Origin of the sequence: Streptomyces virginiae, from assembly GCF_040638905.1 — a bacterium.
Lineage (GTDB): Bacteria > Actinomycetota > Actinomycetes > Streptomycetales > Streptomycetaceae > Streptomyces > Streptomyces virginiae_B.
The window spans coordinates 223,895-278,245 of record NZ_JBEZYV010000007.1 but is presented as its reverse complement, the minus strand read 5'-3'; the positions used below and the strand labels follow the sequence as shown (position 1 = coordinate 278,245).

Sequence of the window (54,351 nt, the reverse complement as noted above, 5' to 3'; positions counted from 1 at the left end):
ATGCGACGAGTCCCCAGGCCAAAGGGCCCAAGGTCATTGCTCATGTCTGCAACGACCTCGGGGGGTGGGGGAAGGGGTTCGTGCTGGCCGTTTCGAAGCGGTGGCCCGAGCCGGAGGCTGCGTACCGGGCCTGGCACCGGGGACGCAGCGGCAACGACTTCGGGTTGGGCGCCGTGCAGCTGGTGCGGGTGAAGCCCGACGTGTGGGTGGCCAACATGGTCGGGCAGCGCGGGATGCGGACCGGGAGCGGGGGCCCGCCGATCCGTTACGACGCCCTGGAGCGCTGCCTGGTCGCGCTGGCCGGGCACGCCGTCGAGCTGGGTGCGAGCGTGCACATGCCGAGGATCGGATGCGGGCTGGCGGGCGGGGTCTGGTCGCGCGTCGAGCCGTTGATCAGCGGGGCGCTGTGCGAGCGGGACGTCGAGGTGACCGTCTACGACCGGGGCTGAACCGCTCCGGCCGTGACCGGGGTCGGGTCGGCGCGTTTCTCCCACGTGACGCTCGACGACCTGTACACCAGCATCGTGGCCGAGGAGATCGAATCCCCGGCCGAACCCGAACGCCTGCCCCTCCTCACCCGGGCGGAGGCCGACCTCGTGCTCGCCGTGCTCGACGTCGTCGCGGGTGGCTCCATGGACGACGAGGTGCGGTCCACCGCCCGGGCCCTGCGGTCCCGGCTCGGACCGCGGTTGTGTACGGAAGGGCCGCATTCCGGTTTGACCGCAGGGTAGGCCGAGGTAGGAGGCTGGAGTCATGGACATCCGGTCAGCCGACATCCCCGTAACCGCCCCCCTAACCGCCCCCGTAAGAACCGTCCCTGTCACCGTCCCCAGCCCGACCGACCACCGGCCCGACCGGTGGTCCGGCGGGGTGCTCGACCTCGACGCCTATCTGGCCCGGATCGGGTACGAAGGTCCCCGCGAGCCCACCCTCGCCGTGCTGCGGGACCTCCAGCGGGCCCACACCACCGGCATCCCCTTCGAGAACGTCCACGCCGTCCTCGGCCGGGACCTGCCGCTCGACCTGCCCTCCGTCGAGGCCCGGCTCGTACGGGACCGTCGCGGCGGCTACTGCTTCGAGCACGTGCTCCTCTTCGCGGCCGCCGTCGAACGCCTCGGGTTCCACGTCACCGGCATGATCGGCCGGGTCAGCCTGGGCGCGCCCAAGGTGCTTCCCGCCACGCACGGCCTGCTCGCCGTGACCGCCCGCGACGACGACCGCGAGTGGCTGTGTGACGTCGGCTTCGGGGCCGGTCCGCTCGGGCCGATCGAACTCGCCGACGGCGCCCACGTGGCGTACGACGGCTGGCGGCACCGGCTGGAGCGGCGGCCGGGCGCCCACGGCATCGATCAGTGGTGGCTGTTCCAGACCGCCCCTCGTCCGTCCGGGCCGGACGACGACCCCGGGCGCGCGCCGACGCCCTGGGTCGACCGTCACACCTTCACCCTCACCGCCCAGTACCCGATCGACTACGTCGTCGGCAGCCACTTCGTGGGCACGAACGCGCGCTCCCCGTTCGTCCGCCGGCTCTTCGCGCAGCGCATGACCCCGGCCGCCCACCACAGCCTGGACGACCTGACGCTCGTCACCACCCTCCCCGACGGGTCGAGCGCCACCGAGGAGATCGCCGCGGAGGCGCTGGACGGAACCCTGCGCACGGTGTTCGGGATCGCGCTCAAGGAGGAGGAACTCCGCGAGATCGCCGCCCGACGGGCGGCGGACGCCTGACGGTCAGCGGCCCGGGAGGCGTTCCAGGATCACCAGGGGGATCTCGCGGGGCCGGGCGGCCGACTGGTCGTCCTCGAACGGGGGCCACAGGGCGGTCATCATCTCCCAGTACACCTCCCGTTCCGTCGCGGTCGCGGTGTGCGCCGTCGCCTCGAAAGCGGCGGCGCCCACCTGGAGGCGGACCTCCGGGTGGGCGGTGAGGTTGCGGTACCAGTGGGGGTGGTCCGGGGCGCCGTCGGCGGAGGCCACGACGAGGAAGCGGCCCGCGTCCTCGCCGTAGATCAGCGGGATGCGTACGGTGGTGTTGGTGGTGCGGTCGAGCGTGGTGAGCAGCAGCGTGGGGACGCCGTGCCACAGGTGCCCGTCGGCGCCGGCGGTGCTGACGTAGGCGCGGACGTGGTCGAGCCGTGGGCCGGGTCGCGGGTCCGTGGGGTGGTCCCAGTCGACTTCGAGTGTGTGCATTTACCTGTCCTTAGGGTCGTGGCCCCCTGGCGGCTAACGAGCATTAACGATTCTGGATGCGTACGACCCATAGCGCGCGTCTATAAGTCTGGACCAAGCTCCGTGTCATGGATCTGGAGCTGAGGCATCTCAAGATCGTCAGGGCAGTCGCCGACGCCGGGAGCCTGACCCGCGCCGCCACCGTGCTCGGTCTGGCGCAGCCCGCGCTCAGTGCGCAGCTGAAGCGGGTGGAGCGGGCGCTGGGCGGCACGCTGTTCGTGCGCGGGCGGGAGGGCGTACGGGCCACCGCGCTCGGGGAGCTGGTGCTGGAGCGGGCCAGGGTGCTACTGCCCGCGGTGTGCGAGCTCCAGGAGGAGGCGCAGAGGTTCGCACGGCAGGGGGCGCAGGGCTATCGGCTCGGCGGGACGCACGGCCCGCTGCTCGGCGGGCTCGTGGACCGGCTCGCCGATGAGGAGCCCGGGGTTCCGGTGACTACGTACACCTCCTGGTCGGAGCGGGAGGTCGCCGGGGGCGTGGCCGAGGGGCGCCTGGATTTCGCGCTGGTCGGAGTCTGCGGCGAGAGCGCGCCGCCGGAACCCGGGCGGCTGGCGTGGATGGAAGTGGCGCGCGATGCGGTGCACGTGATGCTGGCCGAGGAGCACCCGCTGGCCCTGGGGCGGGCGCCGTGCGAGGAGGTCGCACTGGCAGAGCTGGCTGCCGAGGCCTGGACGGACGTCCCCGGTGACGGGTGTTTCGGCGACTGCTTCGCCGCGGCGTGCGTGCGGGCGGGATTCACGCCCGCCCGTGTCTACGAGACCGACACGGCCTCCTGCGTGCACCTGGTGCAGGTGGGGCGGGCCGTGGGCCTGTGCCGGGCGACCTTCCCGGCGACCCCGGGGGTGGTCACCCGGCCGCTCGCCGGGACTCCGCTGGTGTGGCGGCACGTGCTCGGATGGCATCCCGCCGCGCGGGTCGCTGCGCGGGCGGTGGAGGTGCTGGGGCATGCGAGGGCGGCCCATGCCGAGGCCCTGGGGCGGGCGGCGGGCGGGGGATCGGCCCTGCGGGCGGCTCCGGTCTCGGGGGTGCTGCGGCCGGCCGCGCCGTGGCCTGCGGCGTAGTGCGGGCGGGCCGGGCAGGCCCGGGCCGTGCGGCGCCGTGGCGGCGGCGCTGCCCCCGGGCTCCCGCGCCTCGAACGTCGGCGGGGCTGGATCGGTGCGGTGCCATGCCCCCGCGCCCCCGCGCCTCGAACGCCGGTGGGCTGGGCTGGTGCGGCGGGACGGCGACGCCCCCGGCGGGGCCGGGGGCGTGGGGGCAGCCTTCGGGCGGTGCCGGGCCTACGGCAGGTAGCGCTCGATGACCTGCGGGCCCTCCTTCTCGATCAACTGGCGGGCCTTCTCGACCCGCTCCGGAGTCGGGTCGTGGCCTGTCGCCATCACGAGGTCCTCGGGGTCGTACGGTCGTTCCCCGCCCGTGAAGAGCCGGTCCGACCGTGTGGGCTGCTCGTCGGGTTCACTGACCATCGCGTACCTCCTACGGTTTCCCTGCCCCCATACTCCGGCCGCCGCCCCATGAACGCACTTCGACCTTCGCGGGGCGACGGGCATACCACCGGGGGAGGGGCCAACCGGCAGCTCCCGCGGGAAGGTTCGGATTTCTACGGTTTCCGCAGACCCCCCACCGGAAACCGAGGAGATCCCCCATGCTCAAGCGACACGCACGCGCGGCGTGTACCGCCCTGGCCGCCGCCGGGCTGCTGCTGGCCGGGACCGGCGGCGCCGTCGCCGACCCGGCCCCCGCCCCCGCGGTGCCCTCCGCCGCCACCACCCTGCGGACCGCCGACGCACCCCCCGAGCTGCTCGCCGCCATGCAGCGCGACCTCGGCCTGACCCCCACGCAGGCCAAGGCCCGTCTCGCACACGAAGCCGAGGCCGGGGCCACCGCTGCCCGCCTCCGGGACCGGCTCGGCGCGGCCTTCGCCGGGGCCTGGGTGGACGGGGCCGACGCCGGCACCCTCACCGTCGCCACCACGCGGGCCGGCGACACCACCGCGATACGGGCCGCCGGGGCCCGGGCGAAGCTGGTCGTCCGTACCCTGGCCGACCTCGACGGCGCCAAGGCGGCACTGGACCGGGCCGCCGGCCCCGCGACCCCCGTCCGCTACGTCGACCCGCGCTCCAACACGCTCGTCGTCGAGGAGACCGACGAGGGTGCGGCCGCCCGGCTGCTTGCCGGGACAGGCACCGACCCTGCCCTGGTCACCGTGATCCGTACGACCCAGGCCCCGCGTCCGCTCTACGACCTGCGCGGCGGGGACGCCTACTACATGAACGGCAGCGGCCGCTGCTCCGTCGGCTTCCCCGTGACCAGGGGGACCGTCAACGGCTTCGCCACCGCCGGGCACTGCGGGCGCGCCGGGACCACCACCACCGGCTTCAACCAGCTCGCCCAGGGCTCCTTCCAGGCCTCGGTCTTCCCCGGCAACGACATGGCCTGGGTCGCCGCGAACACGAACTGGACCTCGACCCCGTACGTGAAGGGCAGCGGCGGCGCGAACGTGCAGGTCGCGGGCTCGGTGCTGCAGCCGGTGGGGGCTTCTGTGTGCCGGTCCGGCTCGACCACCGGATGGCACTGCGGCACGATCCAGCAGCACAACACCAGCGTCACCTACCCCGAGGGCACCATCTCCGGCGTGACCCGTACGACGGTCTGCGCCGAGCCGGGCGACTCCGGCGGCTCCTACATCTCCGGCAGCCAGGCGCAGGGCGTGACCTCGGGCGGCTCCGGCAACTGCTCCAGCGGCGGGACCACCTTCTTCCAGCCGCTGAACCCGATCCTGTCGGCGTACGGGCTGACCCTCAAGCTCGGCGGCGGCGATCCGGGCCCCGGCCCCGGTCCCGGCGAGCCCGAGCCGGGCGGCACCTGGAAGGCGGGCACCGTCTACGCGGCCGGCGCGACCGCCACCCACGGCGGTGCGACCTACCGCTGCATCCAGGGGCACCAGGCCCAGACCGGCTGGGAGCCGCCAAACGTCCCGGCGCTCTGGCAGCGGGTCTGATCGGTTCGGTGACCGGTGCCGTGACTGCCAAGGGGGGAGTCACGGCACCTTCCCCGTGCGCCGCCGCGCGTCAAACAAGGACCGCGGCCAGCGTGCCGAGCGCGCCGAAGACGGTCAGCAGGCCGCAGATGGCCAGGTTCACGGTCCGGTGCTCCCAGAAGACCGCGACGAACTCCCGGATGGTGGCGCTCGGCCAGTAGTACTTCGCGGTGGGGGAGCCCAGCACCTGCCCGTTGACGCCGGTCTTGCGTGCCAGCATCGCGGCCCGGAAGGCGTGGAAGTTGTTGGTGACCACCACGCACCGGTACGCCGGATCGTGCGCCTCCATGATCTCCCGGCTGAAGCGCATGTTCTCCTCGGTCGTGGTGGACCGGTCCTCCAGCACGATGTGGTCAGCCGGCACGCCCTCCGAGATCAGCCAGTCCGCCATCGCCCGGGCCTCCGCGACCTTCTCGTCCGAGCCCTTGCCGCCCGAGACGAGCAGCACCGGCGGCCGGCCGCCGCGGGCCAGCTGGCCCGCGTAGATCTGCTGCCCCTTGCGCAGGCGTGAGGCCAGCAGCGGCGGCACGCGGTCCCCGCCGATGAGGCCCGAGCCCAGCATGACCACGTGGTCGATGTCGCCGCGCACCTTGATCCGGCCGTAGAGGAACGCGTAGCCGAGGAAGCAGAAGAAGACGAAGGAGACGTAGCCGGCGACGACAGTGAGGGTTCCGGCGATGCCGCCCAGGACGGGGGAGCCGACCACGGCGACGAGGACCAGCAACGCGATCAGCGCGAAGATCGCGAGGCCCGCGAGCATCGACAGCAGGTTGGCCGGGCGGAAACCCTCCTTGCGGACCATCGTCATGCCGTTGCGTACGAGGAGGACGCCCAGCGCCAGGATGCCGAACGCGGGCGAGGCGAAGGTGAGGACGGCGACCGTGACGCCCGCCCAGAAGGGCAGTTTGCCCACTTGGAGGAAGAGGGCCGAGAAGGCCGTGAGGAAGGTCAGTCCCAGGAGCACGGCGTTGCTGAAGCGGCGCCGGTCCTGCCGGACGCTTATGCAGAACGCGAGGAAGAGCAGGGCGGCGAGGGCGAAGGCGACCATGGCGCCATCGTAGGTGGCGGATCCACCGCGGACGGCGGCCGGTTCACCGGGGGTCGGCGCCGGTCCGGCGCACCGAACGTCCGGCCAGCACCTGGGTCCTGCGCCCCTCGCGCATCACGAACCGTCCGCCGATCAGGACGTGCGGGATCCCGGTGGGCAGCGTGCGGGGCCGCTCGTACGTGGAGCCGGCCGCGACCGTGTCCGGGTCGAAGAGGACGAGGTCGGCGCGGTGGCCCACGCGGACCAGGCCGCGGTCGGGCAGACGCAGCCGCGCGGCGGGGCGGCCGGACAGGTGCGCGACGCACTCCTCCAGGGAGAGCAGCCCGAGTTCGCGGACGTAGTGGCCCAGGTAGTACGGGAAGGTGCCGTACGCCCGCGGGTGGGGTTTCGCGCCCTGGAGGATGCCGTCGGAGCCGCCGGTGTGCGCGCGGTGGCGCATGATCGTCCGGACGTTCTCCTCGTGGCCGACGTGCTGGAGGATGGTCGGCGCGAGCCGGTCGCCGATCAGCAGCCGGCGGGCGGTGTCCCAGCCGTCCACGCGGGTGCCGACGTGAGCGGAGTACGCGGGATCGGCGACGCCCGAGACCTCGATCGTCGACCAGTCGACGGGGACCCCGTGGCAGCCGTCGGCGCCCTCGTTCTCCAGCGCGTGGCGGATCCGCGCGGCCTGGTCGTCGTCGCGCAGCCGGGCGAGGACCGCCTCCGGGCCGCCCGCGTTCGCCCAACTGGGCAGCAGCGCCACGAGGGTGGTGCAGCCGGGGGTGTAGGGGTAGCTGTCCAGGGTGATGTCGGCGCCCGCGTCCAGGGCCGCGTCGAGGAGGGCGAGGAGTTCGGGGGCGCGGCCCTCGTTCTCGCCGAAGTTCATGGTGGCGTGCGCGAGGTGCAGGGCGCAGCCGGCCTCCCGGGTCAGGTCGACCATCTCCGCGTAGGCGGCGAGGGCGCCGCGGCCGTAACTGCGGTGGTGGGGGCAGTAGTAGCCGCCGTGGCGGGCCACCACGCGGCACAGTTCGGCCAGTTCGGAGCCGGAGGCGTACATGCCGGGGGTGTAGGTGAGCCCGGAGGACATGCCGACGGCGCCCTGGGCGAGGCCGTCGGTGACGAGGGCGCGCATCCGGTCCAGTTCGGCCGCGGTCGCCGGGCGGTCGTCCCAGCCGACGACGTGGGCGCGGACCGTGCCCTGGGGGACGAGGTAGGCGGCGTTGACCGCGACGCCCTCGCCGCCGAAGCCGCGGTCCAGCCGGTCGAGGTACTCGCCGACGGTGCGCCAGTCGAAGTCGATGTCGTCGCCGGGGCCGTTCCAGCCGGCGATGGCGGCCCGTACCGCGTCGAGGGTGCGGTCGTCGACGGGCGCGTAGGACAGGCCGTCCTGGCCGAGGACTTCGAGGGTGACGCCCTGGGCGGCCTTCGCACTGTGGTCCGGGTCGCGGAGCAGGGCGAGGTCGCTGTGGGCGTGCATGTCGACGAAGCCGGGGGCCAGGACGAGACCGTGCGCGTCGAGGGTCTCGCGGCCCCCGGACAGCCTGCCGACGGCGGCGATCCGGCCCTCGTGGACGCCGACGTCCGCGGTGTACGAGGGGCCGCCCGTGCCGTCGACGACACGGGCGCCCCGCAGGACCAGGTCCACGGCCGGGCCGGCCCTAGAAGAAGGTGCGGACGAAGTCGGTGACGGTGCCGTCGGCCTCCACGACCGGGATCAGCGGCCACTTCTCGAAGATCGTGCACGGGTGGGACATGCCGAGGGCCACCCAGTCGCCGACCTGGACGTCGTCGGCCGATCCGGTCTCCAGCCAGGCGTGCTGGTCGGACAGCTTCACGACGCGGATGCCCGTGGCGGGCCGCTCCTCGCCGGTGAGCGGGTCACGGACCAGTTCGGCCTCGGGCAGGCCCAGGTCGTAGGCGATGTCGCGCTTGCCCGCGTTGACGAAGGCCTGGGTGGGGGAGGGTCGGGAGACGATCTGGGTCCACAGGCGGAACGCCGGGCGCAGGCCGCCCTCCTCGGGGTGGCGGTTGAAGGGGGTCAGGCGGGTGTACCAGCCGTGGTCGTGGGAGACGTACGCGCCCGAGCGGAGCAGCTTGAGGACCGGCCGGGAGAGCTCAGGGAGCTCGGCGAAGACATCGGCGACGGCGTCGAACCAGGCGGAGCCGCCGGCGCTGACGACGATCTCGTCGAGGTCGGCCGCGAACCGGCCCGCCTTGTCGAACTCGACGGCGAGGGCGGTCAGCCGTCGCAGGTACGCGTGGACGCGCGCGGGGTCGGCTTCGGGCACCTCGGCCTCGTAGCCGCCCATGCCGACCAGGCGCAGGGTGGTGGTGGCGGCGACCGCGTCGGCGACGGCCCGGCAGTCCTCGTCGGTACGGGCACCGGTACGGGCGCCCTCGCCGGCGCCGAGCTCGACGACGACGTCGATGCGGGCGGGCGCGTCGCGCAGGGCCCGGTCCATGAGCTGGACGCCGCGCACGGAGTCGACGTAGCAGACGAAGCGGAAGCCGGGGTCGGCGGCGAGTTCGCCGGCCACCCAGCGCAGCGCGGCCGCGTCGACGAGCTCGTTGGCGAGGAAGATCCGCCGGATGCCGAAGGCGCGGTAGACGCGGGCCTGGTGGGGGACCGCGGCGGTGATGCCCCACGCGCCGTGGTCCAGCTGGCGGCGGAAGAGCTGCGGGGACATGCAGGTCTTGCCGTGCGGGGCGAAGGCGAGGTCGTGGCGGGCGGCGTAAGTACCGAGGGCGGCGAGGTTGTGCTCCAGTGCGTCCGCGTCGAGGGTCAGGACCGGGGTGGTGAACCCGCCGGTGTGCAGGTCGCGGCGCTGGGCGGCGAGCTGTCCGACAGTGAGGCCGTCCGCCTGGGCGTCCGGGGGCAGTCCCTTGAACCGGTGGTCGACCGGCTCGTCGGCGAGGTCCTTGACGGGGTCGCTGGCGCTGGCCATGCGGATGCCTCCCGGGTGTGTTGCGTTGGCTGCAACGGTCGTTGCGTGTACCACTGCGTGCTGTCTAACATCTCCGGTGACGGCCGGTCAACGTGCGGGGCCGTCGCGGGGCTCCGCCCCCGGACCTGCGCGCCTCACACGCAGGCGGGCCTGAATCCGGAGGACGAGGTATGAGCCAGTCGGTGGAGCGGGCACTCGCGGTCCTGCCGCTGCTCGCGAAGGGACCCGCCGGGCTCGGCGACGTCGCCGACGACCTGGGCGTGCACAAGAGCACCGCGCTGCGCCTGCTGCGCACCCTGAACGAGCGCGGGTTCGTCTACCGACGGCCCGACGGCCGCTACCGCCTCGGCGCGCAGCTCTTCGCGCTCGCCGCCGAGGCCATCGAGAACCTCGACGTCCGCGAGGTCGCCCGTCCCCACCTGGCCGAGCTGAACCAGGCCACCGGGCACACCGTGCACCTCGCCCTGCACCAGGACGACGAGGTCGTGTACGTCGACAAGGTCGACAGCCGCTACCCGGTGCGCATGTACTCCCGCATCGGCAGGCCCGTGCCCCTCACCGTCGCCGCCGTCGCCAAGCTGCTCCTCGCCGACCTGCCCGAGGGCGAACGCCGGGCTCTCGCCCACCGCATCGAGTACCCCCGCTACACCGCCCGCTCCACCCCGGACGCCGAGGCCTTCCTCCGCGAACTGGACCTCGTACGGGAGCAGGGCTGGGCCACCGACCTCGGCGGCCACGAGGAGTCGATCAACTGCCTGGGCGCGCCCGTGCGGGGGCCCGACGGGCGGGTCGTCGCCGCGCTGTCCGTCTCCGCGCCCGGCGTGGTCGTCCCGGCGGAGGGGCTGCTCGAACTGCTGCCGCAGGTACTGCGCACCGCCGGTGCCATCAGCCAGGAATATTCAGGAGTACAGGAGACAGCGTGACCGAGAAGACCGCCATCACCCCCGCCACCCACACCGTCCCGCCCGCGAAGTTCTCGCACGGGGTGCGCAAGGGGAACATCCTGCAGGTGGCCGGGCAGGTCGGGTTCCTGCCGCACGTGGAGGGCCGACCGCCGACGCCGGCCGGGCCGACGCTGCGCGAGCAGACCCTCCAGACGCTGGAGAACGTCCGCTCCGTGCTGGAGGCGGGCGGCGCGGGCTGGGACGACGTGATGATGATCCGCGTCTACCTCACCGACACGGCGCACTTCGCCGAGATGAACGACCTGTACAACGCCTACTTCGAGGAGCAGGGGCTGCAGGAGGTCCCGGCCGCCCGCACCACCGTGTACGTGGGCCTGCCGGCCGGGCTGCTCATCGAGGTCGACGCCCTCGCCGTCCTGGGCTGACGTCCCGCGCGCACGGGGACAGGGGCCGACGCCCCGCCGCAGGGGAAGGGACGCCCCCTGGCGGCGGGGCGCCCCCGGTTCAGGTGCCCGCGTGCCCCGCTATGAGCAGTACTGGGCTTCCTTGCCGATCGAGCGGTACATGCAGTCCGCGTTCTCCAGGAGCTGGAGCACCGCGTCCTTGTTGCGGGCGGTCTCGCGGTCGATCACCTCGTCCGGCGGGTAGAAACCGCCGCCGCCGCTCTCCGGGTACATCTCGAAGGTGTAGGAGAAGATCTTCTGGTTGCCCCACAGCCAGTCGTCGATCGTCCCGTCCGTGATGTACAGGTCGCTCGACTGCTCCGGCGTGTAGCCGTTGCTGGCCGCCATGCTCGTGCCGATCTTCTTGTAGACGGCGAGGTCGTCGGCGGTCAGGCCCGGGGCGGTGTCGTTGTAGGTGTAGCCGAAGGGCCACAGCACGAGCTCGCTGTAGGTGTGGAAGTCGATCGCGGCCTTGATCTGCTGCTTGCCGCCGACGACCCGGCTGCGCACGAAGTCCGAGACGACCTTCACCTCGGGCGCGGACTCGGCGGCCGCGCCTCGGTAGGTCTCGGAGCTCTTGCTGCTGCTGGAGCCGCCGCAGCAGCCCCACTTGTAGTTCCAGTTCCGGTTCTCGTCGGTGCCGACGTAGGAGGATCCGGAGTTGGGCTGCCGGTTCTTGCGCCAGGAGCGGTAGGAGCCGGTGGCGATGTCGTACTCGCCGCCGTCCGGGTTGAGGTCCGGGACGATCCAGATCTCCCGGCCGTTGACGGCGTTCGTGACGCGGGAGTCGGTGCCGTACTTGGAGGTGAACTCCTTGAGCAGGTAGAGCGCCATCTCGACGGTCAGGTGCTCGCGGGCGTGCTGGTGCGCGGTGAAGAGCACCTCGGGCTCGGACTCGTCCGCCGCGACGTTGTCGCTGATCTTGATGGCGAGGAGGTCCCGTCCCTGGTACGACTTGCCGATCACCCGCTTGGAGGCGATCGCCGGGTACTGCGCGACGAGCTGGTTGATCTCGGCGGTCGCCTCGGCGTAGTTGTGGTACTTGGAGTCCGCCGAGGGGAAGTCCATCGGGCTCGCGGCGATGCCGGGCAGCGAGCGGTCCGGGGGCCCGGGCAGGGCGGTCAGCTTGTAGCCGAGCTCCTTGAGCTTCCTGGCCTGCATGGTGTCGGCGCTGACCACCACGGTGTGGTCGTCCACCTCGTCGATCGAGACGCCCGTACGGAGCAGGGCGGTGCGGTCGGCGACGGTGGAGGGGCCGTGGATCCGGTACTGGACGATGGCCTCGTCCTGGGTGGCGGTGGACGGGCTGGGCGGTGGCGCTGCCGTCGCGCTCATGCCGTAGGCGGGTGCGCCCAGCGCGAGCGCCAGCAGGGCCGCCGTCAGGCCGGCCCTCCGGCGGGTATGGAGCCGCATGCGTTCTCCTGGGTGGGGAGTGTGGGGGTAGCCGTGCGGACGCGCTCAGCGTCCTCTCGTGGCATGTCCCGGTCAAGGACCTCAGGTGCGGGCCGAACCGATCCGGCCACCCCCACACGTACCGCCTACGGGAGCCCGTGGACCTTGGGACCCACCGAGTTCGACCAAGCACTACCCGCCTTGGCGTCCCAGTTGGTGGACCAGGTCATCGCGCCGCGCAGGCCCGGGTAGGTCTTCGACGGCTTGAAGGATCCGCAGTTCGTGCCGCGGGCCAGGCAGTCCAGGGCGTTGTTGACGACGGTCGGGGAGACGTAGCCGCTGCCGGCGCCGCTGGGGGAGGCCGGGACGCCGATGCCCACCTGGGAGGCGTCGAGCCCGCCCTCCAGCTGGATGCAGGCCAGCGCGGTGAGGAAGTCCACCGAGCCCTGGGAGTAGACCTTGCCGTCGCAGCCGTTCATCGAGCCGCTGTTGTAGTACTGCATGTTGACGACGGTGAGGATGTCCTTGATGTTGAGCGCCGTCTTGAAGTAGCCGCCCTGCGTGGACTGCATGTCGATCGTCTGCGGCGCCATGGTGATGACCAGCGACGGGCCCGCCTTCGCCGACAGGGCGCGCAGCGCCTGCGTCATGTAGGTGGGGTTGAGGCCGTTCTCCAGGTCGATGTCGATGCCGGTGAAGCCGTACTCCTGCATCAGGGCGTACCCCGAGTTCGCCAGGTTGGTCGCGGAGGCCTGGTCGTTGACGGTGATGGTCCCCTTCTCGCCGCCGATGGAGAGGATGACCGACTTCCCGGCCGCCTTCTTCGCGGCGATGTCGGCCTTGAACTGGGCGACCGTGTAGCCGCCGAGGCCGGCCGAGTCGAGGTTGAAGGTGATGGCGCCGGGTGTGGTGGTGGCGTCGGCGAAGGAGACGGCGATGATGTCGTACTGCGCGGAGACGTCGGAGATCCTCTGGACGGTCGCGCCGTTGTTGAAGTTCTGCCAGTAGCCGGTCAGGGCGTGCTTGGGGACGGCCGGGTTCCCCGGGTTCCCACCGCCGGTCGTGGTCCCGGTCACGGGAGCGGACTTGGGACCCTCGCCCGCCGCGCTGTACGCGCTCACCTGGAAGGAGTACGAGGTTGCGGGCGTGAGCCCGGTGATCGGGGCGGAGGTCCCGGACACCGTCCGGACGCGGGCGCCGTCCTGGTACACGTGGTAGCCGGTCGCCCCGCTGACGGGGTTCCACGAAAGGGTGAGTCCGTTCGCGCCCTGGCCGGAAACGGCGGCTCCGGCCGGTGCGCCCGGGATGCCCGGGCCGGGGTCGGTGCCCCCGCCGCCGTCCGGGCCGAAGACGCTGAACTCGTCCACGGTGTAGGCCGGCTGGCCGTACCAGCCGTGCGTGTAGACGGTGACCTGGGTGGTGGAGGGGCCGGTGGTGAAGGTGGTGGACAGCTTCTGCCAGCCGCCGCCCGAGCCGGGGGTCCAGGTGGAGACGTCCTGGGTGCCCGTCCCGGTCGCGCCGAGGTAGACGTAGCTGCCCTGCACCTGTGTGCTCAGCGTGTACGTCGAGTTCGGCTTGACCGTGACGGTCTGACTGCAGCGGGCGTTGTCGGAACCGGCCGGGGTGGCCTTCAGGGCGCCGGCCCCGGCGTAGACGGGCGAGGACACGGCCGCGCCGCTCCCGCCGGTGCAGGACCAGTCGGCCAGACCCGACTCGAAGCCGCCGTTGCGGGCGACGTTGACGTCCGCGGCCTGTGCGGTACCGGCGGCCAGAGCCGTCAGCGCCCCGGCGGCGACGGTGACGGCCAGCGGCAGGGAGAGGGAGCGTATGCGGTTCACGTGGGCTCCGTGGGGGGAGGTGTGGTGGGGAGGCGAGAGCCGGACCGTGTGGGGTGGGGCCGACTCACGGCGTGCGCTGCCAAGTTGGTCCAGACCAATCCCCGTGTCAAGAGTCTTCGCGAAGTGGCTTGAAATGGCTGATTGTGTGATCCCTGTTGTCCAGGTTTTCCGTCACCTGTGACCGCTGCCTTACACACGGGAATCACCAAGCCCCTGACCTGCCAGGGGTGACGCGGTTATGGTGCTGGGGCAAGGGGGGATGGGCGACGGGCCGTCCGCGGTCGTGCAGTGGTGCGCGCACGCGACACGGCTGCGACGCGTCCCCGTCGAGCGCGCGAAAGTCCGGGCGTACGGGGAGAACGTGGGGGAACGGGGGAATTCGCGTGCCGACCGCCATCGCTGTCACCAGCGCCGACCTGGTGCTGCCGGCCCCTGACCGGCACACACCCGGGGCCGCCCTGCTGCACCCGCCCGAACAGCACGACCTGGAGTCCGCCCTCGCCGAAACCAGCGCCCTGCTGGAGCGGCACGGCCACGTCGTGGCCCTCGTACCGCCCTGGCTGCCGCGGCCCACCGTCCAGCGGCTGCACACCGTACGGGCCATCCTGGAAACCGACCGGATCGCGCTGCTCGACATCGATCTGCCGCCGCTGGCAACGGCCCTGCTGGCCCGTCAGCTGCGCCAGCTCAGCGTCTGTGACTTCAGCCCCGGAGTCATCGCCTCCGCGGCCCGGCTGCTGTCCCACTACATCTACGCGGGCGCCCTGCTCGGCTCGGTCGCCAAGCTCGACCGGGTCCGCGTGCCCGTCGGACTGGGGGCGCACGCCCGGTCCTGGTCGCCGAGCGCGCAGTTCGCCGTACTCGCCCACCCGACCCCGTATCTGGCCAAGCTGGGGTCCGCCGGCGGCGGGCGCAGCGGCCGAGGCGGGTCGCACGGCTCACACGGCGCGTCACACGGCTCACGCGCCGGCTCACGCGCGGCGTCGGGCGGCGGGCCGAACGGTACGTCCCACGGCGGGGCGCACGGTGGTCCGAGCGGTACGTCGCACGGCGGGCCGCACGGCGCTTCCCGCGGCGGGGCCGCGGACCTGCCCGCCGGACCCGACTTCGCCACGCACCTCACCTTCGCGCGCGGCCACCTCGCCTCCGACTGGGTCGCCGCCGAACTCGCCCCCGCCTGGCAGGTGCAGGGCGTCCTGGAGAACCCGCTGCCGGCCGCCTCACCCGCCTGGTGGGGCACCCCCAAGCTCGTCGAGTTCGCCGCCGGCATCCCGGACCTGTCCGTGCTCTACCAACTGGTCGCCTCGGTCCGCCGCGAGCGGTGCCGCTGGTGCGGCCTGGAACTCATCGGCGACCGCTGCGGCTTCTGCGCCGCGCCGCTCACCGCCCCACCGCCGCCCGCGGCGGTGCCGGCGAGCAACGGCCGCTCCAGACCCTGACCGACGACCGAACGTACGAATGAAGAAAGAACGGCGAGGTAGTACGGCCTATGAACTCACGCCAGCGCCGCGGCGTCATTCTGCTGCTCCTGTCGGTCCTGTGCGCCCTGGGGGCCTTCGCCGGAGTCCTCGTGGTGATCGGCGACGTCAACTCCAAGGTCGGCTCCGAGGTCGTCGCCTACCGCGCCAAGGCCGACATAGCCCCGTACAGCCCGCTGGCGGCCGGCCAGTTCGAGGAGATCAGGGTCCCCGAGCGGTGGCTGTCCGACACGGCCGTCACCGACCTCGGCGCGCTCAGGGACAAGATCGCGCTCACCACGCTGAAGAAGGGCTCGCTGCTCCAGAGCGACATGTTCGTCGACCGGCCGCAGCTCCAGCCCGGCGAGCAGGAGATCGCGATCATGATCGACGCGGCGACGGGCGTGGCCGGGAAGATCACCTCCGGTGCCAAGGTCAACATCATCGCCACCTTCAAGGGCGCCAAGGACACCGAACCCTCCCGTTCGGTGATCATCGTCGCCAACGCCCGGGTGCTGAACGTCGGCAAGCTCACCGCCCTGGAGAAGGACAGCGACCGCAAGGGCCCCTCCGAGGCCGTCCCCATCACCTTCGCCCTCAGCACCAAGGACACCCAGCGCGTCGCGTACGCCGAGTCCTTCGCGGAGCACGTGCGGCTGGCGCTGGTCGCCCCCGGCACCGACTCCGCGCCCGCCGCGGGCGACCGTACGTACACCCTCGACGGGGACAAGTGAGGCCCGGATGACCACCCGAATCCTCCCCGCGGTCGCAGACCCGGACGCCGCCCGCATCTTCTCCACCCTGCTGAGCCAGCTCCCGTCGGCGGAGCCCGCTGCTGCCGTCGCCGACTCGACCACCCTGCTGGACACCCTCGCCCGGCTCGCCGTCGACTCCCTCGACGACCTCCCCGAGGTGGTCCTCGTCCACGAGCGGATCGGCCCGGTGCCCGCACTGGAGCTCATCCGGGAAGTCGCCCTCCGCTTCCCGGCGGTGGGTGTCGTCCTGGTCTCCTCGGACGCCGGCCCTGCGCTCTTCTCCGCCGCGATGGACTCCGGCGCCCGCGGCCTCGTCGGCCTGCCGCTGTCCTACGAGGAACTCGCCGCCCGCGTCCATGCCGCGGCCCAGTGGGCCGTCGGCGTCCGCCGCCACCTGGGCAGGGGCCCCGCCGACGCTCCCACCGGGCCGGGCGGACGGGTGGTCACGGTCACCGGGGCCAAGGGCGGTGTGGGCACCACCTTCACCGCCGTCCAGTTCGCGCTCGCCGCGGCCGCCTCGGGACGGCGTACCGCACTGGTCGACATGGACCTCCAGGCCGGCGACGTGGGCTCGTACCTCGACGTGCAGTTCCGGCGCTCCATCGCCGACCTCGCCGGGATCCAGGACATCTCGCCGCGGGTCCTCCAGGACGCGGTCTACGAGGACCGCACCGGACTCGCGCTGCTGCTGGCCCCGGCCGACGGCGAACGCGGCGAGGAGGTCGACGACCGGGCCGCCCGCCACATCGTCGGCGCCCTTCGCAGCCGCTACGAACTCGTCGTCGTCGACTGCGGGACCCAGGTGACCGGTGCCAACGCCGCCGCGGTGGAGATGGCGGACACCGCGGTCCTGGTCACCACCCCCGACGTGATCGCGGTACGGGCCGCCAAGCGCATGGTCCGGCTGTGGGAGCGGCTCCAGGTCCGCAAGGCCGAGGACACCTCGGTCGTCGTCAACCGCTGGAGCAAGCACACCGAGATCCAGCCCGCCCTGATCGAGAAGATCACCAAGACCCGTGCCACCCGCACCCCCGTCCCGGCCGCCTTCAAGGAGCTGCAGGCGGTGGTCGACGCGGGCCGCGTCCAGGACCTCGACAACCGCTCGACGGTCAAGCAGGCCCTGTGGACCCTGGCCGGCGAACTCGGCCTCCTGGCCGCCGCCCCGGACACCCCGGCGACTCCCGCCCCGCCGGGCGGCGCCCTCACCCTGCGCGCCGCGGGCACGGTCTCCCGCCTGCGCCGCGGCCGGGAGGGCTGACGGATGCCCGCCCGGAGAGGAGCCCGGGGCGACCGGGGCCAGGTGGCGATCGAGTTCGCCGGCACGGTACCGCTGATCCTGCTCCTGGTGGCGGCGGTATGGGAGTGCGTCCTGGTCGGCTACGCCTTCTCCCTGGCGGGCAACGCGGCGGACGAGGCGGCCCGGGCGGGGGCGGTGCACGGGGGTGCGGCCTGCGACGCGGCGGCGAGGGAGCACATCGGGGAGGCGTGGAACCTCCAGGTGGACTGCGGCAGGTCGGGCGACATCTACCGGGCCAGGGTGCGCCTGTCCATTCCCGTCCTCCACCCGGCGCTCAACTTCGGCGAGATCGACGGCACCGGCGGCGCCGCGCTGGAGAAGGGGGCCGAGTGACATGAGACGGCGCATCCGCTCCGACCGGGGCCAAGTGGCCCTGGAGTACATCGGCTTCATACCGATCCTGCTGTTCGTCGCGCTGTGCGCGATCCAGCTCGGCTGGGTCGCGTACGTCCACGAGCAGGCGGACACGGCCGCCCGTACGGCGGCGCGCGTGGAGGCCCAGCACCCGGGCCGGGGCGTGGCGGCCGGACACGCCGCCATCCGCGAGGGACTTCCGGCGGTGGTCGACGTGGACCCGGGACGCGACGCGGTGACCGCGACCGTGACCATCCGCATCAATTCGATCATCCCCGGGCTGGACCCCGATCCGGCCAGGGCGACAGCCGTCATGCCCAACGACGACCCCGAGGTGACCGGACCATGAGCCTGCGTTCCCGGGTCAGCACCCCCGACGACCGCCACAGCCCCCGCGAGGACGGCCGGCTGGTCTCCTCCTACCGCGCCAAGCTGCTGGAGGAGATCGACCTCGCCGAGATGTCCGCGCTCGCACCCGCCGAGCGCCGGGCGCGCCTGGAACGCGTACTCGGGCACATCATCAGCCGCGAGGGTCCCGTCCTGTCCACCGTCGAACGCGCGCAGCTCATCCGCCGCGTCGTCGACGAGGCCCTCGGACTCGGCGTGCTCGAACCGCTCCTCGAAGACGCCTCCATCTCCGAGATCATGGTCAACGGACCCGACCAGATCTTCGTCGAGCGGTCCGGCCGCGTCGAGCAGCTCCCCCTCCGCTTCGCCTCGCACGAACAGCTCATGCAGACCATCGAGCGCATCGTCTCGACCGTCAACCGCCGCGTCGACGAAGCCAATCCCATGGTCGACGCGCGCCTGCCGAGCGGCGAGCGCGTCAACGTCATCATCCCGCCGCTCTCCCTGACCGGCGCCACCCTCACCATCCGCCGCTTCCCGCGAGCCTTCACCCTGCACGAGATGATCGCCCTCGGCTCCCTCGACGAGCAGATGCTCCTGCTGCTGTCCGGGCTGGTCCAGGCGAAGATGAACGTGATCGTCTCCGGCGCCACCGGCACCGGCAAGACCACCCTGCTCAACGCCCTCTCCGGCCTGATCCCAGAGGGCGAGCGCATCATCACCATCGAGGACTCCGCCGAACTGCAGCTGCAGCAGGCGCACGTCATCCGCCTGGAATCGCGGCCGGCGAACGTGGAGGGCAAGGGCCAGATCACCATCCGCGACCTCGTACGCAACTCCCTGCGCATGCGCCCCGACCGCATCATCGTCGGCGAGGTCCGCGGCGGCGAGACCCTGGACATGCTCCAGGCCATGTCCACCGGCCACGACGGCTCCCTGGCCACCGTCCACGCCAACAGCTCCTCCGACGCCCTGACGCGCCTGCAGACCCTGGCCTCCATGTCGGAGGTCGAAATCCCCTTCGAAGCCCTCCAGGACCAGATCAACAGCGCAGTCAACGTCATCGTCCAGCTGTCGCGCTTCGGCGACGGCTCGCGCCGCATCACGGAGATCTCCATCCTCGAATCACACGGCCGCGAACCCTTCCGGATCACCACGGTCTGCCGGTTCGTCGCCCAGCCCATGGGGCCGGACGGCCGCGTCCAGGGCTACTTCCAGTACTACCCGCTGCCCCGCCGCATCGCCGAACGCCTCTACATGAACAACCAGCCCATCCCGCAGGCCTTCGGCGTCGCGCTGCCCGACGACCCCCTCACCACCCCGCACATCACACGGACCGCCCTGTGAACCCACTGATCCTCCTCACCCTCGGCATCACGCTGCTTGCCTGTGCACTCGCGGTCGTCGGCCTCCAGGCGTACGCGGCCGGCCGCGCCCAGCACGCCGCCCTCGTCGAACGGCTCTCGGCGAGCGGCGTCCCCGAGCCGCTCGGCCGGGTACGCCGCTTCCGGAAGATCGACCGCCGGCTGCGGAAGACGAAGTTCGGCCGGCGCATCGAGCAGAAGCTGACGACCACCGGCCTGGACCTCACGCCCGGCGAGTTCTTCGTCTACATGCTCGCCTCCATCGCGGGCGTCTGGCTCATCGCCTCGTCCCTCCTCGCGCCGTTCTTCGGACCGGTCGCCGGCCTCATCGGCATCTGGGCGGCGAACGCGTTCCTGAACTGGCAGCGGACACGGCGTACGGAGCGCTTCATCAACCAGCTCCCCGACCTGGCCCGCATCCTCGCCAACGCCACCCAGGCCGGGCTGGCCCTGCGTACCGCCATCGGCATCGCGGCGGAGGAGCTGGAGGCGCCGGCCGGCGAGGAACTCGCCCGGGTCGCCGACCGCCTCGCCGTCGGCCACTCCATCGAGGAGTCGCTCGGTGAGCTCACCGAGCGCCTTCCGTCGCGCGAGCTCGTCGTCCTCGTCTCGACCCTCGTCCTGTCGGCGCGGGCCGGTGGCGCGATCGTGGACAGCCTGCGCAACCTGACGGTGACGCTGGAGCAGCGCAAGGAGACACGTCGCGAGATCCGCACCCAGCTGTCCCAGGTCACGGTGACGGCCTACCTGGTCCCGGCCATCGGGCTCGGCTCGCTGCTCCTCGTCGACATGATGATGCCGGGCGCGCTGGACCGGATGACGGGCGCGTTCTTCGGACAGACGGCCGTCCTCGTCGCGCTCGGCCTCTTCGCGCTGGGCTTCATCCTCATCCGGCGCCTGTCGAAGATCGACGTGTGAGGGGGCGGACGGGACGATGACCGCACTTCTCCTCGCTCTCGCCGTGGGCCTCTCGGTGTTCGGCGCGTTCCACGGCGTCCGCCTCTACCGGGCGGACGTGAAGCTCCCCACCGACCTCGCCCTGGCCCTGGAGGTCGGAGCGACCCGTACGACGGCGGTCGGATCGCTGGTCGACCGCATCGGCATCCGCTGGGCGCCGCTGGTCCTGCGCGCGATGGGCGCGACCCGGGTGGCCGGCAAGCGCCGGCAGATCGACATGGCGGGCAACCCGGCCGGCCTGACGATCGACCGGTACGCGGCGCGGCGCGCGGTGTACGGGGTACTGGGCGCCGCGGGTGCCTTCTCCATGCTGGTCAACGGCCAGTTGGTCGCGGCCCTGCTGATGGTGGCGTTCGGTCTGTTCTGGATGGAGGTCGGCCTGTGGTCGGCCATCCGGGTCCGCCGCGACCACATCGAGCGGACGCTGCCGGACTTCCTGGACGTCCTCGCCGTGGTGGTGAGCGCGGGGCTGGGCTTCCGGCAGGCGCTGGACCGGGTGGCCGGCAAGTACGAGGGGCCGTGGGCGGACGAGATCCGCATCACCCTCCAGCAGATGGACATGGGCGTCAGCCGCCGTCAGGCCTTCGACGAGCTGCGGCGTCGCAACGACAGCGAACAGGTCGCGCAGTTCGTGACAGCCCTGCAGCAGGGCGAGGAACTCGGTTCCCCGATCGTCGACACACTGATCGCGATCGCCGAGGACATGCGCCGTACGGACGCCCAGAACGCCCGCCGGCGGGCGGCCCGGGCCGTCCCGAAGGCCACCTTCGCCGTGACGATGTTCATGCTGCCGGGCACGCTCATCCTGCTGGTGTGCGGCTTCGTCTACGGCGCGAACGTCGACTTCGGCGCGCTGTTCGGGGGTGGCTGAACGATGGCGCGGCTGAGCGTGCTCATCGCCGACGGGAACCCGGTCATCAGGGCGGGCCTCGCGGCCATCCTGGGCGCGGCCGGGGACGTCGATGTGACCGCGCAGGCCGCGGACGGCCGCGAGGCCCTGAGTCTGACCCGCCGGCACGCTCCGGACGTGGTCCTGTTGGACGTCCGGATGCCGGGGGTGGACGGGATCTCGGCGCTGCCGCACTTGGTGCAGTTGGCGCCCGTACTGATGCTGACGTACAGCAGGGAAGCCGAAATCGTCCGCGAGGCCCTGCTGCTGGGCGCCGACGGCTACCTCGTGCACGGGGAGTTCACGGCCGACGAGCTGGTCAGGGCCGTTCACGACGCACCCCTGGGCCGCCCCCACTTCACCCCGACGGCTGCTAGTGCCCTGCTGGCGGAACTCAGGGCCTCTTCGCATCCGCAACGCGATGTGGCACAGTCGTCCGAGCGGATGCACAACTCTGTTGTCTTCGGGCTGAGTTCCCGGGAGGTGGAGATCATGGATCTGATCGCGTCCGGGATGAGCAATCAGCAGATCGCCGCCGCCTGCTTCATCAGCGAGAAGACGGTCAAGAACCACATCAACCGCATCTTCGCCAAGCTCCGGAGCGCCACGCGCAGCGAGGCGATAGCCCGCTGGCTGGGAACCGCCCGTCCAGGAGTGACCGGTCATGGGTAGACAGAGTGCGCAGTGGGTCCGTAATTGGGTCCCGGGACCCTTGGTTACGACTGGTGACTCGCCGTACCGTCCGCAGATCGACACCGGTACCGGCCCGGGAGGGAACCCCCATGTCACAGAACACGCTGCTGAAGGCCGCCGTGGAGGCGCGGATCAGGGTGAACGGATGGGCGGACACGGCCGTGACAAGGCTTCGCCAGCGCCACGCGACCCTCGACCGCGGCCAGACGGCCTTCGAATACCTCGGCATCATCCTGGTGGTGATCGTGATCGTCGGAGCGATCGTCGGCTCCGGTGTCGGGACGGAGATCACCACCAGGATCAAGCAGGCAGTGAAGGACATCAAAGCCGGCTGATGGCGTCGCTTGGGCAGCGAACGGCTGACCGAGGGCAGGCCTTCCCCATCTACGTCATCGTGGTGGCGGGCCTGCTCTTTGCCGCGCTTGCGTTCTTCGTCGTCGGCCAGGCTTCTGTGACTCGGAGCGACGCCCAGGGTGCCGCGGACGCCGCAGCTCTGGCGGCCGGGCGAGCGGCCAGAGACGACGTGCTGCTGGATCTGGACCTGGCCGCTCTAGCGCCTGCGGACTGGGAAAGGATCCTCGAAGGGAAGGCCTTCGAGGTCGGTGCAGCATGCGGCGAGGCCACGGCCTTCGCTGTGCAGAACGACGCGACAGTTACATCGTGTGATCCCGCTCTCCCCAGATTCTCCGTCACGGTGGAGACAAAGAAAGCAGTTGGTCAATCGGTGATTCCAGGGACCGAGAGCATGCACGGAACCGCCACAGCCACGGCCCTGATCAAGCCGAGGTGTCACCTGGGCGCGGCACCCGCTCCAGCGCCCACCCCCATCCCCACTCCCACCACGACAGGCGGGGGCGGCTCGACGCCCCCGGCGACGCCGACGCCGACTTCGTCAACGGTGAACCTCGATTGCGGCGGAGATTTGATCAAACTCGACCCGCTCAAGCCGGGCTCGCTCAGCGGATTGACCAGAAGACTGTTCAGCGTGCGACTCGTCGGCTGACAGGGACCGAGAGACAAGGAAGCGTTCATAGATGAGCATGCGGCGCATGGTGAATGTCCGCGGGGGAGTGGCTGTTGCAGGGGCGGCGGCCATGGTCCTCACGCTGGCCGGATGTGGCGGCAACGGCGAAGACAACAAGCCGAAGGGAGAGCGGAAGCCCTCGGCGCCCCAGTCTCAAGGATCGGGAGCGCAGAACCCAGCGCCGAGTGCGAGCCAGGGTTCCGAACCGACCGCTGTGATCGCCACCGTGAACGGAGCGAGTGGCATGACGCTGGTAATCCATTCCTTGCAGCGCGATCCTGGCGGCTTCCTGACGATCAATGGACAAATCAAGAACACCGGCAGCCAGTCCTTCACTGGTACTTCGGCATGGCGGGGAATCGAGCTGAAGGGCAGCGGGGAGTCCGTGGCGGGGGCCACGCTTGTCGACAAGGCGGGCAAGAAGCGCTACTACGTACTTCGGGACACCGAAGCGCGTTGCCTGTGCACCACGGGGATCTCGAGCGTCGACCCGGGCCAAGTGGTGCCGTTTTTCGCGCAGTTCCCTGCCCCGCCGACCTCGACCACAGAGGTGGAGTTCAGCCTGCCCACCTTTGCCACGGCCACAGTCAAAATCTCGGGGTGACCCCATGACAACCCACCGCCGCACCGTCGCTGCTACGGCCGCTGTCGGTCTTGTGATCGCAGGAGGACACCTCATCGGGGCCACCGCCGCCCACGCCGATGACGTGAAGCCGTCCGTACCCCCCGGCACGGAGCCTTCGGCCTCCGCGCCCGTGGCGATCGACTCCAACGCCCCCGGGCTGAAGATCCCGCAGGGCGGAACCCTCGCACCTGTCAAGGTGCTGGACATCGCCGAGGTCGTCGAAGACCTCGGCGGGGAGCAGCGGCGGCAGGAGACGAACGAGACCGTCATGATGGCGCTGCAGTCCGAGGTGCTGTTCCCCGAGGACAGCGCCGTCTTCAACGCGCAGGCCGCCGCCCGCATCCAGGCCATCGGCAACGAGATCAACCAGTCCAAGGCGACCCGCATCCGGGTCTTCGGTTTCACCGACGACCAGGGCAGTTACGAGCACGGCAAGGAGCTGTCCAAGCAGCGGGCCGATGCCGTGCACAACGAGCTGGCCAAGACCGTGACGAACCCGAGCGTCGTCTTCGACGTCCGCGGGTACAGCGAGGACTACCCGATCGCCGACAACGGTACCGAGGAAGGCCGCAAGAAGAACCGCCGGGTGGAGATCACCTTCCCGCGCGGCGCCGCCGGCTAGTCGCCCGTCCGCAACCGCAACCGCAACCGCGGACGCGGCCGCCGCCGGAGGCGGAGGCGGCCGCGGGAGGCTTCGACCATCGTGCCGAGGACGAGCGACTGGACCAGTACGCACACCACCAGCTCAGTCAGGAAGAGCCACGTCGCGGGCTGCCCCTCCCCGTGGACCGCCCCCTGGGCGAGCGCCACGACGAGGAACAGCGGGAACGCGAACAGGGCGGGCACCACCCACACGAAGCCGGGATCCGGGGCGAACAGCGTGACGGCCGTCGCGATGGCCACGGCGACGCCGACGAGGCCCAGGTAGATCCCTGAAGCGGGGTTCGCGAAGGTCAGGCGGACGAGCGTACGAGCGTTCATCCGTCCATGGTCGGGAGCCCGCGGGCTGCCGTCCTGAGTACGCGTACCCAGGTCCGTGTTCCGTACCGTCAGCCGAACTGCCCCGGCCGGTAGTCCCCGGCCGGCTGCTGGATGATCACGTTCATCCGGTTGTAGGCGTTGATCAGGGCGATGAGGGACACCAGCGCGGCCAACTGATCCTCGTCGTAGTGCTTCGCGGCGTCCGCCCACGCCGCGTCCGTGACCCCGCCGGCCGCGTCGGCGATGCGCGTGCCCTGTTCGGTCAGCTCCAGGGCCGCCCGCTCGGCGTCGGTGAACACCTTCGCCTCGCGCCAGGCCGCCACCAGGTGGAGGCGCTGCGCGGTCTCCCCGGCGTGCGCGGCGTCCTTGGTGTGCATGTCGGTGCAGAAGCCGCAGCCGTTGATCTGGCTGGCCCGGATCTTCACCAGCTCCTGGGTGGCCGCAGGAAGGGTCGAGTCCGAGACGGCCTTGCCCGCGGAGTTGATGTACCTGGCGAACTTGGTGGCGACGGGGCTGCCGTAGAAGTTGAGTCGGGCGTCCATGGTGATTCTCCCTGCCGTGTAGACGGTTGCACAGCTCTGACGGATCGCACCGGACGGATGTGACAGCCCATCGAAGCGCCGAGCAGTGACCTGCGTCACTTCGCCAGGAGGATCTCCGCCACCTCGCGCGCCCGGCGGGCCGGTTCCGGGCCGGGGCTCAGGGCGGCCACCGCCGTGGCACCCTCGACCAGGACCAGGAGCTGGTCGGCCAGCGCCGGCGGGGCCGCGCCCGGGGCCCATTCGGCAAGGAGCGAGCGCAGTTCGGCCTTGTGGACGCGGACGACCTCCGGCGCGGCCGCGCCCAGTTCCCCGTACGCGTTGAGGAACGCGCAGCCCCGGAAGTCCGGCTCCGAGAACCATCGCGCCAGCCAGTCGAAGACGGCCAGGACCGGCGGCTGCGCGGACGCCGCCACCGACTCGCGCAGGCTCGTCGTCCAGCGCCGGTCGCGGCGTTCCAGGTAGGCCGTGACCAGGGATTCCTTCGCCGGGTAGAGCCGGTACAGGCGCTTGAGGGGCACTCCGGACGCGGTGCGGATGCGGTCCATGCCCACCGCCTGGATGCCGTGGCGGTAGAACAGCTCCTCCGCCGCGTCCAGAAGTCGGGTGCGTGCCTCTTCGTCGTCCATGGAGGCAGGGTAGCCGGATTTCGCTTGCGGCGAGAACGGTCGTTCTCCTAGGCTGGCGGCGACTGCGAGAACGATCGTTCTCTGCTCCTCTGCCCGGAAGGATGCGCCATGACCCGTCTGCCCCTGCCTCCCTTCACCGACGAAACCGCCCGCGCCAAGGTCCAGGCTGCCGAGGACGCCTGGAACAGCCGCGACCCCGAGCGCGTCGCCCTCGCCTACACCGAGGACTCCGTCTGGCGGAACCGCGACCGCTTCCTGACCGGCCGCGACGAGATCCGCGCCTTCCTCGCCGACAAGTGGGAGCGCGAGCTCGACTACCGGCTGCGCAAGGAGCTCTGGGCCCACACCGGCAACCGCATCTCCGTCCGCTTCGAGTACGAGTGGCACGACGCCTCGGGCCAGTGGTGGCGCAGCCACGGCAACGAGCAGTGGGAGTTCGACGACGACGGCCTGATGCGCCGCCGCGAAGCCAGCATCAACGACGTCCCGATCACCGCCGAGGACCGCCGCATCGGCTGACCGTGGGCTCCTTGCCTCGCGGCCACGGCTCTTGACCGAAGTCCGACCCGCCGGGTGTGCGCGTCTGCCAAGATGATCAACGCTCCACGGGGGAGGCCCGGCACGACGCCGGGCGGCAGGGCATCGGGCAGGGGGACCAGGCATGGCGCGGACTCGGGTGAACGGCGTCGAGATCTTTTACGAGATCGAGGGCGACGGCGAGCCGCTCGTGCTGGTCCACGGTTCCTGGACCGACCACCACAGCTGGCACGCCGTCCTGCCGCAGCTCACCCGCACCCACCGCGTGCTCGTCTACGACCGCCGCGGCCACAGCCTGAGCGAACGCCCGCCGGGCCAGGGCACCCGGTTCCAGGACGAGGACGACCTGGCCGCGCTCATCGAGATGATCGGCACCCCGGTCCACGTGGCCGCGAGCTCCTTCGGCGGGTCGGTCGCCCTCGGCCTCGCCGCCCGGCGCCCCGAACTGCTGCGCAGCCTCGCCGTCCACGAGCCGCCCCTCACCGCCGTCGTGGCCGGCGATCCGGAGCTCGACCGGCTGGTGCGGGAGGCGCAGGCGCCCATCGACGCCGTCATGGCGGAGGTCCGCGCGGGCGAACCCGAGGCGGGCGCACGCCGGTTCGTCGAGGACGTCGTGTTCGGGCCGGGCGCGTGGGACGGGATGCCGGACCCGGCCCGCCGGACGTTCGTCACCAACGCCCCCACCGCCGCCGACGAACAGGACGACCCGGACTGGAACACCGTCGACCTCGCCCGCCTGGCCTGCTACACCGGTCCGGCGATGCTGAGCAAGGGCACCGACAGCCCGCCCTGGTTCGGCGCGATCGTCGACCGGCTCGCGCAGGTGATCCCCGGAGCGCAGGCGCGCACCCTGGACGGCGAGGGCCACGTCCCCCACCTCACCGGCCCGCACCGCTACGCCGAGAACCTCCTCGCCTTCATCGCCTCGACGGGCCCCACTCGCCGCTCGTGACCGTCCGTTCGTTCGCACTGCGGCTCTTCCTGGGCCGACGCCATGAGGCGCCGCGGGAGCGATGGGCATCGCGACGGGAGAGCACCGCGGCGGCGGGGCCGGGCCCAGGGGTGTCCCGTGAGCCCGGTGGCGGCACCCGTACTCGGTGAGCCTGCACCGGATGACGTTCCAGTCGTCCGGGGTGGGAGGAGTCCACCGCATAACAGGTGCGGGATACGACAGGGCAGGCTGATGGAGATCCACCAGAACGGCCGCGGCCGGTTTGAGGCCGGCAAGGACGTGACCTTCGTCATCCGGCTCGATGACGGGACGCTGGTCGTTCCCCCGGGCTCAAAGACCGATCTGAAGGACATGCTGTGATCACCACGGACCCTGTAGGCGAATGGTTCTGGGAGACGACGATCGCCGTCTCCGGACAGCAGGGTGCGCGCCAGGCGCTCCATCTCTTCGACCGAGTCCACTCTCTCGGTGCCGACCTCGGTCTCGTCGATGGCTGGGGACACGGGGGCGTCAAGGTCGTCACGCTGGAGGCGCCGCGGGACAGGCGGTACGAGTGGGAGGGAAACGGGCGCCTCGACGGCGCGGTGGAGGAGAGCCGGGCTCGGTTCGACCAAGACGCGACCCTGCACATGTGGAGCGTGCTGCCTGGCGAATGGCTGGACTCCGACGGCGGGGCGCATCGCTCTGAGCGTCTCTTCGCGTTGCGGCTGCTCCTCTGGCCCGGCGGGCACACCATCGTGTCGCTTGCGGCGTACTCCGACGCCTGGATGACCCTGGACCTGAGGCAACGCCCCCAGCCCGAGGTCGCCGCGGCCAACGCACCACGTCTGAAATCCCTGTTGAGTGCGATTTCCGACCTGCTGGGAGCCGAAGTCGATCCCGGGGATCCCACCTACTACGGCAGGCCCACAGCTTCCGGCTTCGAGGACCTCTCGGAAGAGGGCACCGACTACCCAGACCCCTGGAGCACCTTCGCCGTACCGGCCAGATGGCAGCGCATGCTGCACCTCCTGCCGAAGGGCTATCAGGAGCAGTCCTACGAGGCGTTCACCGAAGGTCCGGTCAAGTACATCGAGGTTCACCGGAGCGGTGGCACCGTGGGCTGGCTCTGGGCGGGCAAGGACGGCAGTTCTGCGGGATACGAGCCGCGCACCGCGGCCGGAGAGATCGCCTTCGCCGCCGGTGTACCCCTGCTGCTGGCGTTCACCGAGGCGCGTCGAGCCGGATCGGCTGCACTGGACGCTCTCAGAACGGCGGCACTGTCGGAGCCCGATGCGGAGATCCGTGACGCGAATTCGCTCGATACCTTGCAGGAACTGTCTGGCTGTTGAACCGGCTCCATGCGGTGGAGTGGGCCGGTGACAGGGGCGAGGTGCTCGCGCGCGTCATGTACCGGCGCATGTTCATGCGCGAGTACCTGAGGCGGGCCGCCCTGGCGGAAATGCGCGAGCAGACGCCCTCCGCGCTGCCTGACCTGCCGGACCTCTACGAACCGAACCGCTGGTCCTGTTCCACAAGCGGGGCGGGGAGTACGTGCGGGACGACGCCGGCGGCCTCGACGTGACCGGGGTGTCCTTCCGGCCGGGAACCCTGCAGGGCCCCTCGGTACCCGGCCCTTCCACGCGCTCGACGAGACGTGCTCGACGCTCTGGATGCCGAAGGCTGCATCTCGTCCCACGCCGTCGGCGCGAGCCGAGTTCCCCTCATGCGGCGCCGCATGGTGCGGGGCGAGCGCCAAGACGAGGCGTTCGGCCGGGACCGGGTCCGGAAATCTGCCGCCTGGCCGCCTCATGTAGAGGGAAGAGGCGATCAAGGGCGCAGGACTGGTCCCGTTGGACGAGATCGCCGCGGCCGAGCCCATTGGTGCCGCCGCCGACCGGGCGTCCCGTCAGCCGGACCGTGCACCGAACTGAGGTGCGCGGTGGGCGCGAACCGGCTCCGGGGCCGGTCGGCTGGTGAACAGGGTGCCGAGCGGCTCGCGGGCGGAGTCGGCTTTCGCCTTGCCGTAGCCGGTCCTGACCTGGCTCCGTCTGCGCCCGGCGTTCGCCTCCACGTTGATCAAGGGCGGGCACCGCTCCGCGGGTGGGACCGGTGCATCACGGCTTCTCGTGGTGGGCCTGCGTGATGAGGTCCGTGGCGACCTCCAGGGCGGCCAGGCGGGTTTCCTCCGGGTCGCCCTCGACGTGCTGGAGGAACATCATCCCGGCGTGCAGCGTGAACAGGGCGCTGACGCAGCGCACCTGGTCCGTCAGCGGGCCGTCCTCCGTGCGCAGCAGCTCCACCAGGTGGTACAGGCGCTTCTTCACCGTCTCGCCGATGCTCAGCTCGCGCGTCGTCGCCTGGTTCTCCTGCATGAAGCGGTACAGCGCCGCGCCGGCCGCCATCGCCTCGCTGTAGCGGCGCAGCACCTCGCGCTTGGTCTCCAGGGTGCGCGGCTGCTGCTCCGCCCACTTGATCAGCTCGTCGATGGGACGTGTGACGTCCTCGAAGAGGCTGATGATGATGTCTTCCTTGGTCTTGAAGTGGTAGTACAGCGCCGCCTTCGTGACCTCCAGCCGCTCCGCGATCTCGCGCAGCGACGTCTTCTCGTACCCCTGCTCGACGAAGAGCTCCAGCGCGATGTCCTGGATGCGCTGGCGCGTGTCGCCACGACGGCGCTGCGGACTGCTGCTGGACATGACTCTCCTCGTATTACTTACTTGACGCCCGGCAAGTTACGGGTCTACGGTCCCCAGTGTAATCAACTAGCCGGTCGGCAAGTAAGTGCCGATCCGGCAGGTAGTGCCCAGGGGAGTGGACAGGAAATGGTGGAGACAAGCAAGCCCGCGGAGACCTCGCCGGAGGTGAAGCCACGCAGCGTGCGGGTCGTCCTCATGGCCCTCATGATCGCAATGTTGCTGGCGATGCTCGACAACATGATCATCGGTACGGCGATGCCCACCATCGTCGGCGAACTCGGCGGCCTGGAGCACCTGTCCTGGGTGGTGACCGCGTACACCCTGGCCACGGCCGCCTCCACCCCCATCTGGGGCAAGATCGGCGACATGTACGGCCGGAAGGGCTCCTTCCTCACCTCGATCGTCATCTTCCTGATCGGCTCCGCGCTCAGCGGCATGGCCCAGGACATGGGCCAGCTCATCGGCTTCCGCGCGATCCAGGGCCTCGGCGCCGGCGGTCTGATGGTCGGCGTCATGGCGATCATCGGCGACCTGATCCCGCCCCGCGAGCGCGGCAAGTACCAGGGCATGATGGCCGGCGTGATGGCCCTCGCCATGATCGGCGGCCCGCTCGTCGGCGGCACCATCACCGACCACATGGGGTGGCGCTGGTCCTTCTACATCAACCTGCCCCTCGGTGCGGTGGCCCTGGCCATGGTGACCGCCGTCCTGCACCTGCCCAAGCACGCCGAGCGGCAGCGCCCGAAGATCGACTACCTCGGTGCGGCCCTGCTCACCGTCGCCATCACCTCCACCGTGCTCGTCACCACGTGGGGCGGCAACGAGTACGCCTGGGGCTCCGCCCAGATCCTCGGCCTCGTCGCCGTCGGCGTGCTGACCACCGCCGCCTTCCTCTACGTGGAGACCAAGGCGGCCGAGCCCGTCATGCCGCTGCACATCTTCCGCAGCCGCAACTTCACCCTCATGTCTCTGATCGGCTTCCTGGTCGGCTTCGCCATGTTCGGCGGCGTGCTCTACCTTCCGCTGTTCCAGCAGTCGGTGCAGGGCGCCTCGGCCACCAACTCGGGCCTGCTGCTCCTGCCCATGCTGCTCTCGATGATGCTCGTCTCGCTGATCGCCGGACGCGTCACCACCAACAGCGGCAAGTACAAGATCTTCCCGATCGTCGGCGGTGCGCTCATGGTCGTCGGGATGTTCCTGCTCGCGACCATGGACACGGGGACCTCCCGCCTCGTGTCCGGCGTCTACATGGCCGTTCTCGGTGCCGGGCTCGGCTTCCTGATGCAGATCACCATGCTGGTCGCGCAGAACAGCGTCGACATGAAGGACATGGGCGTCGCGTCGTCGTCGGCGACCCTCTTCCGTACGCTCGGCGGCTCCTTCGGCGTGGCGCTGATGGGCTCCCTCTTCACCTCCCGGGTCACGGACACCATGTCCGAGCGCCTCGGCCCGGAGGCCGCCGGAGCCGCAGGTTCTGCCCAGTTGGACGCGGCGAGCCTGGCCAAGCTGCCCGAGGCCGTGCGCGAGGCGTACCAGCATGCGGTGGCCGTCGGCACGCACTCCGCGTTCCTGCTCGGCGCGGGCGTCGCCGTACTGGGCTTCCTGGCGGCCTGGTTCGTCAAGGAGGTCCCGCTGCGCGGCGCCGGCCCGGCTCCCGCCGCGGCCCCGGCCGACGGCAAGTCCGCTTCCGCGGCACAGGAGTCCGTCGCGCACTGACCCCGCACATTGAACGATCCCGGCCCCGGCGGACGAACGCGTCCACCGGGGCCGGCCCGTTTTACCGCGGCCCGCCGGGAAGGAGCTCCGGACGATCGAGGACCGACATCCCATCAGCCCTATCAGCCCCATCGGTCCTGTCAGTCCAATTACGGGGAACTTACAGGTGATTTGACTGGAACTCCTCCGAGGTGGCGAACGTCCTGATCCACGGAACGCTCGCACAGCGGATGGGGAGGGTTCATGGGATTCACGACGCACACGAACAAGAACGGCGTCCGGGCCGGTGCGGCCATCGTCGCGTCGGCCGTCGCCGTGGCGGCGACGGCCTGGGCAGTGGCGACCCTCGTGGAACCGGGCGGGGCCGGTGCCGCCTCCCGTCAGAACGTGTCCCAACCGAACGGAACGGACAACTCCGGCCACGGCCGGGCGGGTGGGCCGGGGCAGCAGCCGCAGGGGATACCCGAGGGCATCGGCCACGCCTCGGAGAGCGGCGGGAACGCCGTCAACATCACCATCGACGACGGCCCCGACCCGCGCTGGACCCCCGAGGTGCTCGCCGTACTGCGCGAGCACGACGCCAAGGCGACCTTCTGCATGGTCGGCCCCCGCGCCAAGGCCCACCCCGACCTCGTCAAGAAGGTGGTCGCGGCCGGCCACCGGCTCTGCGACCACACCATGGACCACGACACGGCCATGGACAAGAAGCCCGTCGACTACCAGGAACGGCAGATACTCGACGCCAAGAAGCTCATAGAGGAGGCCGCCGGCAACGGCGCGAAGGTCGAGTACTACCGGGCCCCCGGCGGCGCCTTCACCCCCGACAGCCGGCGCATCGCCGCCGCGAACGGGATGCGTCCGCTCGGCTGGAACGTCGACACCAAGGACTTCGAGAAGCCGGGCACGGCCGCCATCGTCGACGCCGTCAAGCGCGAGATGGGCAACGGCCCGACGGTCCTCTTCCACGACGGCGGCGGCAACCGCGCCCAGACCGTCGAGGCCCTCGACCAGGTGCTGGCCTGGCTCCGGGAACAGGGCCGGCCGACCGGCTTCCCGGTCCGCACCGCCCCCGACACCCCGTGAGTCGCCGCCCGCCCAGCCGCTCCTGAGCCGCCCGGCCACCCGCTCCTGAGGCCCCGCCCCCGCTCCTGAGGCCCCGCCCCCGCTCCCGAGGCCCCGCCCCCCGCTCCCGAGGCCACCCGCTCCTGACACGCCGTCCACCGTGCGAACGGGTGAGGGTCGACGACGCCGACCCGACCGCGTTGTTACCTGGTCCGGCACGGACGCACGTACGCCCGACCAGGAGGTCCTGTGGCCATCGCCCCCGCCAAACTGTCCGACCCCGTGGTCGGCGCCCTCGTCGCCGCCGTCAACGCGCACGACAAGGACGCCTTCCTGAAGCTCCTGACCGCCGACGCGACCATGTCCGACGACGGATCCGACCGCGACCTCCACGAGTGGATCGACCGAGAGATCTTCGACTCCAGCGGCCACATGGACGTCCAGTCCGAGTCCGACGGGGGCCGCACCCTCGTCGTCAACTACCGCAACGACACCTGGGGCGAGATGCGCACCGCCTGGCGCTTCACCATCGCCCCCGGCGGCGGCCGCATCAGCCGCTTCGAAACCGGCCAGGCCTGATTCAGAGCCCCCGCGCCACTTCCAGCACCGCCGCTGTCAGGCGCTCGTTCTCCGGGGCGATCCCGCCCGGGAAGCCGAAGCGGCGGCGCGTGTACCCGTACGCGATCCCCGTCACCGGGTCGGCGAAGCCCTGCCCGCCCGCCGCGCCACAGTGCCCGAACGCCTGCGGCCCCACCGCGTGCTGCTGTTCGAAGCCCAGCCCGAAGTGGTCGGTCTCACCGGTCAGCACCTCCTGGCCCGCCATCTGCAGCGTTGCGAACTCCGCCGCCGTCTCCGGCTTCAGCAGCGCGGCCCGGGCCCCCACCTGGCTGATCGCCGCGGCGTACAGCCCCGCGACGCCGCGCGCCGAACCGATGCCGCCCGCCGAGGCCGGGCCGAGCTCCCGCGTCCGGGGGTGGTTGGCGTGGGTCACCAGGTCCATCGGCGGCTCCCGGTGCCAGTTGAAGGCCACCGCCAGCAGCTCCGGCACCGGCCCGGCCGCCGCCTGCGCCGCGGCCTGCTCGGGCGTCGGGATCATCTCCAGGACCGGCTTCCAGCGGCCCTCCTCCGAGGCCGGGAGCCCCATGTAGAGGTCCAGCCCGTACGGGGCGCGCACGCGTTCCTCGTACACCTCCTGGATCGACCTGCCCGTCGCGCGCCGCACCACCTCGCCGGTCAGGGCGCCGATCACGAAGGCGTGGTAGCCGTACGCCGTCCCCGGCTCCCAGTACGGCTTCTGCCCGGCCAGCCGGGCGGCGATCAGCGCGTCGTCCGCGATCTCGTCGTAGTCGAAGCCGCCGTCCACACCGATCAGCCCCGCCTGGTGGCTGATCAGCTGCCGCAGCGTCAGCCGCTCCTTGCCGTGCCCGGTGAACTCCGGCCAGTACGACGACACCGGCCGGTCCAACTCCAGCGTGCCGTCCTGCACGAGCAGCGCCACCACCAGGTGCGCGGCACCCTTGGTGATCGAGAAGACCCCGCTCAGCGTGTCCGCGTCGGTGTCCTCGCCGGCCCACAGGTCGACGACGCGCCGGCCCCGGTGGTGGACGGCGAGCTGGGCCTCGGGCGGATGCGGTTCCGCCGCCGCGAACGCCTCGAACTCCTCCCGTACCCGCTCCCACCCGGCCGCCACCGTGCCGTTCACACCGTTCCCGCCCATTGCGTCCCCCTCGGATCGGATCGTCGTTCCGCAGGCTCGGAACCGAAGTGGATCACCGGATATTCCGGTGATCGGCAGCTCCCTTACGGGTGAAAGGCCCCGCCGCGTCGTTCCGGCCCGCGCCGGGGCGCTGTTGGTCCCGGCATGAAGCGCACCCGCACCGCCGCTCTCGCCCTCGCCACGGCCGCCGCGGCTCTCGCCCCCGTCCTCGTCCAGCAGGCCACCGCCGCGGAGGGCGCCTACCTCCAGGACCCGGCGGGCGGCGAGAAGAGCATGAAGTCGATGTGGACCAAGGACGAAAGGCACAAGGTGGAGGGGCAGTTCCGCTTCCACCCGGGGGTCCAGTACAAGACGGTCACCCGCCCCGGCCCCGCGGCCGCGCCGGACTACGAGCGGAAGGCCGGCGACCCCTCGACGCTCGCGTGGCAGCCCTCGTACGAGTTCGCCTGGTCGGTGTCGGACTCGACCGTGGTGAAGAAGGCGGTGACGGTCAAGGAGGGCGAGCACCCGATCGTCGTCCACGCCGTACTGCGCCGCGCGGACCGGTCCACGGTGGCGGAAGTGCGCAGGGAGCTGGCGGGGAAGCCGGCGACGGGACGCGAGAAGGTCGCGGGCGACAGGCGGATCGCCTGCGACACCGGTGAGTACACGGTGGAGTGGTCGGTGACGCGCTCGGGCTACGGGACGCTCAAGGGCTCCCTGCGCTGGAACTCCAGCTGCGAGCAGTACCGGACGGCCTTCTCCCAGAACCACGGGAAGCAGCGCTGACGCCCCCGTCGGGGACCGGCCGCCCCGCGCACCTCGTGAGTGCTCGGCGGGCGGCTGGGCCGCGGCCTTGGATCAAGTGCCGTAGTGGCCATGGTGCCGCACGGGGTGGTCTGCGGCCCGGGTCGAAGGTCCCGTGTCGTGCGGAACTTCGGTGCTCTCGGTGCGCTCAGTGCTTCTTGGAGGCCTGGGCGGCCTGTGCGGCGATGTCCTCCAGGACGCCCTTGGGGTCGCCGGTCGGTTCCACGGCGCGTCCGATGTTGCGCTTGATGGTGTCGCTGACCGTCACCCAGGACGGGTCGTTGACCGGGTAGAGCTGGGCGCCGCGCAGCGCGTTCAGGAACTGCTGGTCGTTCTTGTCGAGTCCGCCGCCGGCCGGCGTGCGCGAGGCGGACACGGTGGACGGCAGCAGGTGGTAGCGGTTGGCGAAGTCCGACAGATTCCGGTCCTGGTAGACGAAGTCCAGGAACTTCCCGATCTCCGCGCGCTTGCCGTTCTGCTTGAAGGCCATCATCCAGTCGGCCACGCCGACGGCCGGCGGGATCTCCCCGGTGCCGAGGTCGTCCGAGACGGGCATGGCGGTGGTGACGACGCTGATGCCCTTGGCGCGTGCCTCGTGGGCGAGCGAGGGGTAGCCGTTGAGCATGCCGACCTCGCCGCGCGTGAACGCGGCGAAGGCGTCGGCCCGGTTCAGCTGGGACGGCGCCGTCGGGCCCGTGTACCCGGTCGCGACCATGTTGCTCTTGACCCACTCCCAGGTCTTGATGTTCTGGTCGGAGGCCAAGCTGTAGTTGCCGCTGCTGTCGGCGTAGCCGCCGCCGTTGCTCAGCTCCCAGATCATCGCCTCGGCATGCGCCTCCTCGGGCCCCAGCGGCAGGGCGTACGGGTACTTCACGCCCTTGTCCTTCAGCGCCTTGGCGGCGGCCTTCAGGTCGGACCAGGTCTTCGGGGCCTCTTTGATGCCGGCCTTGCCGAACAGCGCCTCGTTGTAGAAGAGGAGGCGGCTGCTCGCCACGAAGGGCAGGCCGTAGAGGGTGCTGCCCACCGAACCGGCATCGGCCAGGGGCTGCAGGAAATTCGCCTCGGCGGTGACCGAGAGGAGTTCGTCCGCGGGATAGAGCTCGCCCCGGGCGGCGAAGTCCGAATAAGAGCCCATGAGCGCCATGTCCGGCGCCTTGCCGGCCTTGACCATACGGGAGACCTCGCGGTCGATGTCGGCCCACGGCAGGAGTGTGACCTCGACCTTGATTCCCGGGTTCTCCTTGGTGAAATCAGTCGTCACCTTGTCCCAGAAGGGCTTGGAACTGGTGGCGGGGCTGTCGCCGTATTCGGCGGCGACGAGCTGCAGCGTACCGCCGTCACCTGCGTCGTCTCCTGAAGCGCCGCATCCGGCCAGCGGTATCAGCAGACCGAGCACGGCCGCGGTGGCGGTCGTGCCGAAAATTCTCCGTCGCACGGGTCTATTCCCCTGAATTTCTTTTGTATCCCGTTGTTATTTATGGGTTGCTCCGGGCCGGCTGATCCCTCGATGGCCCGTTGGCCGGAATTCTCTCCTGCCGGAGGGTGGTTGATTCCATTGGGTCCGCACTTGTGTTCATTGCTCCAATCGACGCTTTTCCGAGTGGTGTTTTCCGATATGTGATCGACCATGCGGACGCGCGTAGACATGCCGAAAAGCCCGTTTCCGGTCGGGAAACGGGCTCAGGGGGCGGCGACGGCGTGACGGCCGGTCAGTCGGCGAATTCGCCCGCGTAGGGGTCGGGCTCGCCCGTCTCCGGGTTGCGGCCCTCCTGCCAGCGGCGCTGCGCCTTGCGCCAGTGCACGAAGCTCAGGTGGCCGCCGTCCCAGAAGGTGATGCTGACGGGGCTCACGTCGAACTCGTCGGAGCAGAGCCGGTAGAGGAACTCGGCCATGCCGTACGGGTACACGGCGAAGGAGTCGGCGGTGTGCCGGCCGCACACCAGGACCGGCCAGCGGTCCGGATCGGGGTCGGAGGTCAGCCAGCACAGGATGTCCGAGCCGCCGGTGACACCCCAGGCGATGATCGACTCCGGATCCACGTCGAAGGCCGAACGTCCGCCCTCCGCCTCCCACGCCTGCCGGGCGTTGTCCGTCTCCTCGGCCATCTCGGCCGGGTCCCACTGGAGCCCGGGCTTGGGCAGCGGCAGCAGGACGCTGGCCTCACCGTTGATGGAGCCGGCGCCGAAACGGCCCATGAACGCGATGAAGTCCGCCGGGAACCGGGTCCCCCAGGCCGCCTCGGCCGCGGGCCAGTCGACGTCCTCGTCGGCGCCGTGCGTCGCCGGCATGATCTGCTCCAGCGCCTTGATCCGCGCGTTCTCCGTCATGCCGCTCCCCTGTTGCCCCAGCTCAACCGCCCCAACCTACTGCCGCCGGGGGCCAACCCCTAAGGGGTGTCCACTTCCAGCGTTGTCCCGGCCCTCAGCCCCCAGCCGGCCATGGCGCCGGCAGCCGCCTCCAGGACGTGCCGGGCGCGCGGCCGGGGCAGTCCGATCCGGCCGGGCGCCATGGTGACCACGTCGAGCACGCGCAGACTCCGGTCCAGGTACGCCACGTCGATCGCGAACCGCATCCGGAAGGTGTGCACGCTCGCCGCGGGGGTGAGCAGCATCGCCCCCTCGATCCCGTCCCGGCCGAGCAGGCCGCGCGTCCTCGCCCGGTAGGAGGCGGCGACCTCCAGCGGGATCCGCGTGGGGTCCGTGCCGACCCGCAACGCGGCGGGCCCGTCATGCCAGTGCGCCATGGCGGCCACCCTAGGGGACCGCCTACCTTCGCCGGATGGGTGTGGTCGTTATCGTTCTCGCCGCCGCGTACGGCGTGGCCGCCGGGCTGCTGCTGCCGCGCGCGGCCTACCGCTTGTCGGTGGAACCAGGTGACCCCTGGCGGGGGCACTGCCCGCAGGGACACCGGCTGCGCGGCTGGCTCGGCCCGGCCCGCTGCCGCACGCCCGGGGCGGAGCGGGCCGGCCGGGGGACGACGTACAGTCCGGGGCACGTCTACGGGCGGAGGGCCGTGCTCCCGGCCGCCCTCACCGGAGGGGTCTGCGCCCTGATCGCGGCGGCCGTCGGGGCGCGGCCCGAAGCGGCGGCGTACGCGGCCCTGGCCCCGCTCCTGGTCCTGCTCGCACTCGTCGACCGGGCCGTGCACCGCCTGCCCGACGTCCTGACCCTGCCGCTCGCCGCCGCAGCGGCCGCCCTGCTCGGGCTCGCCGCCCTGCTGCCCGGCTCGGCCGGCTCCTGGCGGTTCGCCCTGCTGGGCGGAGGCGCGCTGGGAGCCGCGTACCTGCTGCTCCATCTGATCAACCCGGCCGGCATGGGCTTCGGGGACGTCAAGCTCGCGCTCTCGCTGGGGGTCGCTCTTGGGTGGTACGGGTGGGGGGTATGGGCCGCGGGCGCCTTCCTCGGGCTCCTCTACGGCTCCCTGTACGGCCTGACCCTGCTCCTGCGCGGCTCCGCGACCCGTGAGCAGGGCTTCGCCTTCGGCCCCTTCATGGCGGCCGGAGCACTCACCGGAGTGCTGCTGGGTGGTTTCGGAGCGTAATCATCTCGCGCCGATGCACGCACCATGCTTTACGAAGGGTTATGGTGGAACCCCCCCCTCGGGCCGGTCCGTATCCCCCCCACGGACCGGCCCGTTTTTCGTTCACCCGTCTCCCGTACGGGTGTTGGGGCAAAAATGCAGGTCAGCCGCGCTGGGCCCAGATGTTCGTCCCGGGCGTGGACACGGCGAAGAAGTCGATCTCCTTCAGCTCCGCCTCGGAGAGCGGCGCGCCGGCCAGGGCGGCCACGTTCTGCTCCAACTGCCGAACGCTCGAAGCGCCGATCAGGGCCGAGGTCATCCGCTCGTCGCGCAGCACCCACGTGAGTGCCAGCTGGGCCAGGGACTGGCCGCGGCGGGACGCGATCTCGTTCAGCCCGGCCAGCCGGCGCAGCACGTCGGCCGAGAGCAGGTCGGGGTTGAGCGACTTGCCCTGGGCGGCCCGCGAGTCGGCCGGGATCCCCTTGAGGTACTTGTCGGTCAGCAGGCCCTGCGCGAGCGGCGCGAAGGAGATGCACCCCATGCCGGCGTCCTCCAGTGCGTCCAGCAGGCCGTCCTCCTCCGTCCAGCGGTTGATCATGGAGTAGGAGGGCTGGTGGATGAGCGGGCGCACGCCCGTCCCGCGCAGGATCCGCACGGCCTCGGCCGTCTGCTCGGCCGTGTAGGAGGAGACGCCGACGTAGAGCGCCTTGCCCTGCTGGACCGCGGACGCGAGGGCGCCCATGGTCTCCTCCAGCGGGGTCTGCGGGTCGAAGCGGTGCGAGTAGAAGATGTCGACGTAGTCCACGCCCATCCGCTTCAGCGAGGCGTCGAGCGAGCTGAGCAGGTACTTGCGGCTGCCCCACTCGCCGTACGGCCCGGGGTGCATCAGGTAGCCGGCCTTGGTCGACAGGATCAGCTCGTCGCGGTAGGAGGCGAAGTCCTGCGAAAAGATCTTGCCGAAGTTCAGCTCGGCCGAGCCGGGCGGCGGCCCGTAGTTGTTCGCGAGGTCGAAGTGGGTGACCCCGAGGTCGAAGGCCCGGCGCAGGATCGCCCGCTGGGACTCCAGCGACCGGTCATCACCGAAGTTGTGCCAGAGGCCCAGGGAGATGGCGGGGAGCTTGAGGCCGCTGTGGCCGGTGCGCCGGTACTCCATGGAGTCGTAGCGCGAGGGCTCTGCCCGATAGGGATTGGTATCAGTCACGTTGTCCTCCCTATCACGGAGTTGTGACAGACCGAGTTGGGTACCCGATCCCGGCGCGCAGTAATGTGGCGGCCTCGGGGGAGGGACCGCATTTCGCACGGGGGCAAGGCACGGAGGGGCTGGAAGATCGTGAAGCTGCGCGACCTGGTGTACAGGCTTTATGCACGCCGGGTGGAAGGCCGCCTCGACCACGACGCGGCGCCCAAGCACATCGGCGTCATCCTGGACGGGAACCGTCGCTGGGCGAAGGCGTCCGGAGGTACGACGGAGCAGGGCCACCAGGCCGGAGCCGACAAGATCTCCGAGATGCTCGGCTGGTGCACCGAGACGGACGTCGAGGTCGTCACCCTGTGGATGCTCTCCACGGACAACCTGGACCGGCCGGAGGTCGAGCTCCGCCCCCTGCTCAACATCATCGAGAACACCGTGCGGGGCCTCGCCGCGGACGGCCGCTGGCGCGTCCACCACGTCGGCAACCTGGACATCCTGCCCGCCGGGACCCAGCGCGTCCTCAAGGAGGCCGAGCAGGCGACCCACGACGTCGACGGGATACTCGTCAACGTCGCCGTCGGCTACGGCGGCCGCCAGGAGATCGCCGACGCGGTGCGCTCGCTGCTGCTGGAGCACGCGCAGAAGGGCACCTCCTTCGAGGAGCTCGCCGAGATCCTCGACATCGACCACATCGCCGAGCACCTCTACACCCGCGGCCAGCCCGACCCGGACCTCGTGATCCGCACCAGCGGCGAACAGCGGCTGTCCGGATTCATGCTGTGGCAGAGCGCGCACTCCGAGTACTACTTCTGCGAGGTTTTCTGGCCGGCCTTCCGCAAGGTCGACTTCCTGCGTGCCCTGCGCGACTACGCCGCCCGCCACCGGCGCTACGGCACCTGATGCCTCGTAGGGGGTGCCGGCCGATCGGGCCGGACACCCCCTGGAGGGTTCCGGCCGTCGGGGAGCCCCCTCAGCCCCGCCGCCCCCTCCCCTCGAAGCCTTCACCAGGCATTCACCGAGCGTCCGTCATATGCCATGGCATGTCCGTGGCCTGTTCGGGGAATATCCCTTTCAGGTCGATGCCCGATCCACGGGTGTCGAGTCTCAGCGGACGGCATGGGGCCGTCCGCCCGGGAGGCCCTTTGCACCAGGACGCACGTGCGGTTCGCACGGACGCAGTGGAGGGCCGGGAATCGGCCCTGGCATGGGTGCCGATGACCGGTCCGGTCTTCATGGCCCGACCTCTTCCGAGGGGGTACGTCCTTCCGTGGTGACCAGCACTAAGCGCCGCCTGTCAGACAGGCGGACCTACGTCCTCGACACCAGCGTCCTGCTGGCAGACCCCAATGCGATCTCCCGCTTCGACGAGCACGAGGTCGTGCTCCCGATCGTGGTGATCACCGAGCTGGAGGCAAAGAGGCACCATCCCGAACTCGGCTACTTCGCGCGTCAGGCCCTGCGCCTGCTCGACGACTTCCGGGTTCGCAACGGTCGCCTGGACGCCCCCATCCCGCTGGGCGATCTGGGCGGCACGCTGCGCGTCGAGCTCAACCACTCCGACCCGGGCGTCCTGCCCGCCGGCTTCCGCCTGGGGGACAACGACTCTCGGATCCTCGCCGTCGCCCGCAACCTCCAGGCCGAGGGCTACGACGTCACGGTCGTCTCGAAGGATCTCCCGCTGCGCATCAAGGCCTCCTCCGTGGGGCTGATCGCGGAGGAGTACCGGGCGGAACTCGCCATCACCGACGGCGGCTGGACCGGCATGACCGAGATCGGCCTCTCCGGGGAGCAGGTCGACCTCCTCTACTCGGAGGAGCGGCTCTACGTCCCGGAGGCCGCGGAACTGCCCGTGCACACCGGACTGGTCCTGCAGTCCGAGCGCGGCAAGGCCCTGGGCCGGGTCACCGCTGACGGCAACGTCAAGCTCGTACGGGGCGACCGCGACGCCTTCGGGCTGCACGGGCGCAGCGCCGAGCAGCGCATCGCGCTGGACCTCCTGCTCGACCCCGAGATCGGGATCATCTCGATGGGCGGCCGGGCCGGCACCGGCAAGTCCGCGCTGGCGCTCTGCGCCGGCCTGGAGGCGGTGCTGGAGCGCAGGCAGCACCAGAAGGTGATGGTCTTCCGGCCGCTGTACGCGGTGGGCGGCCAGGACCTCGGCTACCTGCCCGGAGACGCCTCCGAGAAGATGAGCCCCTGGGCGCAGGCGGTCTTCGACACGCTCTCGTCGGTCGCCGGACGCGAGGTCATCGAGGAGGTGCTGAACCGCGGGATGCTGGAGGTCCTGCCGCTCACGCACATCCGCGGTCGCTCGCTCCACGACGCCTTCGTGATCGTGGACGAGGCGCAGTCGCTGGAGCGGAACGTCCTGTTGACCGTTCTGTCCCGGATCGGGGCCAATTCGCGGGTCGTTCTGACCCACGACGTCGCCCAGCGGGACAACCTGCGGGTCGGCCGGTACGACGGAGTGGTCGCCGTGGTCGAGAAGCTGAAGGGGCATCCGCTCTTCGCGCACGTCACGCTGACGCGATCCGAGCGCTCCCCGATCGCCGCTCTGGTCACCGAGATGCTGGAGACCCTCTGACCCGGGTGAGCCCGCGACCCCGCCCCTCGGGGCGGTCGACCCGGTCAAAAGCCCCATAGCGGGAAGGTGAGTTGGCGCCGCCCGGCAAAGGCCCGAGAGCCTAGCCGGGCGGCGTCGTGCTGCACAGCCCTTTGAGGAAATCGACGGCGACGTGCCAGGTGTGACCTTTCCCACGCAACGGAGAATTGCCTTGCGGTGTGAGGTCCGGCAGAGTCTGGTTTCCGTCAGGCCCCGCATACGGCACACCTGTATCTCCCGTGAGGTACGCGCAGCACCACAACTCCACAGCCGATGGCCGTATGCCGCCCGGAGCTACACGCGGCAGCCCCCGCAGGGGAGTTGCCCACGGGCCCGCGCCTCCAGTGACCGTAGAACCACGGAGGCCAGAGTCGAGGGCACTTTTGCGCCCGCGCGGTCACTGCGGACGCTGCTGGAAGGACACCGTGTGAGCCGGATCTCGGTCCGGGGGTTCGCAGTGGCTTCGGCCACCGCGGTCACCACCGTCGGCGCAGTCGTGGGCGTTGCCACCGGCGACCCCACGAACGATCTCGAGACGACCGCGTCCGGGGCGACCCTCCTCGCAGACATCCCCGTCGGCGACCAGGCGCAGGTCCAGGGCGCCCTGACGCAGCAGGCCGACACCATCGCGCACGCCGCCGACACCGACGCCAAGCGCTCGGCAGAGGAGGCCGCCCGCCTCCAGGCCGCCGAGGACGCCAAGTCCAAGAAGGCCGAGGCGCAGAAGGCCGCCGACGAGAAGGCGAAGAGGGAACGCGAGGCGAAGGAAGTCGCCAGCCGTTCCGCCGCCCGCGACGCCGGTGACTTCGCCGTCCAGAGCTCCTACACGGTCGCTCAGGTCAAGGCCATCGCCCAGCAGATGGTCCCGGCCGGCCAGTTCCAGTGCTTCTCGAACATCATCAACCAGGAATCCACCTGGAACTACCTGGCCGTGAACAAGTCCTCCGGGGCTTACGGCCTGGTCCAGGCGCTCCCCGGTTCGAAGATGGCCTCGGCCGGCGCCGACTGGCGTACCAACCCCGCCACGCAGATCAAGTGGGGCCTGAACTACATGGAAGACCGCTACGGCAGCCCCTGTGCCGCGTGGAGCTTCCACCAGGCCAACGGCTGGTACTGACGGCCACCGCCGCACCGCGGCGCCACAGCTCGTCCCGGGTAGCCCCGCACCGTCGTACGGTGCGGGGCTACCCGCGTGTACGGTCATTGGGGTGTGCCCGTAGACCGGGGGGCGGGGGAAGGAAGCTGACATGGCGAAGAGGGAAGGCTGGCTCGGCCGGCTGGGCAACAGGCTGAACGCGATGGAGGCGCGGCTCAACGAGCGGCGCGCCGAAGTCGAGGCCGAGACCGGCGGCGACCTGCCCGGGCGGTCCCGGCCGGCCCAGGCGGCGCAGGCGGCTCCGGCGGCCGCTGAGCGGTCCGACGCACCGGCGGAGGGGAGCGGGGCCACGACGGCCGCTCCCGCGCGCTACGAGCGCCCCGAGCGGCCCGATCCGGCGAGTGTGGTCCCGTGGGGGATGCGTGTCGCCGCCGAGGCCAGCTGGCGGCTGCTGCTGCTCGCCGGGATGCTCTGGGTGCTGATGAAGGTGATCAGTGAAGTCCGCCTGGTCGTCCTCGCCTTCGCGGCCGCCATGCTCGTCACCGCGATGCTCCAGCCCTTCGTCGTCCGCCTGCGCAGACTGGGCCTGCCGCGCGGTCTGGCCACGGCCGTCACGGCGGTCCTCGGCTTCGTCGTCATCGGGCTCGTCGGCTGGTTCGTGGTCTGGCAGGTCATGGAGAACCTCGACGATCTCTCCGACCGGGTCCGCGACGGCATCAACGAGCTCAAACTCTGGGCACTGGACAGTCCGTTCCATGTGACCGAGAAGCAGATCAACGACATCGCGAAGAACCTCAGCGAGACCATCGGCACCAACACCGAGCAGATCACCTCCGCCGGGCTCCAGGGCGTGACGGTCCTCGTCGAAATCCTCACGGGCATGCTGCTCGCGATGTTCTCGACGCTGTTCCTGCTCTACGACGGCAAGCGCATCTGGAACTGGGCGCTGGGCCTGGTCCCGGCCGCCGCCCGCGCCGGAGTCGCCGGCGCCGGTCCGCGCGCCTGGCGCACGCTGACCGCGTACGTCCGCGGCACGGTCATCGTCGCCCTCATCGACGCCATCTTCATCGGCCTGGGGCTGTACTTCCTGGACGTTCCGATGGCGGTGCCCCTAGCCGTGTTCATCTTCCTCTTCGCCTTCATCCCGCTGGTCGGCGCGGTGATCTCGGGCGCCCTCGCCGTGGTCGTGGCGCTCGTGACCCAGGGCGTGTTCACCGCCCTGATGGCGCTGCTGGTGGTCCTGGCGGTACAGCAGATCGAAGGGCACGTGCTCCAGCCCTTCATCCTCGGCCGGGCGGTACGGGTACACCCGCTCGCGGTGGTTCTCGCGGTGGCCGCCGGCGGGATGGTCGCGGGCATCGGAGGGGCGGTGGTCGCCGTTCCGCTGGTGGCCGTCACCAACACGGTGGTGGGCTACCTGAGGGCGTACTCGCGGGACCAGCACCATCTCGGGACCGGGATGGTCGGCCCCGCGCCGCACGGCGCGACGGCCCTGGGCCTGGGGCCCGTCGACGAGGAGCGCCCCAGGCCCTGACCGGGCCGGGGCGAGAACGGGCGGGCGCCGCCGGTGGCGCCCGCAGCGGCACGACAGGGGGGACAGGCATGATCACCGATCCGGAGCTCGACGGCGCGTGGGAGGCCGAGCACGCGGGGGAGCGGGCGGAGGAACTCGCGCCGCGCGGACGGGCGGAGGGCGCCGCGGGGGCGCGCCGGCCGTGGTTGTGGGCGCTGGGCGGGGCCGTGGCCGCCTCGGCGGTATGGGCGGGCGGGCTGTACGCCTTCGGGGAGAAGCTCGCCGCGCCGGAGATCTCGTACCGGGCGACGGAGAACCTGTGCGAGGACTTCCGGGCCCAGGCGCTGGGCAGGATCGCGGGAGACCTGCACCGGTACCGGCCGATGAACCAGCAGAACGACCACCCGGCCGTGCGCGGGGCGATATGCGTGCTGCAGAACGGCGAGTCGGTGTCGACCCTCACCGTGCGGGCGCAGGTCGACCTGCACAAGAAGACCGACCCCGGAGCCGAGTTCGACGTACCGTCGCTCTGGCTCGCCGCCGATATCGGCGCGGGGCGTACGGAGGCGGTTGAGGGACTCGGTGAGCGCGCCGTCGTCCTCGTGAGCCCCGGCGACGCGACCGTCCAGCTCAGGGTGCTGGACGGCGGTGCGGTGTTCACGATCGAGGCCTACGGCAGCGGCCGTGCGCAGAACGCCCCGGCCGACACCGCCGCGCTCCATGCGGCGATGGCCGAGGACGCCCGCGCGCTGATGGCTGCGCTGAAGAAGTAGGGGGCGGCGTGATGATCAGCGAACCCGAGCTCGACGGGGCGTGGGAGTCGGCGCGTCCGGCGGAGCTCGCACAGGACGAGGCCGTGCGCCCGCGGAGGCCGTTGCGGCCGTGGTGGGGGATCGCCGCCGCGGTCGTGGCCACCTCCGCGCTGTGGGCGGGCGGCCTGTACGCCTTCGGGGACCGGCTCGCGGAGCCGGAGGTCCGCTACGCGGTCACGGACGACCTGTGCGGGCGGTTCAAGGCGCCGGCCCTCGCGGCGGCGCTGGGCGCGTTCACGGACTCCACCCCGCGGAAGGCCGGCCGTCAGCCGGCCTTGGACTGGGCGTCGTGCAGCCGCAACGGTGACAGCAAGGACGGGTCGGGCGGGTTCACGGTGGTGGCCATGGTCGAACTGCACAAGAAGTCCGATCCGGCGCCCGAGTTCGCCCTGGGCTCGCAGTCCGACCGGATGTTCGACAGTGACCTCCGGTGGGAGGAGGTGCCCGGCCTGGGTGAGCAGGCTCTGGTCGGGTCGTCCGATGACAGCAGCGATCTCCGGCTGCGCGTCCGTGACGGAGGGGCGGTGTTCACCTTCGTGGCGATGTTCTTCACCCGGACGGAGGGCGAACCCGGCCTCCCGGTGAAGGAAGCGGCGCCGCCCGACCAGGACGCCCTCACGGCGGCGGCGGTCGAGGACGCGCGGGCGCTGATGGCCGCCCTGCGCAAGGACTGACCACTGACGACTGACAACGCCAGGGCCCCGCGGCCGTTTCCGGTCGCGGGGCCCTGGCCGTCGTACGGGGTGCTGCTACTCGCCGGCGAGGGCGGCCTCGGCGTCGAGGGTGACCGCGACGGCCTGGATCACCGAGGCGATCTTGAAGGCCTCCTGGATCGTCTCGCGGTCGACGCCCGCCTTGCGCAGGACCTGCTCGTGCGAGTCCAGGCACTGGCCGCAGCCGTTGATCGCGGAGACGGCGAGCGACCACAGCTCGAAGTCGATCTTCTCCACGCCCGGGTTGCCGATGACGTTCATCCGCAGGCCCGCGCGCAGCGTGCCGTACTCCGGGTCGGAGAGCAGGTGCCGCGTGCGGTAGAAGACGTTGTTCATCGCCATGACCGCGGCGGCGGACTTGGCGGCGGTGTACGCCTCCGGCGAGAGGTTCGCCTTCGCCTCGGGCTCCAGCTCACGCAGGACGCGCGGGGAGCGGGCGGCGATCGCGCAGGACAGGACGGTGCCCCACAGCTGCTGCTGCGGGAGGTCGCTGTTGCCTATGACCGAACCGAGGTTCAGCTTCAGGTCCTTGGCGAAGTCCGGGACGGACGCCTTCAGGGAGTCGAGGGACATCCGTCACTCACCGGCCAGCAGCGCGCCGGCGTCGATCGTGGCGTCGCCCTTGTTCCAGTTGCAGGGGCACAGCTCGTCGGTCTGCAGGGCGTCGAGGACCCGCAGGACCTCCTTGGGGTTACGGCCCACGGAACCGGCGGTCACCATCGAGAACTGGATCTCGTTGTTCGGGTCGACGACGAAGACGGCGCGCATCGGCAGGCCGTCCTCACCGAGGATGCCCAGCTCGGCGGAGAGCTCGCGCTTGATGTCCGACATCATCGGGAAGGGCAGGTCACGCAGGTCGGCGTGGTCCTTGCGCCAGGCGTGGTGCACGTACTCGGAGTCGAGGGAGAAGCCGAGCACCTGCGCGTCGCGGTCGGCGAACTCGTCGTTCAGCTTGCCGAAGGCGGCGATCTCCGTCGGGCACACGAAGGTGAAGTCCAGAGGCCAGGCGAAGATGACCTTCCACTTGCCCTCGTAGGTCTTGTGGTCGATCTGCGCGAACTCGGCACCGGCCTCGAGCGAGACGCAGGCGGTCAGGTCGAAGGCGGGGAACTTGTCACCAACAGTGAGCACGCGCTCTCCTTGTTTCAATGGAAACAGACCCCTTTTGGGGGCTTTCCGATGGGGTTGGACGTGTCTCACATGCTGGCACAACCTGCATTGATTATGGAAATAGCTAGTCTTGCTGCGGGTGATCGGAGGTACCTATCAGTGGCTGTCGGTAATAGGGGAGCGAAGCAACCGACCCTGGCTCAGCTGCGCGCCTTCACGGCCGTCGCCGAGCACCTGCACTTCCGCGACGCGGCCGCGGCCATCGGCATGAGCCAGCCGGCGCTCTCCGGCGCGGTGTCCGCGCTGGAGGAGGCCCTCGGCGTGCAGCTGCTGGAACGCACCACCCGCAAGGTGCTCCTCTCCCCGGCGGGCGAGCGGATCGCCGCCCGGGCGCAGGTGGTGCTCGACGCCGTCGGCGGACTGCTGGAGGAGGCCGAGGCGGTACGGGCGCCCTTCACCGGGATACTGCGGCTCGGGGTGATCCCGACCGTGGCGCCGTACCTGCTGCCGACCGTGCTCGGGCTGTTCCACCGCCGCTACCCCCGGATGGACCTCCAGGTGCACGAGGAGCAGACCGGCTCGCTGCTGGAGGGGCTGGCCGCCGGGCGCCTGGACCTGCTCCTGCTGGCGGTGCCGCTCGGGGTCCCCGGCGTCACCGAACTGCCGCTCTTCGACGAGGACTTCGTCCTCCTCGCCCCTCGCGGGCACGCGCTGGCCGGACGCCGGGACATCCCCCTCGACGAACTGCGCGACCTGCAGTTGCTGTTGCTGGACGAGGGGCACTGCCTGCGGGACCAGGCCCTCGACATCTGCCGGGAGGCCGGGCGGACCACCGGGGCGGACGTCACGACGACCGCCGCCGGGCTGTCCACGCTCGTACAGCTCGTCGCCGGCGGCCTCGGGGTGACCCTGCTGCCGCGCACCGCCCTGCGGCTGGAGACGGCCCGCAACGAGTACCTGTCCACCGGTTGCTTCGCCGAGCCCGCCCCCTCACGGCGGATCGCCCTGGCCATGCGCACGGGGACCGCCCGCCAGGAGGAGTTCGAGGCGATCGCCGCCGCCCTGCGCGAAGCCGTACGCCCGCTCCCCGTCTGGCCCACCGACTAGGAGGCGGCTTGTAGGTCGGGCCGGATCAGGAGGCGGGCGTACGGGGGCGGGCGGGCACAGGGGTCACTCCGTGCGCAGGCCGTCCGGGCGCATCAGCCGCAGCAGCGGCGGCAGGCTGAGCAGGGTCACGGCCGCGACGACGCCCGCGCCGACCCCGGTCATCCCGAGGACCGACGGCCAGTCGATCCGGACCGGCAGGGCGGCCATCCCCATCAGGACGGCGCCCAGCGCGGTGCCCACCGCGGCCGCCAGCACCAGGCCCAGGACGATCGGCACGGCCGTCTGCCACAGCACCGACAGGCTCAGCGTGGAGCGCTTGGTGCCGAAGGCGACCAGGGAGGACAGCAGCCGCCGGCGCTCGCGCAGTTGCTCCAGCTGTGAGACGAACAGGCTGGCGCCGATCAGGAGCAGCACGGCTGCGGCGCCGAAGAACAGCCCCGTGCGGATCGATGAGAAGCCGGCGGCCTGCTCGGAGTGGCGCAGCGTCAGCGCCACGACGAGCGGGTCCGCCTTGAAGACGGCGTTGCGCGCCCGGTCCAGGGCGTCGGGACCGGAATCGTCGACCTGGACGAAGATCCGCGCGTCGGGGAAGTCGCCCAGCTCCTTCGGCGCGGCCGACGGAGTCACCAGCAGGCCGTCGCGCACGGACCCGGAGGGGTCCTCCCGGGCGGGGACCTTACGGGTACCCGCCGGGACCTGCCACTTCACCGGCCCGGGCCGGTCGGCCGGATCGGACTCGTACCGCCGGACGTTGCCGACGAACAGCTCGTCGCCGGGCTTCGCCGTGCCCCCGTAGATCCCCGTGGAGGAGGGGCCGGTCAGGACGAAGGCGTCGCCCTCCTCGCAGGAGTCGAGCGTGGCGACCTCCCGGAGCGCGTCGCAGGTGCCGACGGTCACCTGGACCGTGTCCTCCTCCGCGGGAATCCGGTGCGCGGCCTGCGTGGAGGTCAGCGGGACCGCGCGGGTGACGCCCGGTACGGCGGCGATCCGATGCGCGAGGTCGTCGATCGGGGCGTCCGACTCGCGGTTGGCCATGACGGCGACGGCGGCCCTGGAGGGGTCCTGGCCGGTCGACTCGGTGTAGTCCCCTTCGATGCCCGCGAAGAGCATCTGGAGGGCGATGGCGCCCGCGACGGCCACGGCGATGCCGTTGACCAGGCGGGCGGCGCCGCCGCTGTCGACCTGGAGCCGGCGCACGGCCAGCTGCCAGGAGACCGGGCCGCCGGACATCTTCCCGACGAAGCGCTCCAGCAGCCAGGGGAGCAGCACGGTGATCCCGACCAGCAGCAGCACCACGCCGCCGCTGACCTGCCACTGGTTGAACCTGCCCTGGTCGTTGCCGCGGCCGTCCATGGGCAGGAGCAGGCCGAGCCCGACCAGTGGCAGCAGCAGCCGCCACCAGATGCGGCGGCGGGAGGGCTTGGCCGTGCGGACGACGCCCAGCGGCTCGATGACCACACCGCGCAGCGCGAACAGGGTCACGGCCACGGCCGCCGCGGGCACCGCGAGGGCGACCAGTACCGCCAGCCAGGGCGCCGGGTCGAGGTCGGCGGGGAAGACGCTGCGCTGCCGCAGGCTGACGCTGCCGACCAGTGAGCGGCCGACGGCGAAGAAGCCGGTGCCCAGGGCCAGTCCGACCAGGGAGCCGCCCAGCGCCTCACCGGCCGCGATCCTGCGCACCATCCTGCTGTCCGCGCCGACCAGCCGCAGCGCGGCGAGCCGCCGGTCGCGCCGCTGCCCGCCGAAGCGGACGGCGGTGGCGATGAACACGGCGACGGGCATCAGCAGGGCGACGAACGTCAGGACGACCATCAGCATGAGCACGGGGTCGAGGCTCTCGCGGTCCGCCGCGTAGCCGAAGCCGGTGACGCGCTCGACGCGGTAGTCCTCGGGGCCGTTCTTGCGGAGGGTGTCGCTGCCCAGGTAGAAGAGCAGTTCGCCGGGGCCGACCAGGCCCGGGTCGCCGACGATCTCGCTGACCCGCGCGTCGAGCCGCTCGCGCAGCAGGGCGCCTTCGGAGGACTTCAGGAACTCGTCCAGGGCGGGGGAGAGGGCCATCTCGCCCGGGCCCGGGAGTTTCTTCAGGCCGGGCGGAAGCGGGGCGTCCGGACCCTCGGCCCGCACCACGTGCCCCTCGATGTCCTTGTGGTGGTACGTCTGCCCGATCCGGGCGATCAGCAGGGTGTCGGGTCCGGGGGCGTCGGCCGTGTCGGAGTGCAGCGTCGACCGCGCGTCGCCGCGCTCGTACCGTGCGGTCAGGGCGCCGGGGATCGCGGTGCTGATCAGCAGCAGCGCGACGCCGAGACCGACGCCGACACCGGTGAGCAGGGTGCGGATCCAGCCCTCGCGGCCGCCGCCGAAGGCGAAGCGGGTGCCCATGCCGAGGTCGCGGGTCCAGACCTGGAGCCGGGTCATACGATGCGCTCCATGTCGCGGGACTTCCCGTCGCGTACGACGATCTCGCGGTCGGAATAGGCGGCCACGCGCGTCTCGTGCGTCACGAGGACGACGGCGGCGTTCGCGGACCGGGCGGCCTCCGTGAGCAGCTGCATGACGAGTTCGCCGTTGAGGGAGTCGAGGGCTCCGGTGGGTTCGTCGGCGAAGATCACCCGGGGGCCGGTGACGAGGGCGCGGGCGACGGCCACGCGCTGTCCCTGGCCGCCGGATATCTCGCCGGGCCGCTTGGCGCCGAGGTCCTCCACCTGAAGCTGCTCCATCCAGTGCAGGGCGGTGCGTTCGGCCTCCTTGCGCTTGACGCCGGTCAGGCGCAGCGGGAGGGCGACGTTCTCCACACAGGTCAGCTCGGGTACGAGCTGCCCGAACTGGAAGACGAAGCCGAACTCGGTGCGGCGCAGGGCGCTGCGCTCGGCGTCGTCGAGGGTGGTGAGCTCGCGGCCGGCGTAGGTGATGGAGCCGGAGTCGGGCGGGACGATCCCGGCGAGGCAGTGCAGCAGGGTGGACTTGCCGGAGCCGGAGGGGCCCATGACGGCGACGACCTCGCCCGCGTGGATGGAGAACTCGGCGCCGTCCAGGGCGTTGGTGGTCCCGTACGCCTTGCGCAGGTCCGTGGCTGCGAGCAGGGAGCCGGCCGGAGTCATCATCGGCGGACCTCCCGCGCGAGCTGGTCGAGCCTGGCCGCGGTGAGCTCCAGCCACCGCAGGTCCGCTTCGAGGTGGAACAGGGCGTGGTCGCAGATGAGCTGGTCGGCGGTGTCGCCCTTGCGCTTGCGCTGGGTGAGGATGCGCATGAGGCGCAGGTGCTCGGCCCGCTGGGTGTCCAGCAGTTCGTCGGCGCGGCGGCCGGTGAGCAGTGCGAGGACGACCTTGGTGTAGAGGGTCGAGTGGAGGTACGGCTCCGGCTTCTCGGGCTGGGAGAGCCAGGCCTCGACGTCGGTGATCCCGGCGTCCGTGATGGCGTACCGCTTGCGGTCGGGACCTCCGCCCGCCTCTATGCCCTCGACCTCGACGAGGCCGTTCTTCAGGAGGCGGGACATGGTCGAGTAGACCTGCCCGTAGGCGAGGGGGCGGTCGTGGCCGAACTTCTCGTCGAAGGCCCGCTTCAGGTCGTAGCCGTGGCGCGGGCCGGCCTCTAGGAGGCCCAGGAGGGTGTGACCGATGGACATGCCGCCGACTATACATCGCGTGTATACGCGGAGTGTATAGAAGCCCGGGCTGCGGAAGCGCGAAAGCCGCTCCCGTGCGCGGCACGGGAGCGGCGGTCAGTCCGAGGGCTTCGGCGGCCGGCCCCGGCGGGGAATGGGGCCCGGGGCGGAGGGGAGCCGGCCGGCCTCGGCGAGGGCCCGGCGGAGCAGGAACTCGATCTGTGCGTTGGCGCTGCGCAGTTCCTCGCCCGCCCAGCGGGCCAGCGCGTCGTACACCTGCGGGTCGAGTCGCAGGAGCACCTGCTTGCGCGCCTGCCGACCCGCCGGCTTCTCCTCGCCGGAGGGGGTCACTGGTAGAGGGTGCCCGTGTTGAGGACCGGCTGGGCGGCGCGGTCGCCGCACAGGACGACCATCAGGTTCGAGACCATGGCCGCCTTGCGCTCCGAGTCCAGGTCCACGATCTCCTCCTCCGCCAGACGGGTCAGGGCGAGCTCGACCATGCCCACCGCGCCCTCCACGATCTGCTTGCGAGCCGCCACGACGGCGCCCGCCTGCTGACGCTGGAGCATCGCGGAGGCGATCTCAGGAGCGTACGCGAGATGCGTGAACCGGGACTCGATGATCTGCACCCCGGCGGCGTCCACCCGTGCGTGCAGTTCCACCGCGAGCTTCTCGGTGATCTCCTCGGCGTTCCCGCGCAGCGACAGGCCGCCCTCCTCGTGCGCGTCGTACGGGTACTCGATCGCGATGTGCCGGACCGCGGCCTCGGTCTGCGTCTCGACGAACTCGGTGAAGTCCTCGACCTCGAAGACCGCGCGCGCGGTGTCCTCGACCCGCCAGACCACGACCGCCGCCAGTTCGATCGGGTTGCCGTAGGCGTCGTTGACCTTCAGGACGGCCGTCTCGTGGTTGCGCACGCGGGTGGAGATCTTCTCGCGCGAGGTCAGCGGGTTGACCCAGCGCAGGCCGTCGGTGCGGATGGTGCCGCGGTAGCGGCCGAAGAGCTGGACGACGCGGGCCTCGCCCGGCGCCACCGTGTTGAGGCCGCTCATCGCGATCACGGAGGCGAGGCCCAGGAGCACGCCGCTCACGATCAGCCCAACCTTGGCCCCGGTCGCGCCCGCCGCCGCGCCGGCCACGACCAGCCCCGCGCCCGCGAGCAGGCCGGCCAGGCCGAGCAGCAGCGCCAGCCCGCCGCCCATGCTGCGCGCGGTGAACTCCCGTACTCCGTCCGGAGTGGCTATGTGGTTCGTCATGGTTCGCCCCGTTTCTCTGCGCGCGGCCGGTCGGGCCGCCTAGCAAAGTGATATCACTTTTTTGCGCAATGGCAACCCATCCGCTTATCTGAGCGTCGGTTCCTGTGATGTGGGTGCTGATTCTCACGTCCGAAATGACCAAAATTGGTCCGCATTGACCAAAGTTTGTCACAGCCTGCGGTGTTAGCTTTCTGAGTTGACGTCGGGGGGGTAATCGAGCGGAGCGGGAGCGATGGGCCGAGCAGAAGTGCGTAAGGCGCAGCAGCGCGGTGCGCGGCGGGCGCCGAGCGGACGCGCGAAGGGCGCCAACGGGAGCGGGGGTACCGGCAAGCGCACCGGCATACGCCGCTTCTTCACCTGGAAGAAGGTCCTGGGCACGTTCTTCACGCTTGCCCTGCTCGGTATGGGCGCGCTGGTCGCCCTGTACTTCTACGTGGAAGAGCCGGACCCCAACAAGCAGGCGCTCCAGCAGAGCAACGTCTACAAGTACGCGGACGGCACGATCATGGCCACCAAGGGCAAGGTCAACCGCGAGATCCTGCCCATCGACAAGATCCCGATGGACGTGCAGGAGGCGTTCATCGCGATCGAGAACAAGTCCTTCCGCAGCGACGGCGGCGTCGACTTCAAGGGCCTGGCCCGCGGTCTGTGGAACAC

At 71.1% G+C, this 54,351-nt stretch carries 61 protein-coding genes (2 of these 61 only partly in view); 38 read left to right on the top strand and 23 right to left on the bottom strand.

What is annotated here, in order from left to right; translation table 11 throughout:
- The 3 genes in view from AB0F82_RS13525 to AB0F82_RS13515 are tightly spaced (at most 22 nt apart) and all read left to right on the top strand, a layout consistent with a single transcriptional unit that may run on beyond the window.
- Window positions 1-449, top strand: the 3' portion of a protein-coding gene (locus AB0F82_RS13525) for a macro domain-containing protein (protein ID WP_356815979.1). It extends 28 nt beyond the left edge of the window; the window shows 449 of its 477 coding nt (coding positions 29-477); its start codon lies beyond the left edge, outside the window; it ends in the stop codon at window positions 447-449.
- Window positions 450-461: 12 nt separating this feature from the next.
- The gene (locus AB0F82_RS13520) at window positions 462-731 is read left to right on the top strand and encodes a hypothetical protein (protein WP_362626601.1); all 270 of its coding nucleotides are present in this window, start codon (window positions 462-464) and stop codon (window positions 729-731) included.
- A 22-nt stretch (window positions 732-753) separates the two neighbouring features.
- Window positions 754-1,728, top strand: coding sequence for an arylamine N-acetyltransferase family protein (locus AB0F82_RS13515; protein WP_362626598.1), 975 nt, complete (start codon window positions 754-756; stop codon window positions 1,726-1,728).
- Between the two features lie 3 nt (window positions 1,729-1,731).
- Here the strand turns inward: AB0F82_RS13515 and AB0F82_RS13510 are convergent, their stop codons facing one another.
- Window positions 1,732-2,190 (bottom strand): nitroreductase/quinone reductase family protein, encoded by a 459-nt coding sequence (locus AB0F82_RS13510; RefSeq protein WP_356815982.1) that lies wholly within the window; start codon window positions 2,188-2,190, stop codon window positions 1,732-1,734.
- A 107-nt stretch (window positions 2,191-2,297) separates the two neighbouring features.
- Between AB0F82_RS13510 and AB0F82_RS13505 the strand changes: the two genes are divergently transcribed.
- Window positions 2,298-3,287, top strand: coding sequence for a LysR family transcriptional regulator (locus tag AB0F82_RS13505; RefSeq protein ID WP_362626594.1), 990 nt, complete (start codon window positions 2,298-2,300; stop codon window positions 3,285-3,287).
- 216 nt (window positions 3,288-3,503) lie between these two features.
- Here the strand turns inward: AB0F82_RS13505 and AB0F82_RS13500 are convergent, their stop codons facing one another.
- Window positions 3,504-3,689, bottom strand: coding sequence for a hypothetical protein (locus AB0F82_RS13500; RefSeq protein WP_356812886.1), 186 nt, complete (start codon window positions 3,687-3,689; stop codon window positions 3,504-3,506).
- 179 nt (window positions 3,690-3,868) lie between these two features.
- Here AB0F82_RS13500 and AB0F82_RS13495 point away from each other — a divergent pair, with 179 nt between their 5' ends.
- The gene (locus AB0F82_RS13495; protein ID WP_362626591.1) at window positions 3,869-5,224 is read left to right on the top strand and encodes a carbohydrate-binding protein; all 1,356 of its coding nucleotides are present in this window, start codon (window positions 3,869-3,871) and stop codon (window positions 5,222-5,224) included.
- Window positions 5,225-5,294: 70 nt separating this feature from the next.
- Here AB0F82_RS13495 and AB0F82_RS13490 read toward each other — a convergent pair whose 3' ends face one another.
- From AB0F82_RS13490 to AB0F82_RS13480, 3 genes are read right to left on the bottom strand one after another with little or no spacing between them, the layout of a single operon-like run.
- Complete coding sequence (locus tag AB0F82_RS13490) at window positions 5,295-6,311, bottom strand: YdcF family protein (RefSeq protein WP_356812884.1); 1,017 nt, start codon at window positions 6,309-6,311, stop codon at window positions 5,295-5,297.
- 43 nt (window positions 6,312-6,354) lie between these two features.
- A complete protein-coding gene (locus tag AB0F82_RS13485; RefSeq protein WP_362626588.1) occupies window positions 6,355-7,935 on the bottom strand; it encodes an N-acyl-D-amino-acid deacylase family protein in 1,581 nt (526 codons plus the stop codon).
- Window positions 7,936-7,948: 13 nt separating this feature from the next.
- Entirely contained in the window at window positions 7,949-9,235 is a 1,287-nt protein-coding gene (locus tag AB0F82_RS13480) for an alanine racemase (protein ID WP_362626585.1), read from the bottom strand.
- 170 nt (window positions 9,236-9,405) lie between these two features.
- Here AB0F82_RS13480 and AB0F82_RS13475 point away from each other — a divergent pair, with 170 nt between their 5' ends.
- A complete protein-coding gene (locus AB0F82_RS13475) occupies window positions 9,406-10,158 on the top strand; it encodes an IclR family transcriptional regulator (RefSeq protein ID WP_362626582.1) in 753 nt (250 codons plus the stop codon).
- Window positions 10,155-10,565 (top strand): RidA family protein, encoded by a 411-nt coding sequence (locus AB0F82_RS13470; protein WP_356812880.1) that lies wholly within the window; start codon window positions 10,155-10,157, stop codon window positions 10,563-10,565. Before AB0F82_RS13475 ends, AB0F82_RS13470 begins: the two co-directional genes overlap by 4 nt.
- Before the next feature lie 99 nt (window positions 10,566-10,664).
- Here AB0F82_RS13470 and AB0F82_RS13465 read toward each other — a convergent pair whose 3' ends face one another.
- Together AB0F82_RS13465 and AB0F82_RS13460 are read right to left on the bottom strand one after the other, a co-directional pair.
- Complete coding sequence (locus AB0F82_RS13465; RefSeq protein ID WP_356812879.1) at window positions 10,665-11,996, bottom strand: M14 family metallopeptidase; 1,332 nt, start codon at window positions 11,994-11,996, stop codon at window positions 10,665-10,667.
- A gap of 125 nt (window positions 11,997-12,121) precedes the next feature.
- Window positions 12,122-13,813 (bottom strand): chitinase, encoded by a 1,692-nt coding sequence (locus AB0F82_RS13460; RefSeq protein WP_362626578.1) that lies wholly within the window; start codon window positions 13,811-13,813, stop codon window positions 12,122-12,124.
- Window positions 13,814-14,196: 383 nt separating this feature from the next.
- On the opposite strand from AB0F82_RS13460, the gene AB0F82_RS13455 reads away from it, so the two are divergent.
- The 13 genes from AB0F82_RS13455 to AB0F82_RS13395 all read left to right on the top strand — a co-directional run bounded on the left by AB0F82_RS13455 (window position 14,197) and on the right by AB0F82_RS13395 (window position 24,198).
- Window positions 14,197-15,252 (top strand): hypothetical protein, encoded by a 1,056-nt coding sequence (locus AB0F82_RS13455; protein WP_362626575.1) that lies wholly within the window; start codon window positions 14,197-14,199, stop codon window positions 15,250-15,252.
- 50 nt (window positions 15,253-15,302) lie between these two features.
- On the top strand, window positions 15,303-16,004 hold the full coding sequence (gene cpaB, locus AB0F82_RS13450) for a Flp pilus assembly protein CpaB (protein WP_356812875.1): 702 nt from the start codon (window positions 15,303-15,305) through the stop codon (window positions 16,002-16,004).
- Window positions 16,005-16,011: 7 nt separating this feature from the next.
- Window positions 16,012-17,283, top strand: coding sequence for an AAA family ATPase (locus tag AB0F82_RS13445; protein WP_362626572.1), 1,272 nt, complete (start codon window positions 16,012-16,014; stop codon window positions 17,281-17,283).
- 3 nt (window positions 17,284-17,286) lie between these two features.
- Window positions 17,287-17,655, top strand: a complete 369-nt coding sequence (locus tag AB0F82_RS13440) for a TadE/TadG family type IV pilus assembly protein (RefSeq protein ID WP_362626569.1) — start codon at window positions 17,287-17,289, stop codon at window positions 17,653-17,655.
- A 1-nt stretch (window position 17,656) separates the two neighbouring features.
- Entirely contained in the window at window positions 17,657-18,025 is a 369-nt protein-coding gene (locus tag AB0F82_RS13435; protein WP_362626566.1) for a TadE/TadG family type IV pilus assembly protein, read from the top strand.
- The gene (locus AB0F82_RS13430; protein WP_362626563.1) at window positions 18,022-19,371 is read left to right on the top strand and encodes a CpaF family protein; all 1,350 of its coding nucleotides are present in this window, start codon (window positions 18,022-18,024) and stop codon (window positions 19,369-19,371) included. The genes AB0F82_RS13435 and AB0F82_RS13430 overlap by 4 nt, the downstream gene beginning before the upstream one ends.
- Window positions 19,368-20,306: a type II secretion system F family protein gene (locus AB0F82_RS13425; RefSeq protein ID WP_362626560.1), complete on the top strand. Its 939-nt coding sequence runs from the start codon at window positions 19,368-19,370 to the stop codon at window positions 20,304-20,306. The genes AB0F82_RS13430 and AB0F82_RS13425 overlap by 4 nt, the downstream gene beginning before the upstream one ends.
- Window positions 20,307-20,322: 16 nt before the next feature.
- Window positions 20,323-21,216 carry a DUF5936 domain-containing protein gene (locus tag AB0F82_RS13420; RefSeq protein WP_362626557.1) on the top strand — a complete coding sequence of 298 codons (894 nt, stop codon included), beginning with the start codon at window positions 20,323-20,325 and terminating at the stop codon, window positions 21,214-21,216.
- A gap of 3 nt (window positions 21,217-21,219) precedes the next feature.
- Entirely contained in the window at window positions 21,220-21,906 is a 687-nt protein-coding gene (locus AB0F82_RS13415) for a response regulator transcription factor (RefSeq protein ID WP_362626554.1), read from the top strand.
- 110 nt (window positions 21,907-22,016) lie between these two features.
- On the top strand, window positions 22,017-22,262 hold the full coding sequence (locus tag AB0F82_RS13410) for a hypothetical protein (RefSeq protein ID WP_362626551.1): 246 nt from the start codon (window positions 22,017-22,019) through the stop codon (window positions 22,260-22,262).
- Window positions 22,262-22,930, top strand: a complete 669-nt coding sequence (locus AB0F82_RS13405) for a pilus assembly protein TadG-related protein (RefSeq protein ID WP_362626548.1) — start codon at window positions 22,262-22,264, stop codon at window positions 22,928-22,930. The genes AB0F82_RS13410 and AB0F82_RS13405 overlap by 1 nt, the downstream gene beginning before the upstream one ends.
- 31 nt (window positions 22,931-22,961) lie before the next feature.
- A complete protein-coding gene (locus tag AB0F82_RS13400; protein WP_362626546.1) occupies window positions 22,962-23,555 on the top strand; it encodes a hypothetical protein in 594 nt (197 codons plus the stop codon).
- Between the two features lie 4 nt (window positions 23,556-23,559).
- Entirely contained in the window at window positions 23,560-24,198 is a 639-nt protein-coding gene (locus tag AB0F82_RS13395; RefSeq protein ID WP_362626543.1) for an OmpA family protein, read from the top strand.
- Here the strand turns inward: AB0F82_RS13395 and AB0F82_RS13390 are convergent.
- The 3 genes from AB0F82_RS13390 to AB0F82_RS13380 all read right to left on the bottom strand — a co-directional run bounded on the left by AB0F82_RS13390 (window position 24,195) and on the right by AB0F82_RS13380 (window position 25,725).
- A complete protein-coding gene (locus AB0F82_RS13390) occupies window positions 24,195-24,557 on the bottom strand; it encodes an SCO4225 family membrane protein (protein WP_362626540.1) in 363 nt (120 codons plus the stop codon). The genes AB0F82_RS13395 and AB0F82_RS13390 overlap by 4 nt on opposite strands.
- A 68-nt stretch (window positions 24,558-24,625) precedes the next feature.
- Complete coding sequence (locus tag AB0F82_RS13385) at window positions 24,626-25,099, bottom strand: carboxymuconolactone decarboxylase family protein (RefSeq protein ID WP_362626537.1); 474 nt, start codon at window positions 25,097-25,099, stop codon at window positions 24,626-24,628.
- Window positions 25,100-25,194: 95 nt separating this feature from the next.
- Window positions 25,195-25,725 carry a TetR/AcrR family transcriptional regulator gene (locus AB0F82_RS13380; RefSeq protein WP_362626534.1) on the bottom strand — a complete coding sequence of 177 codons (531 nt, stop codon included), beginning with the start codon at window positions 25,723-25,725 and terminating at the stop codon, window positions 25,195-25,197.
- Window positions 25,726-25,833: 108 nt separating this feature from the next.
- On the opposite strand from AB0F82_RS13380, the gene AB0F82_RS13375 reads away from it, so the two are divergent.
- The 5 genes from AB0F82_RS13375 (at window position 25,834) to AB0F82_RS13355 (ending at window position 28,778) form a co-directional block, all read left to right on the top strand.
- Window positions 25,834-26,244: a nuclear transport factor 2 family protein gene (locus AB0F82_RS13375; protein WP_362626531.1), complete on the top strand. Its 411-nt coding sequence runs from the start codon at window positions 25,834-25,836 to the stop codon at window positions 26,242-26,244.
- Window positions 26,245-26,386: 142 nt separating this feature from the next.
- Entirely contained in the window at window positions 26,387-27,214 is an 828-nt protein-coding gene (locus AB0F82_RS13370; RefSeq protein ID WP_362626528.1) for an alpha/beta fold hydrolase, read from the top strand.
- 231 nt (window positions 27,215-27,445) lie between these two features.
- Window positions 27,446-27,574: a hypothetical protein gene (locus AB0F82_RS13365; protein WP_362626525.1), complete on the top strand. Its 129-nt coding sequence runs from the start codon at window positions 27,446-27,448 to the stop codon at window positions 27,572-27,574.
- The gene (locus AB0F82_RS13360; RefSeq protein ID WP_362626522.1) at window positions 27,571-28,545 is read left to right on the top strand and encodes a hypothetical protein; all 975 of its coding nucleotides are present in this window, start codon (window positions 27,571-27,573) and stop codon (window positions 28,543-28,545) included. Before AB0F82_RS13365 ends, AB0F82_RS13360 begins: the two co-directional genes overlap by 4 nt.
- Window positions 28,542-28,778, top strand: a complete 237-nt coding sequence (locus AB0F82_RS13355) for a hypothetical protein (RefSeq protein WP_362626519.1) — start codon at window positions 28,542-28,544, stop codon at window positions 28,776-28,778. The genes AB0F82_RS13360 and AB0F82_RS13355 overlap by 4 nt, the downstream gene beginning before the upstream one ends.
- 532 nt (window positions 28,779-29,310) lie before the next feature.
- Here AB0F82_RS13355 and AB0F82_RS13350 read toward each other — a convergent pair.
- Complete coding sequence (locus tag AB0F82_RS13350; protein ID WP_362626516.1) at window positions 29,311-29,892, bottom strand: TetR/AcrR family transcriptional regulator; 582 nt, start codon at window positions 29,890-29,892, stop codon at window positions 29,311-29,313.
- Between the two features lie 126 nt (window positions 29,893-30,018).
- Here AB0F82_RS13350 and AB0F82_RS13345 point away from each other — a divergent pair, with 126 nt between their 5' ends.
- From AB0F82_RS13345 to AB0F82_RS13335, 3 genes are all read left to right on the top strand, one after another.
- Window positions 30,019-31,608 carry an MDR family MFS transporter gene (locus AB0F82_RS13345; RefSeq protein ID WP_362626513.1) on the top strand — a complete coding sequence of 530 codons (1,590 nt, stop codon included), beginning with the start codon at window positions 30,019-30,021 and terminating at the stop codon, window positions 31,606-31,608.
- Between the two features lie 243 nt (window positions 31,609-31,851).
- Complete coding sequence (locus AB0F82_RS13340; protein WP_362626510.1) at window positions 31,852-32,691, top strand: polysaccharide deacetylase family protein; 840 nt, start codon at window positions 31,852-31,854, stop codon at window positions 32,689-32,691.
- A gap of 228 nt (window positions 32,692-32,919) precedes the next feature.
- Window positions 32,920-33,249, top strand: coding sequence for a nuclear transport factor 2 family protein (locus AB0F82_RS13335; protein ID WP_356812850.1), 330 nt, complete (start codon window positions 32,920-32,922; stop codon window positions 33,247-33,249).
- A gap of 1 nt (window position 33,250) precedes the next feature.
- Here the strand turns inward: AB0F82_RS13335 and AB0F82_RS13330 are convergent, their stop codons facing one another.
- Entirely contained in the window at window positions 33,251-34,387 is a 1,137-nt protein-coding gene (locus AB0F82_RS13330) for a serine hydrolase domain-containing protein (protein ID WP_362626507.1), read from the bottom strand.
- 144 nt (window positions 34,388-34,531) lie between these two features.
- Here AB0F82_RS13330 and AB0F82_RS13325 point away from each other — a divergent pair, with 144 nt between their 5' ends.
- The gene (locus AB0F82_RS13325; RefSeq protein ID WP_356812848.1) at window positions 34,532-35,155 is read left to right on the top strand and encodes a hypothetical protein; all 624 of its coding nucleotides are present in this window, start codon (window positions 34,532-34,534) and stop codon (window positions 35,153-35,155) included.
- A 166-nt stretch (window positions 35,156-35,321) separates the two neighbouring features.
- Here the strand turns inward: AB0F82_RS13325 and AB0F82_RS13320 are convergent, their stop codons facing one another.
- The 3 genes from AB0F82_RS13320 to AB0F82_RS13310 form a co-directional block, all read right to left on the bottom strand.
- Window positions 35,322-36,608: an extracellular solute-binding protein gene (locus AB0F82_RS13320; RefSeq protein ID WP_356812847.1), complete on the bottom strand. Its 1,287-nt coding sequence runs from the start codon at window positions 36,606-36,608 to the stop codon at window positions 35,322-35,324.
- Between the two features lie 274 nt (window positions 36,609-36,882).
- Window positions 36,883-37,500, bottom strand: a complete 618-nt coding sequence (locus AB0F82_RS13315) for an SMI1/KNR4 family protein (protein WP_030829782.1) — start codon at window positions 37,498-37,500, stop codon at window positions 36,883-36,885.
- Between the two features lie 59 nt (window positions 37,501-37,559).
- Window positions 37,560-37,916 (bottom strand): DUF192 domain-containing protein, encoded by a 357-nt coding sequence (locus tag AB0F82_RS13310; RefSeq protein ID WP_356812846.1) that lies wholly within the window; start codon window positions 37,914-37,916, stop codon window positions 37,560-37,562.
- 35 nt (window positions 37,917-37,951) lie between these two features.
- Between AB0F82_RS13310 and AB0F82_RS13305 the strand changes: the two genes are divergently transcribed.
- Entirely contained in the window at window positions 37,952-38,713 is a 762-nt protein-coding gene (locus AB0F82_RS13305) for an A24 family peptidase (RefSeq protein ID WP_362626501.1), read from the top strand.
- A gap of 142 nt (window positions 38,714-38,855) precedes the next feature.
- Here the strand turns inward: AB0F82_RS13305 and mgrA are convergent, their stop codons facing one another.
- Window positions 38,856-39,893: an L-glyceraldehyde 3-phosphate reductase gene (mgrA, locus tag AB0F82_RS13300; protein WP_362626498.1), complete on the bottom strand. Its 1,038-nt coding sequence runs from the start codon at window positions 39,891-39,893 to the stop codon at window positions 38,856-38,858.
- A gap of 129 nt (window positions 39,894-40,022) precedes the next feature.
- Between mgrA and AB0F82_RS13295 the strand changes: the two genes are divergently transcribed.
- The 6 genes from AB0F82_RS13295 (at window position 40,023) to AB0F82_RS13270 (ending at window position 46,581) form a co-directional block, all read left to right on the top strand.
- Window positions 40,023-40,784, top strand: coding sequence for an isoprenyl transferase (locus AB0F82_RS13295; RefSeq protein ID WP_356812844.1), 762 nt, complete (start codon window positions 40,023-40,025; stop codon window positions 40,782-40,784).
- Window positions 40,785-41,151: 367 nt separating this feature from the next.
- Complete coding sequence (locus AB0F82_RS13290) at window positions 41,152-42,468, top strand: PhoH family protein (RefSeq protein ID WP_356812842.1); 1,317 nt, start codon at window positions 41,152-41,154, stop codon at window positions 42,466-42,468.
- A gap of 445 nt (window positions 42,469-42,913) precedes the next feature.
- Window positions 42,914-43,603: a transglycosylase SLT domain-containing protein gene (locus tag AB0F82_RS13285; RefSeq protein WP_362626494.1), complete on the top strand. Its 690-nt coding sequence runs from the start codon at window positions 42,914-42,916 to the stop codon at window positions 43,601-43,603.
- Between the two features lie 130 nt (window positions 43,604-43,733).
- On the top strand, window positions 43,734-45,116 hold the full coding sequence (locus AB0F82_RS13280; RefSeq protein ID WP_362626491.1) for an AI-2E family transporter: 1,383 nt from the start codon (window positions 43,734-43,736) through the stop codon (window positions 45,114-45,116).
- A 68-nt stretch (window positions 45,117-45,184) separates the two neighbouring features.
- Entirely contained in the window at window positions 45,185-45,868 is a 684-nt protein-coding gene (locus AB0F82_RS13275) for a hypothetical protein (RefSeq protein WP_362626488.1), read from the top strand.
- Window positions 45,869-45,879: 11 nt separating this feature from the next.
- On the top strand, window positions 45,880-46,581 hold the full coding sequence (locus AB0F82_RS13270; RefSeq protein WP_362626485.1) for a hypothetical protein: 702 nt from the start codon (window positions 45,880-45,882) through the stop codon (window positions 46,579-46,581).
- A gap of 75 nt (window positions 46,582-46,656) precedes the next feature.
- Here the strand turns inward: AB0F82_RS13270 and AB0F82_RS13265 are convergent, their stop codons facing one another.
- The gene (locus AB0F82_RS13265; RefSeq protein ID WP_356812836.1) at window positions 46,657-47,193 is read right to left on the bottom strand and encodes an alkyl hydroperoxide reductase; all 537 of its coding nucleotides are present in this window, start codon (window positions 47,191-47,193) and stop codon (window positions 46,657-46,659) included.
- Window positions 47,194-47,196: 3 nt separating this feature from the next.
- Window positions 47,197-47,751, bottom strand: a complete 555-nt coding sequence (locus tag AB0F82_RS13260) for a peroxiredoxin (protein WP_030658686.1) — start codon at window positions 47,749-47,751, stop codon at window positions 47,197-47,199.
- A gap of 138 nt (window positions 47,752-47,889) precedes the next feature.
- On the opposite strand from AB0F82_RS13260, the gene AB0F82_RS13255 reads away from it, so the two are divergent.
- Window positions 47,890-48,837, top strand: a complete 948-nt coding sequence (locus AB0F82_RS13255; protein ID WP_362626481.1) for a hydrogen peroxide-inducible genes activator — start codon at window positions 47,890-47,892, stop codon at window positions 48,835-48,837.
- Window positions 48,838-48,900: 63 nt separating this feature from the next.
- Here AB0F82_RS13255 and AB0F82_RS13250 read toward each other — a convergent pair whose 3' ends face one another.
- From AB0F82_RS13250 to AB0F82_RS13230, 5 genes are all read right to left on the bottom strand, one after another.
- On the bottom strand, window positions 48,901-51,252 hold the full coding sequence (locus AB0F82_RS13250) for an FtsX-like permease family protein (RefSeq protein WP_362626479.1): 2,352 nt from the start codon (window positions 51,250-51,252) through the stop codon (window positions 48,901-48,903).
- Window positions 51,249-51,935: an ABC transporter ATP-binding protein gene (locus AB0F82_RS13245; RefSeq protein WP_390077898.1), complete on the bottom strand. Its 687-nt coding sequence runs from the start codon at window positions 51,933-51,935 to the stop codon at window positions 51,249-51,251. Before AB0F82_RS13245 ends, AB0F82_RS13250 begins: the two co-directional genes overlap by 4 nt.
- Window positions 51,935-52,459, bottom strand: a complete 525-nt coding sequence (locus AB0F82_RS13240) for a PadR family transcriptional regulator (RefSeq protein ID WP_356812832.1) — start codon at window positions 52,457-52,459, stop codon at window positions 51,935-51,937. Before AB0F82_RS13240 ends, AB0F82_RS13245 begins: the two co-directional genes overlap by 1 nt.
- Window positions 52,460-52,555: 96 nt before the next feature.
- On the bottom strand, window positions 52,556-52,789 hold the full coding sequence (locus AB0F82_RS13235; RefSeq protein ID WP_030658696.1) for a hypothetical protein: 234 nt from the start codon (window positions 52,787-52,789) through the stop codon (window positions 52,556-52,558).
- Entirely contained in the window at window positions 52,786-53,694 is a 909-nt protein-coding gene (locus AB0F82_RS13230) for an SPFH domain-containing protein (RefSeq protein ID WP_362626474.1), read from the bottom strand. The genes AB0F82_RS13235 and AB0F82_RS13230 overlap by 4 nt, the downstream gene beginning before the upstream one ends.
- Before the next feature lie 232 nt (window positions 53,695-53,926).
- Between AB0F82_RS13230 and AB0F82_RS13225 the strand changes: the two genes are divergently transcribed.
- On the top strand, window positions 53,927-54,351 hold the 5' portion of the coding sequence (locus AB0F82_RS13225; protein ID WP_362626471.1) for a transglycosylase domain-containing protein. Its footprint extends 1,849 nt past the window's final position; the window shows 425 of its 2,274 coding nt (coding positions 1-425); it begins with the start codon at window positions 53,927-53,929; its stop codon lies beyond the right edge, outside the window.

Bases quoted from the DNA above. Each gene is read 5' to 3' on its own strand.
- AB0F82_RS13385 (WP_362626537.1), bottom strand. From the start codon at position 25,099: ATGGACGCCCGACTCAACTTCTACGGCAGCCCCGTCGCCACCAAGTTC.
- AB0F82_RS13305 (WP_362626501.1), top strand. From the start codon at position 37,952: ATGGGTGTGGTCGTTATCGTTCTCGCCGCCGCGTACGGCGTGGCCGCC.
- AB0F82_RS13275 (WP_362626488.1), top strand. From the start codon at position 45,185: ATGATCACCGATCCGGAGCTCGACGGCGCGTGGGAGGCCGAGCACGCG.
- AB0F82_RS13400 (WP_362626546.1), top strand. From the start codon at position 22,962: ATGAGCATGCGGCGCATGGTGAATGTCCGCGGGGGAGTGGCTGTTGCA.
- AB0F82_RS13280 (WP_362626491.1), top strand. From the start codon at position 43,734: ATGGCGAAGAGGGAAGGCTGGCTCGGCCGGCTGGGCAACAGGCTGAAC.
- AB0F82_RS13365 (WP_362626525.1), top strand. From the start codon at position 27,446: ATGGAGATCCACCAGAACGGCCGCGGCCGGTTTGAGGCCGGCAAGGAC.
- AB0F82_RS13330 (WP_362626507.1), bottom strand. From the start codon at position 34,387: ATGGGCGGGAACGGTGTGAACGGCACGGTGGCGGCCGGGTGGGAGCGG.
- AB0F82_RS13370 (WP_362626528.1), top strand. From the start codon at position 26,387: ATGGCGCGGACTCGGGTGAACGGCGTCGAGATCTTTTACGAGATCGAG.
- AB0F82_RS13270 (WP_362626485.1), top strand. From the start codon at position 45,880: ATGATCAGCGAACCCGAGCTCGACGGGGCGTGGGAGTCGGCGCGTCCG.
- AB0F82_RS13325 (WP_356812848.1), top strand. From the start codon at position 34,532: ATGAAGCGCACCCGCACCGCCGCTCTCGCCCTCGCCACGGCCGCCGCG.
- AB0F82_RS13350 (WP_362626516.1), bottom strand. From the start codon at position 29,892: ATGTCCAGCAGCAGTCCGCAGCGCCGTCGTGGCGACACGCGCCAGCGC.
- AB0F82_RS13395 (WP_362626543.1), top strand. From the start codon at position 23,560: ATGACAACCCACCGCCGCACCGTCGCTGCTACGGCCGCTGTCGGTCTT.
- AB0F82_RS13440 (WP_362626569.1), top strand. From the start codon at position 17,287: ATGCCCGCCCGGAGAGGAGCCCGGGGCGACCGGGGCCAGGTGGCGATC.
- AB0F82_RS13515 (WP_362626598.1), top strand. From the start codon at position 754: ATGGACATCCGGTCAGCCGACATCCCCGTAACCGCCCCCCTAACCGCC.
- AB0F82_RS13505 (WP_362626594.1), top strand. From the start codon at position 2,298: ATGGATCTGGAGCTGAGGCATCTCAAGATCGTCAGGGCAGTCGCCGAC.
- AB0F82_RS13340 (WP_362626510.1), top strand. From the start codon at position 31,852: ATGGGATTCACGACGCACACGAACAAGAACGGCGTCCGGGCCGGTGCG.
- AB0F82_RS13465 (WP_356812879.1), bottom strand. From the start codon at position 11,996: ATGCGGCTCCATACCCGCCGGAGGGCCGGCCTGACGGCGGCCCTGCTG.
- AB0F82_RS13490 (WP_356812884.1), bottom strand. From the start codon at position 6,311: ATGGTCGCCTTCGCCCTCGCCGCCCTGCTCTTCCTCGCGTTCTGCATA.
- AB0F82_RS13495 (WP_362626591.1), top strand. From the start codon at position 3,869: ATGCTCAAGCGACACGCACGCGCGGCGTGTACCGCCCTGGCCGCCGCC.
- AB0F82_RS13475 (WP_362626582.1), top strand. From the start codon at position 9,406: ATGAGCCAGTCGGTGGAGCGGGCACTCGCGGTCCTGCCGCTGCTCGCG.
- AB0F82_RS13420 (WP_362626557.1), top strand. From the start codon at position 20,323: ATGACCGCACTTCTCCTCGCTCTCGCCGTGGGCCTCTCGGTGTTCGGC.
- AB0F82_RS13310 (WP_356812846.1), bottom strand. From the start codon at position 37,916: ATGGCGCACTGGCATGACGGGCCCGCCGCGTTGCGGGTCGGCACGGAC.
- AB0F82_RS13430 (WP_362626563.1), top strand. From the start codon at position 18,022: ATGAGCCTGCGTTCCCGGGTCAGCACCCCCGACGACCGCCACAGCCCC.
- AB0F82_RS13410 (WP_362626551.1), top strand. From the start codon at position 22,017: ATGTCACAGAACACGCTGCTGAAGGCCGCCGTGGAGGCGCGGATCAGG.
- AB0F82_RS13435 (WP_362626566.1), top strand. From the start codon at position 17,657: ATGAGACGGCGCATCCGCTCCGACCGGGGCCAAGTGGCCCTGGAGTAC.
- AB0F82_RS13445 (WP_362626572.1), top strand. From the start codon at position 16,012: ATGACCACCCGAATCCTCCCCGCGGTCGCAGACCCGGACGCCGCCCGC.
- AB0F82_RS13380 (WP_362626534.1), bottom strand. From the start codon at position 25,725: ATGGACGACGAAGAGGCACGCACCCGACTTCTGGACGCGGCGGAGGAG.
- AB0F82_RS13500 (WP_356812886.1), bottom strand. From the start codon at position 3,689: ATGGTCAGTGAACCCGACGAGCAGCCCACACGGTCGGACCGGCTCTTC.
- AB0F82_RS13480 (WP_362626585.1), bottom strand. From the start codon at position 9,235: ATGGCCAGCGCCAGCGACCCCGTCAAGGACCTCGCCGACGAGCCGGTC.
- AB0F82_RS13250 (WP_362626479.1), bottom strand. From the start codon at position 51,252: ATGACCCGGCTCCAGGTCTGGACCCGCGACCTCGGCATGGGCACCCGC.
- AB0F82_RS13510 (WP_356815982.1), bottom strand. From the start codon at position 2,190: ATGCACACACTCGAAGTCGACTGGGACCACCCCACGGACCCGCGACCC.
- AB0F82_RS13240 (WP_356812832.1), bottom strand. From the start codon at position 52,459: ATGTCCATCGGTCACACCCTCCTGGGCCTCCTAGAGGCCGGCCCGCGC.
- AB0F82_RS13345 (WP_362626513.1), top strand. From the start codon at position 30,019: ATGGTGGAGACAAGCAAGCCCGCGGAGACCTCGCCGGAGGTGAAGCCA.
- AB0F82_RS13315 (WP_030829782.1), bottom strand. From the start codon at position 37,500: ATGACGGAGAACGCGCGGATCAAGGCGCTGGAGCAGATCATGCCGGCG.
- AB0F82_RS13415 (WP_362626554.1), top strand. From the start codon at position 21,220: ATGGCGCGGCTGAGCGTGCTCATCGCCGACGGGAACCCGGTCATCAGG.
- AB0F82_RS13405 (WP_362626548.1), top strand. From the start codon at position 22,262: ATGGCGTCGCTTGGGCAGCGAACGGCTGACCGAGGGCAGGCCTTCCCC.
- AB0F82_RS13245 (WP_390077898.1), bottom strand. From the start codon at position 51,935: ATGACTCCGGCCGGCTCCCTGCTCGCAGCCACGGACCTGCGCAAGGCG.
- AB0F82_RS13390 (WP_362626540.1), bottom strand. From the start codon at position 24,557: ATGAACGCTCGTACGCTCGTCCGCCTGACCTTCGCGAACCCCGCTTCA.
- AB0F82_RS13230 (WP_362626474.1), bottom strand. From the start codon at position 53,694: ATGACGAACCACATAGCCACTCCGGACGGAGTACGGGAGTTCACCGCG.
- AB0F82_RS13265 (WP_356812836.1), bottom strand. From the start codon at position 47,193: ATGTCCCTCGACTCCCTGAAGGCGTCCGTCCCGGACTTCGCCAAGGAC.
- AB0F82_RS13375 (WP_362626531.1), top strand. From the start codon at position 25,834: ATGACCCGTCTGCCCCTGCCTCCCTTCACCGACGAAACCGCCCGCGCC.
- cpaB (WP_356812875.1), top strand. From the start codon at position 15,303: ATGAACTCACGCCAGCGCCGCGGCGTCATTCTGCTGCTCCTGTCGGTC.